This window comes from Streptomyces sp. NBC_00122, assembly GCF_045160845.1.
Lineage (GTDB): Bacteria > Actinomycetota > Actinomycetes > Streptomycetales > Streptomycetaceae > Streptomyces.
The window spans coordinates 6,374,310-6,429,575 of record NZ_CP108191.1; the positions used below are offsets into that span (position 1 = coordinate 6,374,310).

The 55,266-nt window shown below is 73.7% G+C and carries 57 protein-coding genes and 2 pseudogenes (2 of these 59 running past the window's edge); 41 read left to right on the top strand and 18 right to left on the bottom strand.

The genetic code is table 11. From position 1 onward, the window contains the following. From OG737_RS28955 to OG737_RS28965, 3 genes are all read left to right on the top strand, one after another. Positions 1 to 293 carry the 3' portion of a DUF6153 family protein gene (locus tag OG737_RS28955; RefSeq protein WP_328929155.1) on the top strand. Its footprint begins 121 nt before the window's first position, so only the last 293 of its 414 coding nucleotides appear in the window; the start codon falls outside the window, past its left edge; the stop codon is at positions 291 to 293. A 72-nt stretch (positions 294 to 365) separates the two neighbouring features. Continuing rightward, positions 366 to 1,010, top strand: coding sequence for a DUF305 domain-containing protein (locus tag OG737_RS28960; protein WP_328929156.1), 645 nt, complete (start codon positions 366 to 368; stop codon positions 1,008 to 1,010). Positions 1,011 to 1,200: 190 nt separating this feature from the next. Next, a complete protein-coding gene (locus tag OG737_RS28965; RefSeq protein ID WP_328929157.1) occupies positions 1,201 to 2,061 on the top strand; it encodes an MBL fold metallo-hydrolase in 861 nt (286 codons plus the stop codon). Between the two features lie 25 nt (positions 2,062 to 2,086). Here the strand turns inward: OG737_RS28965 and OG737_RS28970 are convergent, their stop codons facing one another. Next, the gene (locus tag OG737_RS28970; protein WP_328929158.1) at positions 2,087 to 3,712 is read right to left on the bottom strand and encodes an AMP-binding protein; all 1,626 of its coding nucleotides are present in this window, start codon (positions 3,710 to 3,712) and stop codon (positions 2,087 to 2,089) included. 118 nt (positions 3,713 to 3,830) lie between these two features. Further along, positions 3,831 to 5,060 carry a serine hydrolase domain-containing protein gene (locus OG737_RS28975; RefSeq protein ID WP_405922455.1) on the bottom strand — a complete coding sequence of 410 codons (1,230 nt, stop codon included), beginning with the start codon at positions 5,058 to 5,060 and terminating at the stop codon, positions 3,831 to 3,833. Between the two features lie 274 nt (positions 5,061 to 5,334). On the opposite strand from OG737_RS28975, the gene OG737_RS28980 reads away from it, so the two are divergent. Both OG737_RS28980 and OG737_RS28985 read left to right on the top strand, forming a co-directional pair. After that, on the top strand, positions 5,335 to 7,416 hold the full coding sequence (locus OG737_RS28980; protein WP_328929159.1) for a SpoIIE family protein phosphatase: 2,082 nt from the start codon (positions 5,335 to 5,337) through the stop codon (positions 7,414 to 7,416). Between the two features lie 128 nt (positions 7,417 to 7,544). Further along, complete coding sequence (locus OG737_RS28985; protein WP_405922164.1) at positions 7,545 to 8,195, top strand: hypothetical protein; 651 nt, start codon at positions 7,545 to 7,547, stop codon at positions 8,193 to 8,195. A gap of 61 nt (positions 8,196 to 8,256) precedes the next feature. Here the strand turns inward: OG737_RS28985 and OG737_RS28990 are convergent, their stop codons facing one another. Beyond that, a complete protein-coding gene (locus tag OG737_RS28990) occupies positions 8,257 to 9,738 on the bottom strand; it encodes a cellulose binding domain-containing protein (RefSeq protein ID WP_405922165.1) in 1,482 nt (493 codons plus the stop codon). Positions 9,739 to 9,907: 169 nt separating this feature from the next. On the opposite strand from OG737_RS28990, the gene OG737_RS28995 reads away from it, so the two are divergent. Then, positions 9,908 to 10,273: a hypothetical protein gene (locus OG737_RS28995; protein ID WP_328929162.1), complete on the top strand. Its 366-nt coding sequence runs from the start codon at positions 9,908 to 9,910 to the stop codon at positions 10,271 to 10,273. A gap of 19 nt (positions 10,274 to 10,292) precedes the next feature. On the opposite strand, the gene OG737_RS29000 is transcribed toward OG737_RS28995, so the two are convergent. The 3 genes from OG737_RS29000 to OG737_RS29010 form a co-directional block, all read right to left on the bottom strand. Further along, positions 10,293 to 10,664, bottom strand: coding sequence for a VOC family protein (locus OG737_RS29000; RefSeq protein ID WP_328929163.1), 372 nt, complete (start codon positions 10,662 to 10,664; stop codon positions 10,293 to 10,295). A gap of 23 nt (positions 10,665 to 10,687) precedes the next feature. Then, complete coding sequence (locus OG737_RS29005) at positions 10,688 to 11,785, bottom strand: PP2C family protein-serine/threonine phosphatase (protein ID WP_328929164.1); 1,098 nt, start codon at positions 11,783 to 11,785, stop codon at positions 10,688 to 10,690. Between the two features lie 121 nt (positions 11,786 to 11,906). Next, complete coding sequence (locus OG737_RS29010; RefSeq protein WP_405922166.1) at positions 11,907 to 12,707, bottom strand: LysR substrate-binding domain-containing protein; 801 nt, start codon at positions 12,705 to 12,707, stop codon at positions 11,907 to 11,909. 58 nt (positions 12,708 to 12,765) lie between these two features. Between OG737_RS29010 and OG737_RS29015 the strand changes: the two genes are divergently transcribed. Further along, positions 12,766 to 13,191, top strand: a complete 426-nt coding sequence (locus OG737_RS29015) for a DUF5997 family protein (protein WP_328929166.1) — start codon at positions 12,766 to 12,768, stop codon at positions 13,189 to 13,191. 59 nt (positions 13,192 to 13,250) lie between these two features. Here the strand turns inward: OG737_RS29015 and OG737_RS29020 are convergent, their stop codons facing one another. Together OG737_RS29020 and OG737_RS29025 are read right to left on the bottom strand one after the other, a co-directional pair. Further along, positions 13,251 to 13,829 (bottom strand): YdeI family protein, encoded by a 579-nt coding sequence (locus OG737_RS29020; RefSeq protein ID WP_405922167.1) that lies wholly within the window; start codon positions 13,827 to 13,829, stop codon positions 13,251 to 13,253. Positions 13,830 to 13,834: 5 nt separating this feature from the next. Next, positions 13,835 to 14,782 (bottom strand): ATP-binding cassette domain-containing protein, encoded by a 948-nt coding sequence (locus OG737_RS29025; RefSeq protein ID WP_328929168.1) that lies wholly within the window; start codon positions 14,780 to 14,782, stop codon positions 13,835 to 13,837. 131 nt (positions 14,783 to 14,913) lie between these two features. Between OG737_RS29025 and OG737_RS29030 the strand changes: the two genes are divergently transcribed. Both OG737_RS29030 and OG737_RS29035 read left to right on the top strand, forming a co-directional pair. Then, entirely contained in the window at positions 14,914 to 16,158 is a 1,245-nt protein-coding gene (locus OG737_RS29030; RefSeq protein WP_328929169.1) for a sensor histidine kinase, read from the top strand. Next, a complete protein-coding gene (locus tag OG737_RS29035; RefSeq protein WP_405922168.1) occupies positions 16,155 to 16,856 on the top strand; it encodes a response regulator in 702 nt (233 codons plus the stop codon). The genes OG737_RS29030 and OG737_RS29035 overlap by 4 nt, the downstream gene beginning before the upstream one ends. 29 nt (positions 16,857 to 16,885) lie before the next feature. On the opposite strand, the gene OG737_RS29040 is transcribed toward OG737_RS29035, so the two are convergent. After that, positions 16,886 to 17,338, bottom strand: coding sequence for a DoxX family protein (locus tag OG737_RS29040; RefSeq protein ID WP_328929171.1), 453 nt, complete (start codon positions 17,336 to 17,338; stop codon positions 16,886 to 16,888). 567 nt (positions 17,339 to 17,905) lie between these two features. On the opposite strand from OG737_RS29040, the gene OG737_RS29045 reads away from it, so the two are divergent. From OG737_RS29045 to OG737_RS29065, 5 genes are all read left to right on the top strand, one after another. After that, on the top strand, positions 17,906 to 18,820 hold the full coding sequence (locus OG737_RS29045; RefSeq protein ID WP_405922169.1) for a tellurite resistance/C4-dicarboxylate transporter family protein: 915 nt from the start codon (positions 17,906 to 17,908) through the stop codon (positions 18,818 to 18,820). A gap of 70 nt (positions 18,821 to 18,890) precedes the next feature. Beyond that, positions 18,891 to 19,340 carry a VOC family protein gene (locus tag OG737_RS29050; RefSeq protein WP_405677111.1) on the top strand — a complete coding sequence of 150 codons (450 nt, stop codon included), beginning with the start codon at positions 18,891 to 18,893 and terminating at the stop codon, positions 19,338 to 19,340. Then, entirely contained in the window at positions 19,337 to 20,020 is a 684-nt protein-coding gene (locus OG737_RS29055; protein ID WP_405922170.1) for an epimerase, read from the top strand. The genes OG737_RS29050 and OG737_RS29055 overlap by 4 nt, the downstream gene beginning before the upstream one ends. 61 nt (positions 20,021 to 20,081) lie before the next feature. Continuing rightward, positions 20,082 to 22,352, top strand: coding sequence for an AAA family ATPase (locus OG737_RS29060; RefSeq protein WP_405677107.1), 2,271 nt, complete (start codon positions 20,082 to 20,084; stop codon positions 22,350 to 22,352). Positions 22,353 to 22,364: 12 nt separating this feature from the next. Further along, positions 22,365 to 22,715 carry an NTP pyrophosphohydrolase gene (locus OG737_RS29065; RefSeq protein ID WP_405677105.1) on the top strand — a complete coding sequence of 117 codons (351 nt, stop codon included), beginning with the start codon at positions 22,365 to 22,367 and terminating at the stop codon, positions 22,713 to 22,715. A gap of 24 nt (positions 22,716 to 22,739) precedes the next feature. Here the strand turns inward: OG737_RS29065 and OG737_RS29070 are convergent, their stop codons facing one another. Together OG737_RS29070 and OG737_RS29075 are read right to left on the bottom strand one after the other, a co-directional pair. Further along, positions 22,740 to 23,180: a hypothetical protein gene (locus tag OG737_RS29070; protein WP_328929177.1), complete on the bottom strand. Its 441-nt coding sequence runs from the start codon at positions 23,178 to 23,180 to the stop codon at positions 22,740 to 22,742. 244 nt (positions 23,181 to 23,424) lie between these two features. Continuing rightward, the gene (locus OG737_RS29075; RefSeq protein WP_405677103.1) at positions 23,425 to 23,577 is read right to left on the bottom strand and encodes a hypothetical protein; all 153 of its coding nucleotides are present in this window, start codon (positions 23,575 to 23,577) and stop codon (positions 23,425 to 23,427) included. Positions 23,578 to 23,839: 262 nt separating this feature from the next. Between OG737_RS29075 and OG737_RS29080 the strand changes: the two genes are divergently transcribed. The 3 genes from OG737_RS29080 (at position 23,840) to OG737_RS29090 (ending at position 26,174) form a co-directional block, all read left to right on the top strand. Next, the gene (locus tag OG737_RS29080) at positions 23,840 to 24,901 is read left to right on the top strand and encodes a hypothetical protein (protein ID WP_405922171.1); all 1,062 of its coding nucleotides are present in this window, start codon (positions 23,840 to 23,842) and stop codon (positions 24,899 to 24,901) included. 155 nt (positions 24,902 to 25,056) lie between these two features. Continuing rightward, positions 25,057 to 25,431, top strand: a complete 375-nt coding sequence (locus tag OG737_RS29085) for a YbjQ family protein (RefSeq protein WP_328929179.1) — start codon at positions 25,057 to 25,059, stop codon at positions 25,429 to 25,431. A gap of 116 nt (positions 25,432 to 25,547) precedes the next feature. Further along, complete coding sequence (locus OG737_RS29090) at positions 25,548 to 26,174, top strand: class I SAM-dependent methyltransferase (RefSeq protein ID WP_405677101.1); 627 nt, start codon at positions 25,548 to 25,550, stop codon at positions 26,172 to 26,174. A 207-nt stretch (positions 26,175 to 26,381) separates the two neighbouring features. Here OG737_RS29090 and OG737_RS29095 read toward each other — a convergent pair whose 3' ends face one another. Then, positions 26,382 to 27,305, bottom strand: a complete 924-nt coding sequence (locus OG737_RS29095; protein WP_405922172.1) for a DMT family transporter — start codon at positions 27,303 to 27,305, stop codon at positions 26,382 to 26,384. A 28-nt stretch (positions 27,306 to 27,333) separates the two neighbouring features. Here OG737_RS29095 and OG737_RS29100 point away from each other — a divergent pair, with 28 nt between their 5' ends. The 3 genes from OG737_RS29100 to OG737_RS29110 all read left to right on the top strand — a co-directional run bounded on the left by OG737_RS29100 (position 27,334) and on the right by OG737_RS29110 (position 30,011). After that, positions 27,334 to 28,788 carry a PLP-dependent aminotransferase family protein gene (locus OG737_RS29100; RefSeq protein ID WP_328929182.1) on the top strand — a complete coding sequence of 485 codons (1,455 nt, stop codon included), beginning with the start codon at positions 27,334 to 27,336 and terminating at the stop codon, positions 28,786 to 28,788. Between the two features lie 126 nt (positions 28,789 to 28,914). Continuing rightward, positions 28,915 to 29,352, top strand: a complete 438-nt coding sequence (locus OG737_RS29105) for an LPXTG cell wall anchor domain-containing protein (protein WP_405677096.1) — start codon at positions 28,915 to 28,917, stop codon at positions 29,350 to 29,352. An 8-nt stretch (positions 29,353 to 29,360) separates the two neighbouring features. After that, positions 29,361 to 30,011 (top strand): SigE family RNA polymerase sigma factor, encoded by a 651-nt coding sequence (locus OG737_RS29110; RefSeq protein WP_328929184.1) that lies wholly within the window; start codon positions 29,361 to 29,363, stop codon positions 30,009 to 30,011. 199 nt (positions 30,012 to 30,210) lie between these two features. On the opposite strand, the gene OG737_RS29115 is transcribed toward OG737_RS29110, so the two are convergent. Both OG737_RS29115 and OG737_RS29120 read right to left on the bottom strand, forming a co-directional pair. Further along, on the bottom strand, positions 30,211 to 30,456 hold the full coding sequence (locus OG737_RS29115; RefSeq protein ID WP_328929185.1) for a hypothetical protein: 246 nt from the start codon (positions 30,454 to 30,456) through the stop codon (positions 30,211 to 30,213). Between the two features lie 443 nt (positions 30,457 to 30,899). After that, on the bottom strand, positions 30,900 to 31,355 hold the full coding sequence (locus OG737_RS29120; RefSeq protein WP_328929186.1) for a MarR family transcriptional regulator: 456 nt from the start codon (positions 31,353 to 31,355) through the stop codon (positions 30,900 to 30,902). Between the two features lie 193 nt (positions 31,356 to 31,548). Between OG737_RS29120 and OG737_RS29125 the strand changes: the two genes are divergently transcribed. The 4 genes and pseudogenes from OG737_RS29125 to OG737_RS29140 all read left to right on the top strand — a co-directional run. Then, entirely contained in the window at positions 31,549 to 32,775 is a 1,227-nt protein-coding gene (locus tag OG737_RS29125) for an MFS transporter (protein ID WP_405677093.1), read from the top strand. 45 nt (positions 32,776 to 32,820) lie between these two features. Next, positions 32,821 to 33,249, top strand: coding sequence for a heme-binding protein (locus OG737_RS29130; RefSeq protein ID WP_405677091.1), 429 nt, complete (start codon positions 32,821 to 32,823; stop codon positions 33,247 to 33,249). Between the two features lie 62 nt (positions 33,250 to 33,311). Next, positions 33,312 to 34,955 carry a family 20 glycosylhydrolase gene (locus tag OG737_RS29135; RefSeq protein ID WP_405677089.1) on the top strand — a complete coding sequence of 548 codons (1,644 nt, stop codon included), beginning with the start codon at positions 33,312 to 33,314 and terminating at the stop codon, positions 34,953 to 34,955. Positions 34,956 to 35,147: 192 nt separating this feature from the next. After that, positions 35,148 to 35,294: pseudogene (locus OG737_RS29140) on the top strand (alkene reductase); the annotation flags it as partial. 36 nt (positions 35,295 to 35,330) lie between these two features. On the opposite strand, the gene OG737_RS29145 reads toward OG737_RS29140, so the two are convergent. Continuing rightward, entirely contained in the window at positions 35,331 to 35,630 is a 300-nt protein-coding gene (locus OG737_RS29145; protein ID WP_405677087.1) for a DUF3040 domain-containing protein, read from the bottom strand. A gap of 112 nt (positions 35,631 to 35,742) precedes the next feature. Continuing rightward, complete coding sequence (locus OG737_RS29150) at positions 35,743 to 36,579, bottom strand: endonuclease I family protein (RefSeq protein ID WP_405677085.1); 837 nt, start codon at positions 36,577 to 36,579, stop codon at positions 35,743 to 35,745. Positions 36,580 to 36,794: 215 nt separating this feature from the next. On the opposite strand from OG737_RS29150, the gene OG737_RS29155 reads away from it, so the two are divergent. Both OG737_RS29155 and OG737_RS29160 read left to right on the top strand, forming a co-directional pair. Then, positions 36,795 to 37,361 carry a DJ-1/PfpI family protein gene (locus tag OG737_RS29155; protein WP_328929192.1) on the top strand — a complete coding sequence of 189 codons (567 nt, stop codon included), beginning with the start codon at positions 36,795 to 36,797 and terminating at the stop codon, positions 37,359 to 37,361. A 214-nt stretch (positions 37,362 to 37,575) separates the two neighbouring features. After that, on the top strand, positions 37,576 to 37,884 hold the full coding sequence (locus OG737_RS29160; protein WP_405677083.1) for a hypothetical protein: 309 nt from the start codon (positions 37,576 to 37,578) through the stop codon (positions 37,882 to 37,884). Here OG737_RS29160 and OG737_RS29165 read toward each other — a convergent pair. Beyond that, on the bottom strand, positions 37,868 to 38,680 hold the full coding sequence (locus tag OG737_RS29165; protein ID WP_405922173.1) for a glutamate ABC transporter substrate-binding protein: 813 nt from the start codon (positions 38,678 to 38,680) through the stop codon (positions 37,868 to 37,870). The genes OG737_RS29160 and OG737_RS29165 overlap by 17 nt on opposite strands. Positions 38,681 to 38,904: 224 nt before the next feature. On the opposite strand from OG737_RS29165, the gene OG737_RS29170 reads away from it, so the two are divergent. The 7 genes and pseudogenes from OG737_RS29170 to OG737_RS29200 all read left to right on the top strand — a co-directional run bounded on the left by OG737_RS29170 (position 38,905) and on the right by OG737_RS29200 (position 46,073). Beyond that, a complete protein-coding gene (locus tag OG737_RS29170; protein WP_405677079.1) occupies positions 38,905 to 40,032 on the top strand; it encodes a hypothetical protein in 1,128 nt (375 codons plus the stop codon). Between the two features lie 80 nt (positions 40,033 to 40,112). Next, positions 40,113 to 40,185 (top strand): annotated as a pseudogene (locus OG737_RS29175). A 65-nt stretch (positions 40,186 to 40,250) separates the two neighbouring features. After that, complete coding sequence (locus OG737_RS29180; RefSeq protein ID WP_405677076.1) at positions 40,251 to 41,399, top strand: gala protein; 1,149 nt, start codon at positions 40,251 to 40,253, stop codon at positions 41,397 to 41,399. After that, entirely contained in the window at positions 41,396 to 43,054 is a 1,659-nt protein-coding gene (locus OG737_RS29185; protein WP_405922174.1) for an ankyrin repeat domain-containing protein, read from the top strand. The genes OG737_RS29180 and OG737_RS29185 overlap by 4 nt, the downstream gene beginning before the upstream one ends. Beyond that, positions 43,051 to 44,247, top strand: a complete 1,197-nt coding sequence (locus OG737_RS29190; protein ID WP_328929198.1) for an AAA family ATPase — start codon at positions 43,051 to 43,053, stop codon at positions 44,245 to 44,247. The genes OG737_RS29185 and OG737_RS29190 overlap by 4 nt, the downstream gene beginning before the upstream one ends. Before the next feature lie 17 nt (positions 44,248 to 44,264). Continuing rightward, entirely contained in the window at positions 44,265 to 45,443 is a 1,179-nt protein-coding gene (locus OG737_RS29195; protein WP_328929199.1) for a DUF2201 family putative metallopeptidase, read from the top strand. A gap of 96 nt (positions 45,444 to 45,539) precedes the next feature. Further along, positions 45,540 to 46,073, top strand: a complete 534-nt coding sequence (locus OG737_RS29200; protein ID WP_405677069.1) for a TerD family protein — start codon at positions 45,540 to 45,542, stop codon at positions 46,071 to 46,073. Positions 46,074 to 46,240: 167 nt separating this feature from the next. Here OG737_RS29200 and OG737_RS29205 read toward each other — a convergent pair whose 3' ends face one another. Beyond that, positions 46,241 to 46,849 (bottom strand): TetR/AcrR family transcriptional regulator, encoded by a 609-nt coding sequence (locus OG737_RS29205; RefSeq protein ID WP_328929201.1) that lies wholly within the window; start codon positions 46,847 to 46,849, stop codon positions 46,241 to 46,243. Positions 46,850 to 47,018: 169 nt separating this feature from the next. Here OG737_RS29205 and OG737_RS29210 point away from each other — a divergent pair, with 169 nt between their 5' ends. The 8 genes from OG737_RS29210 to OG737_RS29245 form a co-directional block, all read left to right on the top strand. Beyond that, positions 47,019 to 47,894, top strand: coding sequence for a phosphatase PAP2 family protein (locus OG737_RS29210; protein ID WP_405922175.1), 876 nt, complete (start codon positions 47,019 to 47,021; stop codon positions 47,892 to 47,894). Continuing rightward, positions 47,891 to 48,796 (top strand): hypothetical protein, encoded by a 906-nt coding sequence (locus OG737_RS29215; protein ID WP_405922176.1) that lies wholly within the window; start codon positions 47,891 to 47,893, stop codon positions 48,794 to 48,796. The genes OG737_RS29210 and OG737_RS29215 overlap by 4 nt, the downstream gene beginning before the upstream one ends. Positions 48,797 to 48,876: 80 nt before the next feature. After that, positions 48,877 to 49,143 carry a GlsB/YeaQ/YmgE family stress response membrane protein gene (locus OG737_RS29220; protein ID WP_328930513.1) on the top strand — a complete coding sequence of 89 codons (267 nt, stop codon included), beginning with the start codon at positions 48,877 to 48,879 and terminating at the stop codon, positions 49,141 to 49,143. Between the two features lie 147 nt (positions 49,144 to 49,290). Then, positions 49,291 to 49,770 carry a ribonuclease E activity regulator RraA gene (gene rraA, locus OG737_RS29225; RefSeq protein WP_328929204.1) on the top strand — a complete coding sequence of 160 codons (480 nt, stop codon included), beginning with the start codon at positions 49,291 to 49,293 and terminating at the stop codon, positions 49,768 to 49,770. Positions 49,771 to 49,879: 109 nt separating this feature from the next. Beyond that, entirely contained in the window at positions 49,880 to 51,595 is a 1,716-nt protein-coding gene (locus OG737_RS29230) for a peptide-N4-asparagine amidase (RefSeq protein WP_405922456.1), read from the top strand. A 45-nt stretch (positions 51,596 to 51,640) separates the two neighbouring features. After that, the gene (locus OG737_RS29235) at positions 51,641 to 53,281 is read left to right on the top strand and encodes a serine/threonine-protein kinase (RefSeq protein WP_405677063.1); all 1,641 of its coding nucleotides are present in this window, start codon (positions 51,641 to 51,643) and stop codon (positions 53,279 to 53,281) included. Positions 53,282 to 53,353: 72 nt separating this feature from the next. Beyond that, positions 53,354 to 54,304, top strand: coding sequence for a squalene/phytoene synthase family protein (locus tag OG737_RS29240; RefSeq protein ID WP_405922177.1), 951 nt, complete (start codon positions 53,354 to 53,356; stop codon positions 54,302 to 54,304). Positions 54,305 to 54,455: 151 nt separating this feature from the next. After that, positions 54,456 to 55,266: the 5' portion of a sensor histidine kinase gene (locus OG737_RS29245; protein WP_405922178.1), read on the top strand. It continues 473 nt past the right edge of the window; 811 of the gene's 1,284 nt are visible here — the first part of the coding sequence; the start codon lies at positions 54,456 to 54,458; its stop codon lies beyond the right edge, outside the window.

Consider the following 55,266-nt stretch of genomic DNA (forward strand, 5'->3'; position numbering starts at 1 on the left):
CCCGGGCGCACACCACCGCGTCCGGTGCCCACGCCACGGCGGCGACCCACGAAGGGTCCGGACATCAGGCGGGCGCGGACTGCTCGCACACCGCCGGCGGACAGGGGTTCGTGCATCACGCCGACGCCACCTGCGCCGCCACCGGGATCGTCACGGCGTACGCGCCGCCCGCGCTCGTGGCCGCCCTCCAGGGCGCGTCCCCGGCCGGGGCACTCGCCACCCGCGCGCCGGATTCGGCCGAGAGCGGGCGCGCGCCGCCCGACCTGGCGGAACTGCAACTCCTGCGGATCTAGAGCGGTCCGCACGGCACCCCCACGGGCTGTCGTGCTCCGCCATGTCCTCACGCACCCAGGAGTCGCATCACCATGAGCAAGAACCGTTCCCCGTTCAGCCGTACCGCCTTCCGCCGCACCGCGGCGGTCGTGGCCGTCGGCGCCGCCTCGTTCGTCCTCGCCGCCTGCGGCGCGGGAGACGACGGCGCCGCCGCGCACCACGGTCAGGCCCCGAAGGCACCGTCGGCCTCCTCGTCCGCCGCACAGGGCGGACACAACGCCGCCGACGTCGCCTTCGCCAAGGGGATGATCCCCCACCACCGCCAGGCCGTGGAGATGGCGGACCTCGCCCCCTCCCGGGCCGAGTCGGCCGAGGTGAAGCAGCTCGCCGCGGAGATCAAGAAGGCCCAGGACCCGGAGATCAGGACCCTCTCCGGGTGGCTGGCCTCGTGGGGTGAGCAGGCCCCCGCCGAGGGCGCCATGGACCACTCCGCCCACGGCGCGGGCGGCGGGATGATGACCGCCGGGCAGCTGGCCGAGCTGGAGAAGTCCTCCGGGAAGGCGTTCGACACCGCCTTCATGGAACTCATGATCAAGCACCACGAGGGCGCGGTCGCGATGGCGAAGACGGAGCAGGGCCAGGGCACCTTCCCCGAGGCCAGGACGATGGCCGAGGCCATCATCACCTCGCAGACCGCCGAGATCGCCAGGATGAACGGCCTCCTCGGCAAGAACTGAGCCGGGACGCCCGACGCCGTTCAGCCGGGCGTCCGGGCCGTTCGCCGAGGCAGGTGAACGAGGCAGCGGAGCTGCTGTAGGTGAGGTCTGCCGCTCCAGGACATCCTCACCACAGCGGCTCCGCTGTGGGAACGAGCCGCCATGACGGGGACGGCCGCGCCAGGGCCCGCCGTGGCGATAGGTTGGACCCGTGATCGATTTCCTTGCTGACACCCCGGTCGCCGGCAGCCTGGACACCGTGTGGCACGCGGGCTGGCCGTCGCCCAAGCACGACCCCTTCCCCGAGATCCAGATCCACGCGTACACCGAGAACACGGTGATCCTGCGCCAGAACAAGTCCGTGCACTACGAGGCACCCTTCCTCTTCCTCCTCTTCGGGAACGAGAGCGCGCTGCTCATCGACACCGGCGCCACCTCCGACCCCGGCCACTTCCCGCTGCGCGCGACGGTCGACGCGCTGATCGAGGACTGGCTGGTGCGCAACCCCCGCGCGCAGTACGGGCTGACGGTCACCCACACCCACGGCCACGGCGACCACATCGCGGCCGACGGGCAGTTCACCGACAGGCCCGGCACCACGGTCGTCGGCCACGTCCTGGACGAGGTCACGGCCCACTTCGGGCTCGAAGGCTGGCCGCACGGTACGGCCGAACTGGACCTGGGCGGGCGGATCCTCGACCTCGTCCCCGGCCCCGGCCACCACTCCGCGGCCGTGGTGTTCTACGACCGGCACACCGGCCTCCTGCTGACCGGCGACTCCCTCTACCCCGGGCGGCTCTACGTGCAAGACCGGGCCGCGTATGCCGAGACCGTGGACCGGCTCCTGGACTTCTGCGCGACCAGGCCGGTCACCCACGTCCTCGGCTGCCACATCGAGATGACCACCACGGCGGACACCGACTATCCCCGCGGCACCACCTACCAGCCGGACGAGCCTCCGCTCCAGCTCACCGCGGCGCATCTGCGCACCCTGCGCCAGGCCCTCGCCGAGACCGCGGGACAGCCGGGCTCCCACCCGTGCGGCGATTTCATCGTGGTGTACACCTCCTGACCGACAGACAGGCCCTGGCCTCCTGTCACGGGCGGCCCAGCAGGCGGGCCGCCGTCTCGCGCATCTCGATCTTGCGGATCTTCCCGGTGACCGTCATCGGGAACTCGTCCACGACGTGGACGTAGCGCGGGATCTTGAAGTGGGCGAGCCGGCCGTCGCAGTACGCCCGTACCCCGGCGGCGGTCAGCGGCTCGGCGCCCTCGCGCATCCGGACCCAGGCCATCAGCTCCTCCCCGTACTTCGGGTCCGGTACGCCGATGACCTGGACGTCCAGGATGTCCGGGTGGGCGTGGAGGAACTCCTCGATCTCGCGCGGGTAGACGTTCTCCCCGCCGCGGATGACCATGTCCTTGATGCGGCCGGTGATGCTCAGGTAGCCGTCCTCGTCCATGACCGCCAGGTCGCCCGTGTGCATCCAGCGGGCCGCGTCGACGGCCTCGGCGGTGCGCTCCGGCTCGCCCCAGTAACCGAGCATCACCGAGTAGCCGCGGGTGCACAGCTCGCCCGGTTCCCCGCGCGGCACGGTCCGCCCGGACCCCGGATCGACGACCTTCACCTCCAGGTGCGGGCCGACCCGGCCCACGGTCGACACCCGGCGCTCGACGGAGTCGTCCGCGCGGGTCTGCGTCGACACGGGCGAGGTCTCCGTCATCCCGTAGCAGATGGACACCTCGGCCATGCCCATCCGGTCGATGACCTCCTTCATCACCTCGACCGGACAGGGCGAGCCCGCCATGATGCCCGTCCGCAGGCTGGACAGGTCGTACGAAGCGAAGCCCGGGTCCGCGAGCTCGGCGATGAACATGGTGGGGACCCCGTACAGCGAGGTGCACGACTCCGCCGCGACCGCGGCCAGGGTCGCCGCCGGATCGAACGACGGCGCCGGGATCACCATGGCCGCGCCGTGGCTGGTGCACGCGAGGTTGCCCATCACCATGCCGAAGCAGTGGTAGAAGGGCACCGGGATGCAGACCCGGTCCTGCTCGGTGTAGTGGCACAACTCGCCGACGAAGAAGCCGTTGTTGAGGATGTTGTGGTGTGAGAGGGTCGCGCCCTTGGGGAAGCCCGTGGTCCCCGAGGTGTATTGAATGTTGATCGGGTCGTCCGGGCTGAGCGAGGCCTGTGCCCGGGCGAGGTCGGCGGGGTCGCCCCGGCGGCCGCGCTCCAGCAGGGAGGTCCAGCCGGGCCCCTCCAACAGGACCGTGAACTCCAGTTCCGGGCAGCGCGGCCGTACCTCCTCGATCATGCCCGCGTAGTCGGAGGTCTTGAAGCGTTCCGCCGCGACCAGCAGCCGGATCCCGGACTGCCGCAGGACGTACTCCAGTTCGTGGGAGCGGTAGGCGGGGTTCACGGTGACGAGCACCGCCCCGATCCTGGCGGTGGCGTACTGGACGAGCGTCCACTCGGCGCGGTTCGGCGCCCAGATCCCGACCCGGTCCCCCTTGACGATCCCGAGGTCCAGCAGCCCGAGCGCGAGGGAGTCGACATCGGCGGCCAGCTCCGCGTACGTCCACCGGCGCCCGGCGGCCATGTCGATCAGGGCGTCGTGACCGGGGAACCGGCGGACGGTGCGGTCCAGGTTCTCGCCGATCGTGTCGCCCAGCAGCGGCACGTCACAGACACCGGACGCATAACTCGACGCGGAGGACACACGTATCTCCTGGGTTCGGTGGCGGGGCGCGGTTCCCGGCGGGTCGGCGTCCTCTCATGATCCCCGCCGCCCGGTCCGCGGGCTACCCCCCGGACCGGGCGGCGGTACTCGGGCACTCTCAGCGCGCGTTGTGCTCGGGCAGGTCTACCTCGGCGGGGGCGAGGACGAAGCCGCGCGTGCCGGCCGACGCGGGTCGCTTGCCGCAGAAGGCGGCTTCGAGCGTGCCGCCCAGAGCCGTGTTCGCCGCACCCCTGTTCGAGGTGTTCGCCATGGCGGCGAGGCTGCGGCGGCCGTCACGGGTGGCGAACGCGTAGGTGTAGTAACCCTGCACGGTACCCGTGTGGCCGTACACCGACGTGCCGCACGAGAGGTCGTAGCGGCGCAGCCCCAGCCCGTAGAAACGGGTCCGGGTCGCGTCGACCGGGGCCATGGCGAGCATGGCGTCCAGCATCGCGGCCGACAGGAGCCTGCCGCCGAGCAGCGTGGAGGTGAAGGTGTTCAGATCGGCCGGGTCGGAGATCATCGCCCCGGCGGACTGCGCCCAGGAAACGGTCTGCTCGGTGGAGTCGACCAGGGGCGCGCCCGCCTCGTCGGGGTGCAGGTAACCGCGCACGTGCGGTCCGTCGATCCGCGTGCCGGGGTGCACGTAGGAGGTGTTGCGCAGGCCCAGCGGCTTGATGATGCGGCGTTCGTACTCCGTGGCCAACGAGTGGCCGGTGGCCTTCTCGATGAGCATGCCGACGACGACGAAATTGGTGTTCGAATACGCGTACGCGGCGCCCGGAGCGGTCGTCCTCGGCTCCTTCAGCGCGAGGTCCACGAGCTCGCGGTAACCGAACACCTTCGTGCGTACGGCCTCGAATCCGGGAACGGTCCGCGCGAACATGGTGTCCGTGTAGTCGGCCAGCCCGCTGCGGTGGCTCAGCAGGTGGCGCACGGTGATCCGGTCGTCGGGCAGCAGACCGGGCAGATAGCGGTTGACGGGGGAGTCCAGCCGGACCTTCTGCTCGGACACGAGCTGCAGCAGCACCACGGCGGAGAACGTCTTCGTGACGCTGCCGATCCGGAAGCGGGACCCGGCGTTCATGGCCGCACCCGTGGCCCTGTCGCGTACGCCCACCGTCTCGCTCCGGACACCGTCGGGGCCGGTGAACCGGGCCACCGCCCCCGGCGCCCCGGCGGCGGTCGTGTTCCGCAGCGCCTGGACCAGGCCCTGGAGGTCGGGGGCGGGTGGGGCGGCTTGCGCTGCACGGGTCGCCCCGGCGGCGTGGGCGGCGCTCACCGGGGCTGCCCCGGCCACCACGGCCAGCAGGGCGGCACCAAGGGCCAGACGTCGGTTCAAGGGCAGGAGCACGTCGTTCCTCGACTCAGTCGGTACCGGGTGGGCGCCTCACGGCCGTCGGCCGCGCGCCGGGGCGCGCGGCCGACGGCCGTGAGGCGGTCCGACCTTATGGAAGATCGACAGCGGCATCCGCGACCGACGGCGTCGGCGAGGGGGCGGCACGGGCCGCCGGCGCCTGCGCCGCCGGGTCCGGCCGGGCGCCTCATCCCGACAGGAGGTCCGCCGGACGGGGAAGGGGCAGAATTGACGGGAAGCCGGGAAGCCCGAAAGGGGGCGTCTGGTGCCGACGGATCCGCCAGGGGGCGAGCGGTCTCCCGGCCTCCTGTGGTCGGAGCCGGGCACGCTGCTGGAGCACGTGGCCGTTGCGGTGTTCGGCCTCGACGACCAGGGCCGCGTCCGGTACTGGGGACCCGGCGCCGAAACCCTGTTCGGATACCCGCCGGAAGCCGTGCTGACCGCGTCGGCCGACGTCCTGTTCCCCGACCCGCCCGCGGGCCGTCCGGCCGCGGCCGCGCAGCTGGCGGAGCGCGCCCGGACCCTGGGTTACTGGCGGGTCCGCATGCCTGCCGCGCACCGTGACGGCACGGTCTTCGACTGCGGCTTCCGGGTCTTCCCCGTCACGGGCCCCGGCGGCGGTTCCGTGATCATGGGCCTGGCCAGCAAGGGCGCGGAACTCGACCGGGTGAAGACGAACCTGACCTTCCTCGACGCACTGTTCGAGACCTGCCCGATCGGCCTGGTCATGTTCGACGAACAGCTGCGGTACGTCCACCTCAATCAGGCGCTGGCCGACATGGACGGCATGCCCATCACGGAGCACCTCGGCCGGCGGATGACGGAGATCATGCTCACGTCCGACGAGGGCGAGTTCGAGCGCACGCTACGGACCGTCGCCGAGCAGGGCCGCCCCGTGGTCGGGGCCCTGGTGGGCCTGCGCACACCGGGCCGCCCCGACCGCGACCAGGTCCGGTCCGTGAGCCTCTTCGCGCTCAGCGGGGCCGGCGACACGCGCCCCGGCGTGGGCGGGCTGCTGGTCGACGTCACCGACCGGGAGCAGGCCATTCTGGAGGCCACGGCGGCCCGCCAACGGCTCGCCCTGCTGGACCGGGCCGCGGGCCGGATCGGCACCACCCTGGACCTGAACGTCACCGCACGGGAACTGGTCGAGACCGTCGTCCCGGAATTCTGTGACGGCTCCGTCGTGGAACTCGTGGAGTGGATGGACGAGGGGGAGGCCTTTGACCCGGAGCGGCCGCTGATCACCCGCCGCATCGGAGCAGGGACCAGCCTGCCCCCGCCCGCCGACGAACTCGTCGGCGGGCTGCAACGCGTCACCTACCCGCCGGGTTCCGCCATCCACGACATCCTGCTGACCGGACGCCCGCTCTCGGTCCCCGTCAACGAGGAGTTCGTGACCCGGACCGTCGCCCACCAGGACCGCGCCGAGCTGCTGCGGGGCAGCGGGCTGGCCTGCATCCTGATCGCCCCGCTCGTCGCCAGGGGAACGGTGCAGGGCGTCACCATGTTCGGCAGGTCCGGTGCCCGCCCCGCCTTCACGGAGGAAGACCTCGCCCTTGCCTCCGAGCTGGCCTCCCGCGCCGCGCTGTGCCTGGACAACGCACGCCTCTACGGCCGGGTCCAGGACATCGCGCTCACCCTTCAGCGGGCCCTGCTCCCCGGCGCCACGGGGGCCGGACCGTATGTGCGCGTGGCCCACCGGTACCTGCCGGCCGGCCATGCCACGGAGGTGGGCGGTGACTGGTACGACGTGATCAGCCTGCCCGGAGACCGGGTGGCCCTCGTCGTCGGCGACGTGATGGGCCACGGGGTGGAGGCGGCCGCGGCCATGGGCCGGCTGCGCATCACCGCCAAGGCGCTGGCCCGGCACCACACCGATCCCGGCGCGCTGCTCGCCGAACTCGACAACTGCGCGCACGAAGCCGGGATCGAGCTGGCCACCTGCCTCTACCTCCTCTACGACCCGGCGACCGGGCGTGCCCGCATGGCCAACGCGGGCCATCCGCCGCTTCTGGTCCGCCGCCCGGACGGCACGGTCGACACGGTGGCCGCCGCCGCGGCCGTGCCGCTGGGAGTGGGCGGGATCCCGTTCACGACGACGGAGCTGGACCTTCCGGAGGGGGCCACCCTCGCCCTGTACACCGACGGCCTCATCGAAGTCAGGGGCCGCGACATCGAAGCCGGCCTGGACGCCCTGCGCGACCAACTGCGCCGGGCCGAGGGCACGATGGAGGAGGCGGCCGACCGCATCCTCGCGAACCTGCTCCACGGCAGCCCCGTCGACGACACGGTCCTGGTCCTGGCCCAGGTCAGCCGTGCACCCGGCATGCCGCGAGGCGAGTGAGGCCGTCCCGGTGCCGGACGGCCCGTACGGACCTGCCGGCGGCGTGGGGAGGCTCCCTCGGGCCGTGCGAGGCTTGTCCCGGACACAGGACCGGCGCACAGCCGGGCATACCGGAGGGGACCCGCACCATGCACACGCCGAGCCGGCCGGAAGACCTCGAACCTCCGGAGCTGCTCTGGGCCAGGGCCGTGACCCTGGCCGTGATCGACACCGCCTGTTCCGACCGGTCCGAGTACGCCGTCGACGACGACGGCGTGTGGTGCCACTCCACCGGCGCGGGCGGCTGGTGGCGCCTGACCCTGCTCGACGGGGGCGCACGCGCGGTCTTCTGCGGCCAGGACCCGGACGGCAGCCACACCCATGTCGGCGGCGAGCAGATCGACTTCCTGGCGGGCGGCCCCGACTGGCTGCCGTGGGACCTGCTGCGCGACGACGCGGCCGGCAACCTCTTCGGCTTCGTCTACTGGTGGCAGGACGGCGCGTGGCACCGCATCCCCTACCCGGACGAGGTGCCGGAGGACGGGCTGGACGGCGCCGCGCCCTGGGCCGGCTCGCAGGAGGAGTTCCTCGGACTCGCCGTGGCCTCGTACGACGCCCCGTACGGGCGGGAGCGGATGCTGACCGAGGCCGCCCTGCGGTTCGCGGAGCGGGCGCGGGAGCGCAAGGCCGACGAGGCGGCCGTGGCGGCGCTGCTGGCGCCGGCCTTCGTCGAGGACCGTCCCGCGCCGCGCCTCGACGTGGCGCTCGCCCTCGCCGTGCGCGCGGGAGTCGTCGCGTAGCGGCCGTTCGCAACGGGACGGGCCCGCCGCACATGGTGTGCGACGGGCCCGTCCCCCGCGGCTACTTGAACGCCGCGAACGCCTTGGTGAAGGCCAGCGGCTCCTGGAGGACGGAACTGCACGTGGCGTCCGCGTGGTTGACGGCCCCGGCCGCGCACTGCCGGTCCCGGGCCGAGGACCACATCGCCAGCCGGCCGATCCCCTTGGCCGCCGCGAAGTCGACGAGCTGCGAGGCGTCGGAGACGGTGAAGATCTCGGTCGCCACGTCGTTGACGCCGATCATCGGCGTGACGGCGACCGCCTTCCAGGACGCCGCGTCGGAGAGCCCGAGCACACCCTTGATCTGGGCCTGGGTGGCAGTCGCGGCCTGGATCGCGTACTGCCCCATGTCCCCGCTGTACGCGGGCCCGTAGTCCATCGCCATGACGTTGACGGCGTCGACCCGCACGCCGTTCTTCCGGGCGTCGGCCAGCAGTGCCACCCCCGGCTGGGTCAGCCCCTCGGGCATCACGGGCAGGGTGAACGCCACGTCCAGGCCCGGGTGGGACTTCTGGAGCCGGGCGATGGCCTGGGCGCGGCGCGCGTTGGCCGCGGTGTCGGGCAGGGCGGCGCCCTCGATGTCGAAGTCGACCTTGGTGAGCCCGTACTGGTCGACGACCTTTCCGTAGGCGGCGGCCAGCTCGTCGACGGTGGCGCAGTTCAGCGCCAGTTCGTGCCCGGCGGCCCCGCCGAAGGACACGCGGACGTCGCCGCCCTTGGCCCGCAGCGCGCCGATCTGGCTCGCGACCTTGTCGCTCGCGAGGTCCGTGACACCGCCCCACAGGGGTGCGCAGCCGCCGCCGGAGGTGATGAACGCGAGGTGGAACTCCTTCACGCCGGTCCTGGTCGCGGTGTCGACCAGGTCGTACGCGGGGTACAGCGAGGTGTCCACGTACGGGGCGAAGCGCGCGCCGGGAGTGGCGGGGGAAGTCGCGGTGGGGGTGGGCGACGTCGTCCGGGTCGGCGTCGCGGTCGCGGTGGCCGTGGGCGCGGAGGTGGGTGCGGAGGTGGGTGCGGACGTGGGCCGGACGGTGGGCCGCCCGGTCGGACCGGCCGTCGCGCCCTGGTCCACCGAGCACTTCAGCCCGTTGATGCGGCAGCCGGTCGGGTCGCCCGGGGCGCCGGAGCCGCTGGTCACGAAGCCGACGGTGACGGAGGCTCCCGCCGCCAGCTGCCGGTTCCAGCTCGCGGGCTTCACGGTGACGTGCTGCCCGTCGACCGTGTGGACACCGTTCCACAGGGAGTCGACCTTCACCCCGGTCGGCAGGTCGAACTGGAGGGTCCAGTCCGACTGGGCCTGCCCGGTGTTGTTGGTGATGACGTACTGGCCGGTGTAACCGCCGCTCCAGGAGCTGGATTTCGTGTACACCGCTCCGACGGAACTCGCCTGTGCGGTACCGGTCAACGCGAAGGCCGCGCCGCCGATCACTGCCGCCGCCACGATCGCGCCCGTGACCTTCGCCGCCCGGCTCGTCGTACGCCGGTGCCCACTTGTCCTGCTCATCGCGTGCCTGCCTCTGTGTTACTGGGGAGTTGGGAGGACGAGTCAGCACGCTAGCCGCCCCGAAACGGACATCCGTTCGTTTCGGGGCGCCACCCGCGAAGCTTAGGTTCCAGTTAAGGCAGAGGAAAGAAGGGCCTCAGGAAGCGGGCCGCGGAGCTACGCTCCGGAGATGGAGCGTGCAGAGGTTCTCAAGCGAGTCATCGGGATTCTCACGGAAGCCCAGGAGATCCGTCGGGCGGCGGAGGCCGGTGAGGACGACGACATCCATGAACGCGATGCCGGGGTCGTCACCAAGCTGCTGAACGAGATGCTGCCGTCCATCAGCGTCCCGGCCGAATCCTCTCCCCAACAGGTGGCCCGACTGGTCGCGGAGGCGCTCGGTCCCGCACTGCAGACCATGGTGGCCGGCTTCAGCCTCGCCTTCACCAGCCTCGCGATGGCGCACGACGGCGGCCGGACGGACCTCTCCGCGATCGACGTCCTGCAGCAGCTCGCGCTCGAAGTGGAGGCAGGGGTCTACGACGAGGACGCCTGAGCCGCCGTCCGGCGAGGGTTCAGCCGTGGGTGGTGTCGATGACGCAGAAGCGGTTGCCCTCGGGGTCGGCCAGGACCACGAAGTCCGGGTCCTGCGGGTAGGAGTCCCAGTCGACGTGCCGGGCGCCCAGGGACACCAGGCGCGCGACCTCCGCCTCCTGCTCCGCCGCGTCCCCGGCGTACAGGTCGAGGTGGACGCGCGGATGGTCCTGTACGGGCGAGGTGCTGCGGCCGAGGGCCAGGCCGGGGCCCCGGCCGTCGGCGGGGACCAGGACGGTCCAGCCGGGGTCCACCTCGCCGCCCCGCGGGACGTAGCCGAGCGCCTGCGCCCAGAATGCCGCCGCCCGCCGGACGTCCGCGGCGCCCATGACGATCGTTCCGATGTTCAGCATGATCATATTGTGGGGTACCGGAACTAGGAGAGACGTTCGATCGCCACCATCGCCGCGTCGTCGCCGAGGGTGCTGCCGGCCGCGTGGGCGAGCAGGTCCTCGCACAGCCGGTCCAGGAGGGCACGGGGGTGCAGGCCGGACCAGGCGGCCGCGTGTTCCGTGAGGGGGTAGAACACGCCGGCCCGGTCGCGCGCCTCCAGGACCCCGTCCGTGTACAGGAGCAGGACGTCTCCCGCCACGAAGGCGAAGCTCTGCGCGGTGACCGAGGATTCCATCAGCCCGGCCAGGCCGAGCGGCGGAGCGGGCTGGGCCACGTCCAGCGGGACGGCCCGGCCGTCGCGCAGCAGCAGCGGCGGCGGATGGCCGCAGCTGACGAGGTGCAGCACGGGCTCCTCGTCGGGGATGTCCAGGACGGCCGCCGTGATGAAGCTTTCGCCCCGATCGCCGGAGTCGTCCAGGTCCGGGGAGACCGCCGCCTCCAGATAGGCCACCAGCCCCGGCAGACCGGCCTCCTGGTGGGCGGCCGCCCGGAAGGCGCCGAGGACGAGCGCGGCGTCCCCGACCGCACCCAGCCCCTTGCCCCGGACATCGCCGATGATCAGGCGCGTCCCGGAGGCCGTACGGGCGGCGGCGTACAGATCTCCGCCGATCTGGGCCTCGGCCGCCGCCGCCAGGTACACCGAGGCGACGCCCAGCGGGCCCATCCGATCGCGCAGCGGGCGCAGGACCACCTCCTGCGCGGTCTCGGCCACCGACCGCAGCTGGAGCAGTTCCTTCTCGTGCACCTCGCGCAGGTGGGCGAAGACCGTCACGAACACCGAGATCATGATCAGCGCGACGATCTGGAAGGTGTGGTTCAGATCGGTCAGGGTCGTGCGCGTCGCCGCCACCACCGTTTGGGCCAGTACGGCGACCAGCCCGACGAACCCCGTCATCCACGGCCCGGCGAACGAAGCGGTCACGGCCGGTGCGGCGACCAGGAAGGGACCGAGGTGGACATCGCGCGGAGCGAGGATGTCGACCACCGTGACCAGCGCGATCAACACGAACGGAACCGCCAGCTGCGCGTGGCGCACTGTCCGGGATCGCGGGTGGGGCACGTACGACAGCCGGAGATCCATCTCTCCTGCATACACCGCTGGGGGTTCCGTGTCTTCCAGCCCCGGCCGTCGCGGGCTTCCCTTCGCGACGCCGTCGCGCGGAACCGTCAGCCCGCGAACGCCCGTGGCCTGCCCGCCCCGGCTACGACCGGCGGCGGGGCTTGCCGCCCTTGCCGCCCTTGGGGCCGCCCGAACCGCCGCGGGCGCCCCTGCCGGCCGGCTTTCCGGATGCGGTCTTGCGCTGCGTGCCGCCGCTCCCGCCCGCGTCCGGACGCTTCGCCTTCGCCTTTGCCTTCGCCTTGGCCGTCGCCTTGGGCTGCTCCGCGGGCGCCTGGCGGCCCCGGGTGCTGTTGACGGTCCGCCCGCGGACGATCCCGATGAACTGCTCCACCAGATCCGTGGTCTCGTCCTGCGGCCACGACAGCGCGACGCGCGACTCGGGGGCGTCCGAGACCGGCCGGTACGTCAGGTCCTTGCGGTGGTGCAGGCGCGCGAGGGACTGCGGGACGACGAGCACGCCCACCCCCGCGGCCACCAGCTCGATGGCGTCCGCCGTCGTCGCGGGGCGCTCGATCGCGGGCCGTCCCGGCAGTCGCTCCCAGTCGAGGGTGTCGTCGAGCGGGTGCAGCACGATCTCCTCGGCCAGATCCGCCGTGGACACCTCTTCGGCCGACGCCACGAGGTGGTCCTTGGGGATCACGACCACGGTGGTCTCGGTGTACAGGGGGATCGCGCTGAGGTCCGTACGGTCCACCGGCAGCCGTACGAAGCCGGCGTCGGCGCCGCCGCCGCGCAGCACGCCGAACGCCTCGGTGGGGGACACCGCGACGAGAGTCAGCGGGACGTCGGGCAGTCGCTCATTCCAGATCCGGATCCACTTGGTGGGTGTCACCCCGGGGACATAAGCGAGCCGGAACGAATGGGGTACTTCCGAGCCTGTCACCCCGCCAGGTTACCGGTCGTGGTCGGAGGTAGCGCACACGATCGATACTCTTGACACCATGACGTCGCACCAGAGCACCCAGACTATGAAGCCCGCAACCGCGGCGAAGAAGCTGGGCGTGTACCTCGAGGCCACCCCCGCTGAGTTCCAGGAGGGTGTCGTCTCGCGCAATGAATTGAGTGCGCTGCAGGCCGACCCGCCCGAGTGGCTTCAGGAACTGCGGCGCAACGGCCCGCACCCCCGTCCCGTGGTCGCGGCGAAGCTGGGCGTGTCCATCGCCGGCCTTGCCCGCGGCGGAGTCACGGAGCCGCTCACCACCGAGCAGATCGAAGCACTGAAGCAGGAAGCCCCCGAGTGGCTGCAGCGGGAGCGCGCCACTCAGGCCGAGGTCCGCAAGGAAGCGGTGCGGATCAAGGAGAAGAACGCGGAGAAGGCCGCGAAGGACGCGGAGCGTGCCGAGCAGGACCGCGACTCGCGTTCCTGAAGGTCCGCCCGGTTTCGATGATCAGGCCCGGCTCCCCCTCGGGGAGCCGGGCCTGATCGTCACCCCGGCCGTTCGCCGGTCGCCAGCATCTGCACGGCCTTCTCCAGCTTGGCCTGCCGGGTCTTCGGGGTCGGCGCCTGGAGCAGCGGCAGGACCAGCAGGTAGCGCCCGGTTCTGTCGAGGGCCTCGAACGCCTTCCTGGCCGCGGGGCTCGCGTCGAGCGCCGCCGCGAGGTCGGGCGGGACCGTCGCCGTCCTCTGCGACTCGTACGCCCGCGCCCACCGGCCGTCCTCCTGCGCCCTGCGCACCTCGGCCAGTCCCGGTTCGCGCATCCGTCCGGCGGCCGTCAGCATCGCGACCTTCTCCACGTTCACCCGCGACCACATGCTCCTGGGCCGGCGCGGCACGTACTTCTGCAGGTAGTGGGTCCCGTCGAGGGAGCGCCGCTGCCCGGAGATCCAGCCGTAGCAGAGACCGATGTCGACGACCTCGTCATCGCCGACGGACGGGATGCCGGACTTCTTCTTGGCCATCTTGATCCACACGCCTTCGTGGCGCGTGTGGTGCTCGGCCAGCCAGTTCTCGAACGCCTCGCCGTCCGCGAAGGCGACGATCTCCACTCCGTCGAGCTCATCCATGCCATTCAGGCTATCGGCTGCCCTTCGGCGCCGGGGAAGCCGCGGAAGCCGGGGAAGTCGGGGACGGGCGCGGTGAGTTCGCGCAGGGCCTCCTCCGGTGAGGGGGTACGGGTGTCGAGTTCGAGGATCACGATCCGGTGCTCGGTGGCGAGCGCGCCGACGCGTTCCGCCGTCATCCCGGTCACCGCGAGCCGCTCGCGTCCCGCCGCACCGGTCCGTACGACCGTCGCGCCCCCGCCCCTCAGCACGGCGGCCAGATCGGCGCCGCGCGGCGTGCCCACCACGACCCGGGCCGCGGCGCGCCGGGCGGCGAACTCGTCCGCGGACAAGGCGGCGACCAGCCGCCCCCGTCCGAGGACGACCAGCCGGTCGGCGGTCCCGGCGACCTCCCCCGCGCGCTCCCCGGTGACCACGACCGTGCGGCCCTCGGCGGCCAGCGCCCGCAGCAGCCGGCGCGCCCACCGCACACCCTCGGGGTCCAGCCCGCGGAGGGGTTCGTCGAAGAGCAGCACCGGGGGATCCCCGAGCAGCGCGGCCGCGATGCGCAGCCGCTGCAGCATCGCCGGGGAGTACGTCCGTACGCGCCGCCGCGGCTCCCGCGCCAGGCCCGTCTGCGCCAGCACCTCGGCCACCCGCCCCGGCCCGGCGCCCTGGTCGCGGGCCAGCGCCGACAGCAGCGCGCCCGCCGTGCGGCGGCCGCGCAGGGCGGTCGGCGCCGGCAGGGAGCCGACCTGGTGCGGGCTGCGCGGCCGGCCGCGCAGCGGGACGCCGCCCACCGCGGCCGTCCCCGCCGTGGGGGACTCCAGGCCCAGGATCAGCCGGAGAGCGCTGGTCTTGCCCGCCCCGGCGGGGCCGAGGAGCGCGGTGACCGTGCCGGGTCCGGCCGTGAAGGACAGCCGGTCGACGGCGGCCCCGGCGCCGTAACGCTTGGTGAGTTCCTTGACTTCGATCACGCGTCCAGCCTGCCGGGGCGGACCGTCGGCGCACATCGGACGGCCGGTGGCAAAGCCGTGGGCGCACCGGCCCGTGGGTGTACATCCGGGGGCCGATGCCCGGGCCCGGGCCGGCTGGCTACGGTCACGGCATGGACGATTCGGCAATTACGAACAACAGCAAGGCCGGTGCGAGCGGTCGGCCCGGCGAGAACGGAGCGGGCACCTTGATGCCCGAACCCGGGACGGCCCTGCGGGCATGGGGCGGAGCCGGGCTCTACTCCCTCGTCGTGGGTCTGCTCATCGGCGGGGTCCCGTACGCCTCCGGCCCGCTCATGGCGGCAGTGCTGCTGCTCGCCCTGACCCCGCTCACCGCCCTGCTGCGGCGCGAGCCCCTCGCGGCGCTGGGACTGACCCTCTTCGCCGGCATGCTCGTCGCGGGGGCGGCCAGGGACCACAGTCCCGGGCGGTTCCTCGTCTTCCTGGCGTCGGACCTCGTCCTCGGTGTCATCGTCGCCACCCGCCCGCGCCGTACCGCGGTCATCGCCGTCAGCATGGTGCTGGTCGTGGAGACCCCGGCGGTCGGGCTGCTGACCTCCGGGCCCTACGACATGATGAGCACGAGCCTGATCGCCCTCCTGTCGCTGGGCGCCGTCTACATGACCGGAGTCGTCTTCCGCGAACGCCGGGAGCACACGGTCGAACTGCGCTCCAAAGAGGTGTCCGAGGCGGTGACCGCCGAACGGCTGCGCATCGCCCGCGAGTTGCACGACATGGTCGCCCACAGCATCGGCGTGATAGCCATCCAGGCCGGAGTCGGCAGCCGGGTCATCGAGACCCAGCCGGCCGAGGCGAGCGCGGCACTGCGGGCCATCGAGGCCACCAGCCGCGAGACCCTGGCGGGCCTGCGCCGTACGCTGGTCGCCCTGCGCCAGGCCCAGCCCGACGGGGCCGGCGGGGCGGACGGGCAGCCCCCGCTCGGACCCGCTCCCGGACTCGGCGACCTCGACGCGCTGGTGGCCACGACCGCCGACGCCGGAGTCCGGGTCGAGGTCCGGCGTGAGGGGGCGGATCGCCAACTGCCGCCGGAGATAGACCTGTCGGCGTACCGCATCGTGCAGGAGGCGCTGACCAACGTGGTCCGCCACGCGGACACCGGGCAGTGCCGGGTGACCATCGGCTACGGGGCCGAGGAGCTGACGCTGGAGATCGTCGACGAGGGGCGCGGCGCGCCCGGCGGCCCCCGGGGCACGGGATTCGGCATCACGGGGATGCGCGAACGGGTCGGCCTGCTGCACGGCCGGTTCAGCGCCGGTGCGAGGGCGGGCGGCGGCTTCCGGGTCGAGGCGGTCCTCCCGCTGCCCGTCGACGCGGGCGCCGTGGAGGAGGCCCGATGACCGGCGCACCCGAGGCGCGGGCGATCCGCGTCCTGCTCGTGGACGACCAGCCGCTGGTCCGGTCGGGCCTGCGCGTCCTCATCGCCGACACCACCGACCTGGAGGTCGTCGGCGAGGCCGGCACGGGCGCCGAGGCGGTCCGCCGAGCCGCTGAACTGCGCCCGGACGTCGTGGTGATGGACATCCGGATGCCCGGCATGGACGGGATCGAGGCGACCCGGCTGATCACCGGGGAGACGGGGGCGGTCCGCGTCCTGGTGCTGACCACCTTCGACGAGGACGAGCAAGTCTACGGGGCGCTGCGCGCCGGTGCGAGCGGATTCGCCGTCAAGGACATGGCCCTGGAGGACATCCTCGCGGCGATCCGGGTGGTCGCCGCGGGAGACGCCCTCATCGCACCGGGGGTGACGCGCCGCCTGATCGCGGACATCGTCCGGGGGCCCGGCCCCGGCGCGGGGCCCGCGGCGGGGGAAGGCGGGTTCCGGGCGGTCGCGGGGATCACCGAGCGGGAGCGGGAGGTCCTCACCCTGGTGGGGCGGGGCCGGTCGAACGCGGAGATTGCCGAGGAACTGTTCATCTCGGCGGCCACGGCCAAGTCGCATGTGGCGCGCCTGTTCAGCAAGCTCGGCGCGCGGGACCGGGTCCATCTCGTGATCACCGCCTACGAGATGGGCCTGGTCGCGCCGCCGTCGCGCTAGGTCGTGCCGTCAGCCGTGTCCGCAGGCGTTCACGCGGCCACGGCCTCCTGGCTGCGTTCGTCGTCGGACCGGCGGTCGGAGGCGCGGGAGGTGAACAGGCTGTCCACGGCGAACGCGCCCGGGCCGGTGAACACCAGCAGGAGGAAGGCCCAGCAGAACATCGCTGACGACTCGCCGCCGTTCTGCAACGGCCAGAGAGCGCCCGGCTGGTGGACGGTGAAGTACGCGTACGCCATCGAGCCGGAGGCGACGAAGGCGGCGGCCCTGGTGCCGAGGCCCAGCAGGACCAGGGCGCCGGCCACCAGCTGGATGGCGGCGGCGTACCAGCCGGGCCAGCTTCCGACGGGGACCGTGCCGCCGCCGTGCGCGCCGCCGAGGACGCCGAAGAGCGAGGCGGCGCCGTGCGAGGCGAACAGCAGTCCCGTGACGATACGGAACAGGGCGACGGCGTACGGCTGGTTTCTTTCGAGATGTGCGGTCATGGGGGGCTCCTTCGGTCGGGGACGGGTCCCGAAGTCGTGCCGGGGTGCAAGGCGTGAGGTACGGGCAGGGACGTGCGGGATGGGTGTGCCCACACGGGCGAGCCAAAGGTAGGTAGACCTAACCGCTATCGCAAGATCGAGTTCCGGCCACCGGCCGAGCGGTGGCGACGCCACCCCGGCGCCGGAACGCGGCGCCGACGGCGCGCGGAGAAAGCCTGCCGGTCCGTTCCCCTGTGACGGACCGGCAGGCCCCCGTCTCACCCCGAGCCTAGGACCGCGCTGCGGTCGCGCCTGTGCATCGCGCGCAGAGTTCGTTGATCTTGCGCGCAGATGGTTTGGGCGACCCTGTGGCCGTCCGGCCCGGGATCCTGCCGGCAGGGAACGAGACGGCGGAGCGGGAGACGCGTACGCCACCTGGACGGTTCCCGTTCCCGTTCCCCTTCCGGGACGCGGCCTCAGGCGTGTCGGCTGGCGGGGCGCGGACCGGTGGGGTCCGCTGGGGCGGTGAGCGCTCTTCCTGGTCGCGGCCGGTGTGCCGGACTCCCGCCGGCGGCGGGAGCCGCCGTCATGGCCGCCGGCATCCTCTCCGTCGGCCTGCACCTGACCGGGCACGAGGTGGTCTCGCTGGTCGCGCTGGCCATCGCCGCGGCGCTGTGGCTGGTACTCGCCGTCGACTTCGCGTCCCGGCTGCTGGCGGACCGCGGGCGGTTCCGGGCCGACGCCGATACCCCGGGCGCGCTGACCGCCGTCGCCGCCACCACCGTGCTCGGAACCCGGATCTCGCTGCTCGGCTGGCAGACCGCGGCCGCCGCGCTGCTGGCGCTGGCCGCCGTGATCTGGCCGGAGCTCCTGCTGCACGTCGTACGGCACTGGCGGCGGCGCATGCCGGGGGCGGTGTTCCTCGGCTGCGTCGCCACCCAGGGGCTCGCCGTACTCGCCGCCACCCTCGCCGCCGCCGGCCGCCACGACTGGCTGGCCTGGGCGGCGCTGGCCGCCTTCTGCCTCGGCCTGCTGCTCTACGTGGCGGCCCTGGCCCTCTTCGACCTCCGCGAGGTCGTGGGCGGCGCGGGCGACCACTGGGTGGCGGGCGGCGCGCTCGCCATCTCCGCCCTGGCCGGCTCCAAGCTCACGGCGTCACCCGTATGGACCGCGGGAGCGCACACGGCCCTGCGGATCGTCACGCTGGTGACGCTCGGCCTCTCCCTCGTCTGGTACGCCGTCCTCCTCGGCGCCGAACTGCGCCATCCCCGGACGCACTACGACATCCGGCGCTGGGCCACCGTCTTCCCGCTCGGCATGACGGCGACCGCCTGCCTCTCCGCGGCGGAGCCGGCCGACGTGCCCTGGCTGCGCCCGCTCGGCGAGGTCCTCCTCTGGATCGCCGTCGGAGCCTGGCTGCTGACCTTCGTGTCGTTCCTCGCCTCCCACCGGGCCGAGCGCGCCGCGCGACGGGGCGGCCCACCGGGGACGACGACCGGATGACCCGGCCCCGCCCAGGGCCTGCGCGCCCGCTCCTGTGGCGGCGGCCGGGGCCGCTCAGTAGGGTCCCGCCATGGCATACACGTTCCAGGTGACCATCGACTGCGCCGACCCCCACCCCCTCGCCGACTGGTGGGCCGACGCCCTCGGCTGGGAGGTGGAGCCGAGCGACGAGGGCTTCATCCGCGGCCTGATCGCCGCGGGCCACGCGAGCGAGGCCGACACCACCACCCACAACGGCACCCTCGTGTGGAAGATCGGCGCCGCCATCCGCCACCCGGAAGGCCTGGAACGCGCCCCGCGGATCCTGTTCCAGCTCGTCCCCGAGCCCAAGACGGTCAAGAACCGCGTCCACCTCGACGTCCGCATCGGCTCCGACGACCCCAAGACCGTCGTCGACCGGCTGCTCGCCAAGGGCGCGACCTTCCTCCACGACGGCCGGGTGGGCCCCTCGGCGTGGACCACCCTCGCCGACCCGCAGGGCAACGAGCTGTGCATCACCCACCAAGCGGACTTCATGTGAACGTCATCCTCTTCGGCGCCACCGGAATGATCGGCCGGGGCGTGCTCCGCGAATGCCTGCGCGACGACTCCGTCACCGGCGTCCTCGCCGTCGGCCGCAGCCCGCTCGGCGTCACCCACCCCAAACTGCGCGAGCGCGTCCGAAGCGACCCGTCCGAACTCTCGGCCCCGGACCTCGACCTGGCCGCGTACGACGCCTGCTTCTTCTGCCTCGGCGTCTCCTCCGTCGGCATGAAGGAGGAGGAGTACCGGCGCGTCACCTACGACCTGACGCTCGCGGTGGCCCGGCCCCTCGCCGCCGCCAACCCCCGCCTGACCTTCGTCTACGTGTCCGGCGAGGGCACGGACAGCACCGAGCGGGGCCGATCCATGTGGGCCAGGGTGAAGGGCAGGACCGAGAACGCCCTGCTCGAACTGCCCTTCCAGGCCTACATGTTCCGCCCCGGAATCGTCCAGCCGGTGCGCGGGGTGCCTTCCAAGACCCGGCTCTACCGGACCCTGTACGCCGTCACCGCGCCGCTGATTCCGCTGCTGCGCCGGATCGCGCCGGACCTCGTCATCACCACCGAGACACTGGGCCGCGCCATGATCGCCGTCGCCACACCGGGCACCGAGGTCCCCGGCCGCATCCTGCGCCCGAGGGACATCAACCTCCTGGGCGCGGGGCGCGACCAGGCGTAATCGAGTACCGGACAGCCCCTTCCGCAGGCGAGAATGCAGCATCTCGAACTGGGAGGAACCCATGAGCCAGGACCACCTGACTCTGCATGACCTGCTGCCCGCTCAGGCGCTGGCGGACGCGATCGACGCCGGGTACGTGACCCGCAAGTCGCACCCCGAACTGCCGCTGTCCATCTACACGTACTCGAGGACGGCCCAGTACGAGCGCGTCTGGAACCAGGTCACCACGCGCTGCCGCGGACTCGTCGCCGACGACACCACCGGCGCGATCGTCGCCCTGCCGCTGCCGAAGTTCTTCAACGTCGGCGAGCACGAGTCGGGTCAGCCGTACGCCCCCGCCCTCCCGGACGAGCCGTTCGAGGTGTACGACAAGGTCGACGGCAGCCTCGCCGTCGTCTTCCACTACGCGGACCGCTGGCGGGTCGCCTCCAAGGGCTCCTTCATCAGCGCCCAGGCCACCTGGGCCCAGCGCCTCCTCGACACCAAGGACACCGCGGCCCTGCGCCCGGGCACCACGTACCTCGCCGAGATCCTTTACCCGCAGAACCGGATCGTCGTCGACTACGGCGACCGCCGGGACCTCGTCCTGCTCGCCGCGTTCGGGGCGGACGGCACCGAGGTCCCGCTCGCCGAGGCCGCGCCCCACTGGGAGGGCATCGGCTCCGTCGTGACCGTCTGGCCCGCCATGCCGCTCGACGAGCTGATCGCGCTGACCGAGTCCAACACCCTGCCCGGCGGCGCCACGGCCACCGGCATCGACGCGGAGGGCTTCGTGCTGCGCTTCGCCTCGGGCGTGCGCGCCAAGGCGAAGTTGTCCGAGTACGTACGCCTGCACAAGGTGCTCACCGGCGTCACCGAGCGGGACATCTGGCGCGGACACGGCATCCAGCGGTTCGCCGGCCTGCCCGCCAAGCAGCTCGCCCAGGGCCTGAACTGCACGGTCGCCGACATCGAGGCCTCGGGCGGCAAGCCGCTGGACGCGCTCCTGGAGCAGGTGCCCGACGAGTTCGACACCTGGGTGCGCGAGGTGATCGCCCGCCTGGAGGACGCGACGGCCCGCCACGAGCGTGCCGTCGACGAGGCCTACGCGGGCCTCGCGCACCTGGCCGCCGACCGCGGCGCCTTCGCGCGCGCGGTCCAGCAACTGGGCGACCGGAGCATCCGCGCCGCTATGTTCATGCGGCTCGACGGCCGGCCGACCGAGCTCACCTCCTGGCGGCAGGTGCGGCCGGAGACGGGCGACGCGTACGTCACCGACGAGGAGAACACGGCCGTGTCCGAAGCAGTGCCCGGCAGCACGCCCGCCGAGGTGCGCCCGGCACCCGCGCGCCAGGCCGCCCCGCGCGTGCCCGCACCGGCCGCGGACCGGCTCGTGGAAAGCGACCGGCCGGAGGCCCCGCTGCCGGTCGTGCACGTCATGACGGGTCTGCCGGCCTCCGGCAAGACGACCGCGGCGCGCGCCCTCCAGGCGCAGTCCGGCGGCCGGATGCGCCGGGTCAACCTGGACGACCTGCGGAGCATGCTCGACCTGCCGGACCCCGAGCGGGGCCGCTCCTGGGCACACGAGCAGACCGCACTGGCCGTGCAGGACGCGGCGGTCCGCGCGGCCGTCGACGGTGGTTTCGACGTCGTCGTCGACAACACCCACCTGACCAAGCACATTCCGAAGCGCCTCAAGGCGGCGGTCGGCGGACTCGCCACGTTCGTCGTGCACGACTTCACCGACGTCCCGCTGGAGGAGTGCCTGCGCCGGGACGCCGCCCGGGAGAACCAGGTCGGCGAGGAGATCATCCGCGTCCTGGCCGACAAGCACCAGAAGGCCCGCAAGGGCGGCTGGCGGCTGACGGCCGAGTGGCTCAACGGCACGTCCGGCGGGACGGCCGTGCCGCCGGTGCGGGAGTACGTCGCCGACCCGGCGCTGCCCGCCGCGGTCCTGTGCGACATCGACGGCACGCTCGCCCTGACCGGCGACCGCGGGCCGTACGACTTCTCGCGCTGCGAGTTCGACCTGCTCAACGAGCCGGTCCGGCACGCGCTGGACGCCTTCCGGAGGGCCGACGGCGACGTGATCGTGCTGCTGTCGGGTCGGAGCGAGGAGTTCCGCACGCAGACGGAGTCCTGGCTGAGGCGTCACCAGGTCCCGTACGACGAGCTGTGGATGCGCGCGGCGGGCGACACCCGCCGCGACGACCTGGTGAAGGCGGAACTCTTCGACGCGCACGTGCGTCACCGGTACGCGGTACGGGTGTCGCTCGACGACCGGGACCGGGTGGTCGCGGTCTGGCGCCGGATGGGCCTGCCCACCTGGCAGGTCAACTACGGCGACTTCTAGGGCGCGGCCGTCGTGACGGGCGTGCTGATCGTCGATGCCGCGAACGTCGTCGGCTCGGTACCGGACGGCTGGTGGCGGGACCGGCGGGGCGCGGCCGAGCGGCTGCGCGACCGGCTGGCGGCGCGGGGCGGCGACGAGGAGATCATCCTCGTCGTCGAGGGCGCCGCCCGGGGCGTCGAGTCCGTGCCCGGCGTGCGGGTGGACCCGGCGCCCGGGAGCGGTGACGACCGGATCGTCGAGCTGGCCGCGGCCCACGCGGGGCGCGACTGCGTCGTGGTCACGGCCGACCGCGAACTGCGCGAACGGGTCCGGGCGTACGGTGTGCGGTGCGTGGGGCCGCGCGCCGTACGCCCGGACCGCTGACCTGGCCCTGATGTGGGTCGCGGGTCAGCGGCAGTAGTGCACCGTGCTGAGGTTCTTGACGTAACGGGCCGCGACCCAGTGCTCCTGGCCGTAGGCCTTGTCGCCCTCCCCGCGGCCGCCCGTGTCGGCGTTCTGGTTGCCGCCGTTCTGCCAGCTGTCCTTCTCGCCCTTGTCGTGCTCGTCCTTGCCGTTCTCCTTGTGCAGGCGGTACCAGATGCGGTTGCCGTCGACCGACTGCCCGTACTTCTTGCACTCGATCTCGACCTTGTGGTGCGGCTGCAGATGCCCGACGGCCTGGGAGTGGGTGGTCGGCTTGCTGCGGACCTTCAGCGGGCCCTTCGAGACGACCTTGCCGATGGCGTGCCGACCGTAGGCCCCGTCGGCGAGCGCGGTCCCGGCTCCGACCAGGCCGAGCACCAGGCTTCCGGCGGCGAGGGCGAGGATGGTCCTGGTGGGCTTCAGCATGAGCCGGCTCCTCTACGAAGACATCCGCCCGGCGGCTGCGCGCGGCGCGGGGCGGCAACCAGGCGGCTGCCACCGACGACTATGGCGAGGGCGGGCGGGTACGGGCCGTCGGCGCACCGCCGTATAGCCCGATATGCCCAATCCGTACGCCGCTGTTCATGCCCGGGCCGCCGGGTTCCCGTACTCATGGCCTCCGGGCCCGGCGGCGGTTACCGTGAGGGTCACACGGGGGTTCGACGAAGTCTCAGGGGGCGTGCATGCGGCGTGGGTTGACGATGGCGTAGGCGTGGGGCGGGGCACTGGCCGCGATGCTGACCCTGGGCGGATGCAGGTCGGGCGGGGACACCGGGGCGAGCCCGAAGCCCGCACCGTCGGCGTCGGCGTCGGTTACGGACACGGCCCCCTCACCCTCCGCCTCCACCGCCCCCGGCACACTGCCGACGGCGTACACCTTCACCCCCGACCCGGCCCGCGTCCCGCACACCCCCGACCAGGCACAGCGCCTGACCCGGGCCGCCGCCCCTCCGTCAAGGGCGCCGATGGGTACGAGACCAGGGACCTGCTGAAGGTGGCCGCCGAGGGCGCGGCCAAGGCGCTGTACCGCGTCCGGGCGGCGCCCGTTCGGCGCCGGCCCGGCCGAGGCCATGCTGTTCCGCACCGTGCACGACACCGCCGACACGGCCGGAATCCCGGAAGGGCTGCTGCCCCCGATCGCGGCGTGCCTGGCCAAGGCGCCGGGGGACCGCCCCACAGCCGCGGAGCTGCGCGACGTCCTCGCCGAGGACACCCCCGGCCCCTGGCTGCCCGGCGGACTGCTCCAGCTGATCGCCGAACGCTCCGCGCAGATGCTCCAGTTGCCCGACATCGAGCCGACCCGGACGACGGTGCCGTCGGCGCCGACCGGGCCTGAAGCGACCGCGGACGCCCCTCAGGCCCCGGCAGTCGTACCCGTATCCCTGCCCGCACGGCCGCGCCGGCGGAGCCTGCTCGCGGCGGGCGGCGCCCTCGCCCTCCTCGCGGGCGGCGGAGGCACGGCCGCCTGGCTGCTGCGGGACAAGGAGAAGGAGTCCACACCGGACAAGAAGGGTCCCGGCCCCGTCCGCCCGATCCTGGCCATCGGCCTCCAGGCCGACCTGAGCGGCCCCGGCCAGGCCGTGGGCAAGGCCCAGCGCGACGGCGCCCTGCTGGCCGTGGAGGAACTCACGTCCCGCGACGACCTGCCCTTCGCCTTCCGGCTCGCCGAGTCCGACGACCGGGGAGCGGCCCCTCCGGCGCGGCCCGCCTCGCCGTTGCCCTGGCCGGCTACCGGGGCCGGACCATCGCCACCCAGGCCGTCCACGACCTCCGCTTCCTCCAGGAAGCGGGCGCGGGCGCCGAGGGCTGGCTGCTGGTCTCCACCGCGGTCGACCCGGCCGCGGCCCCCGCGGCCCGCGCCTTCGACACGGCCTTCCGCGCCCGTTATCGGGCCCCCGCCCTACGCGGCCGAGGCCTACGACGCCGTCCACCTCCTGGCCCGGTGCGCGCAGGGCCTGGGCCGCGCCCAGGTCGGCCGCGGCGACCTCGTCCCCACCCTGCGGGGGACCAGGTACGAGGGCGTCTCCAAGGCCTACGCCTTCGAGCAGGCCAACGGCACCTACACGGGCGACGGCCTCTTCTTCTACGAGGTCGCCTCGGGCCGCTTCCGTTTCCTCGGCAACCGCTCCACCGCGTGGCCGGTCTGATCCCGGCCGGTGAACCGGCGAAGCCGAGCAAGCCGGGACCGTCCAGCCGCGCCCAGGCCGTGGTCGTGGCCCACGAGTTCGGCCCGGCCGCCCGAATGCCCTGATACCGCCCGCTCCGGATGCGGGCGGCGGCGGCCCGGGCGAGAGTGGGGGCCATGGGTATCGAAGACTACGGCGGCGGACCCGGCGCGCAGCAGACCGGCGTCCTCGTCGTGACGACCAACGACGTCCCCGGCTTCCGGGTGGAGCAGGTGATCGGCGAGGTGTTCGGCCTCACCGTGCGCTCCCGCCACCTGGGCAGCCAGATCGGCGCGGGCCTGAAGTCGATGATCGGCGGAGAGCTCAAGGGCCTCACCAAGACCCTGGTGGAGACCCGCAACCAGGCCATGGACCGTCTCATCGAACAGGCGAAGTCGCGGGGCGCGAACGCCGTCCTGATGATGCGCTTCGACGTGACCGACGCCGCCGACGTCGGTACCGAGGTGTGCGCGTACGGGACCGCGGTCGTCCTCGTGCCCGCCTCCACCTGATCTCCCCCTCTGGCCGGCCGCAGCCGTGCGGTCGCGGAACTGAACATCGGCTACCGCCCCTTGGGCCCCGTCCCTCCCTTGTACGGTGGTCCCCTCGGAGACGAAGGAGCGGTCCGATGGGTCAACGCAAGTCGGCGGCAGAGGTGTTCGACGAGCTGGGGGAGCGCTACGAGGAGGCGTTCGGGCTGCTGCCCGGCCAGCTCGACGCCCTCGACTGGCTCATCGAACGGCTGCCCGGTGGAGCCCGCGTGCTGGACGTGGGCAGCGGCACCGGCCGGCCCACCGCCGCGGCACTGATCCGGGCCGGCTGCGCCGTGACCGGCATCGACGTCTCGGCGGCCATGGTCGAACTGGCCCGCGCGAGGGTCCCGCAGGCACGCTTCGAACAGGCCGACGTGCGCACCTACACGCCCCCGCCGGGCGGGTTCGACGCGGTGTGCTCCTTCTTCCCGCTGCTCGTGATGGACCAGCCGGAGGTCGCGGCGGCGCTGGACCGGATGGCGTCCTGGGTCGCGCCGGGCGGGTACTTCGTGATGGCGACGGTCCCCGGCGACATCCGCGGCCTCGACATCGAGTGGATGGGCCACGAGGTCACCGTCAGCAGCCTCTCGACGGAGGACCATCTGGCCAGGCTGACGGAGAGCGGTCTGGAGGTGCTGCACCACCACATCGCCCCCTTCCTCCCCGCCGACGCAGTCGCCGGCCCCGAGGAACACCTCTTCTGCTACGCCCGGCGGCCGTGACCGGGCCCAGCGGACCGGACCGCGCACCGACCGCTGGGCCCGGAACCGTACGGGAGCCATCCCCACCCGGCGCCTGAACAGCCGGCTGAAGCAGGCCGGATCCGCGTAACCAACCCGCGGGGCGATCCCGGCGGGTCGGCGGGTCGGCAGGTCGGTGCGGGCCGGCAGCTCACGCCGCCACACTGCGGGGGAGAAGGACCGGCGTGCTCAAGGGGACGCGGGCTCGCGGAGCGCGAGCGGCACGGGCGCGGGGCGGGGCCGGCTCCTCAGGCCCGCCGTGAGGCCGGCGACGACCACGGCCAGGCCCAGCCACACCGCCGGACCCGGGACACCGCCGCCCGTGAGGACCCCGGCGCCCGCCGCGGCGAGCGGCGCGACCCCCGTCAGCAGCCCGGCCCGGCCGGCGCCCACGGCGGCCACCGTGCGGTACCAGAGCAGGAACGCCATCGCCGTCACCATGACGGCGAGGTATCCGGCGGCCGCCCACTGGGCCGCGCCGAGTTCCAGCAGCTCCGAGGGCCGCTCCGTACACACCGTGAGCCCCGCCAGCATCACCGCCCCCATCCACACCGCGTGTACGGACACGCCCCACGCGCCGTGCCGGCGCAGCACCGGTACGGCGAGCAGGGTGAACCCGGCCTCGCAGCCCAGCGCGAGCGCGGCCCAGGCCACCCCGGCGGCGTCGGTCCGGCCCGTCCCCTCGACCAGTACGGCCCCGGCCACGACCACGGGAGCCGCCAGCAGCACCTGACGGCTGGGCCGCCGCCCCTCCAGGAAGGGACCGATCAGCCCGAGCAGGATCGGCACGGAAGCCACCGCGACGGCGATGACGGCCGGTTCGGCATGCGCGACCCCGCGTACGACGGCCACGTTGAACAGCACCAGTCCCGTCGCCGCGATCCCGGCCAGCCACAGCCACTCCCGGCCGCGCGGCCGCAGCACCGGCACCCGGGCGGCCCGGGCCAGGGCGAGCAGGAGCAGAGCGGCGGCCGTGTACCGGACGGCCTGGACGGCGAACAGCGGGGCGTCGACGAGGGAGCGGGAGACGGTGACGCTGCTGCCGACCAGCGCCATCCCGGTGATACCGGGCGCCAGGTCCCGGAAGGCGGTGGAAGGTGTCTTCGTCTTCATGCGCCCAGCCTCGCGGCACAATGGTCCCATGAGCAGGTCCAATGAAGGCCGGGACGAGGGGTCCAAAAGCGGATCGGACTTCCTCCAGCTCGACATCGGCCAGGCCCCTCCCGGAGGCCGCACCGACTGGCTGGCGGGCCGGCTCCGCGCCGCCATCGCCGACGGTACCCTGCCGGTCGGCAGTCGGCTCCCGGCCAGCCGTGTGCTCGCCGCGGAACTGCGCGTCTCCCGGGGGCTGGTCACCGAGGCGTACCAGCGCCTCGCCGAGACCGGTCAGGTGTCCGGCCGGGGCCGGGGCGGCACGGTCGTCGTCGCCGCCCCGCCCCCGGCGGCCGGGCCCACCGCCACCGCCCCCACGCGCGGAGGGCTGGTGGACGCCCTGCGGGCCGTGCCCTGCCGGATCGACCTCTCGCCCGGAGTACCCGACCTGACCGCCTTTCCCCGTACCGCCTGGCTCCAGGCCGAGCGGCGGGTGCTCGCCGGGCTCACCCCCGCCGACTTCGGCTACGGGAACCCGCAGGGCGCGCCCGCGCTGCGCGAGGCCGTCGTCGGCTGGCTGGCCCGCAACCGGGGGATCCGCGCCGACCCCGACGACGTGGTGGTCGTCGCGGGGGTAGCCCAGGCCCTGGGGCTGCTGGCGCAGGTCCTGCGGGAGGACGGGGTGGTCCGGATCGCGGTCGAGGACCCCGGCTCGCTCGGGGCACGGCAGCAACTGGAGTACGGGCGGCTGGAGACGGTGCCCGTACGGGTGGACGAGGCCGGGCTGGACGTGGCCGCGCTCCGGGCGAGCGGGGCGGGCGCCGTCCTGCTCACCCCGGCGCACCAGTTCCCGACCGGGGTCGTGCTCGACGGTGAGCGCCGCCGCGACCTGCTCGGCTGGGCGGCCGCCGGGGGACTGGTCATCGAGGACGACTACGACGCGGAGCACCGCTACGACCGGGCTCCCGTCCCCGCGCTGCGCGCCCTGCTGCCCGAGGCCGTCTGCTACGCCGGGAGCGTGTCCAAACTCCTCGCCCCCGCCCTGCGCCTCGGCTGGCTGCTGGTCCCGCCGCGCCTGCGCGAGTCCGTGAACGAGGCCAAGCGCTACGCCGACCTCGGCAACCCGGTCCTCGCCCAGCTGGTGCTCGCCCGGCTGATGGACTCCGGCGAACTGGAGCGCCACCTGCGCTTCGTCCGGCGCCGCCACCGCCGCCGCAGGGACGCCATGCTCCGCGCCGTCGCGGACCGGCTGCCGGGGGCCCGGGTGCACGGCGCGGCCGCCGGACTGCACCTGATGGTCACCTTCGACCGCGCCCGCTTCGCGGACACGGCCCTGGCCTCGGCGGCCCTGGCCCTCGGAGTCAAGACCCACCCGCTCTCCTGGCACCGCCTCACCCCGGGCCCGCCCGGCCTGATCCTCGGCTACGCGGCGGGCTCGACGGGCGAGATCGAGGAGGGCATCGCCACGCTGGGCACGGCCCTGGCAGGCCTCCCGCCCGGCTGACTCCTCCCCGGGCACGGTCGAAAAAAATATCTGCGCGACGGCGGCAACCTCGGCGGGGTTCGCGCGTCGTGCGGGGGTGAAGGGTGCGATCCGGCTCCCTCGACCCGACCGTGGAGAACCACCGTGATGAACCTGAAGCGCGTCCCCCGCACCGTCCGCCGGGCCGCCCTCGGCGCTGCCGCCGCCGGGGCGGTCGTCGCTCTCGCCGGACCGGCCTTCGCCGTGGGGGGCTCCGCCTCGCCGGTGCCGGCGCCCGCGTCCAGCGCCTCGCCGAGCGCCGCGCCGAAGACGGCCTCCACCGACGCGACGCCGAGCCCGTCCGTCAGCGTGCCGGGCAGTGCCGCGCCGAGCCCGTCCGTCAGCGTGCCCGGCGGTGCGGCACCGAGCGCCGCCCCCAGCGCGGCTCCCGGCGGCGCCCCCCAGCCCTCGGCTTCGCCCGCCGGGTCCGAGCTCGCGCATACTGGCTCCTCCGCGACCAACACCGCACTGGGAGCCGGGGCCGCCGTGCTCATCGCCGCCGGCGCCGGGACCCTGTACGCCGTGCGGCGCCGCGCCAACGGCTGAGGAACACCGTGCTCCACCTCGCACCATCCGTCGGCCCCCTCACGCCCGGCTTCGGCCGGGCGTGGCGGGGCCTGTGGTCGTTGCTGCGCCGCGACAGCTCCGCCCCGGCCGCCGTGCCCCGGCCGTACGGGTACCCGTACCTCCACGACACGACCGGAAGCCCGGGCGATCCGCCGCCCACCGTGACCGCGCTCTACCACGCGCACCGGTTGCGCATGGTCCGCCTCGCGGTGCTCCTCGTCGACGACCCGGCCACCGCCGAGGACGTGGTCCAGGACGCCTTCACCGCCCTGTACCGCCGCCACGGGGAGCACATCACCGAGGTGGACAACGCCCTCGGCTACCTGCGCACCGCCGTCGTCAACACCTCGCGCTCGGTCCTGCGCCGCAGGCGGACCGCTCGGGCCTGGACGCCGCCCGCGGCGGCAGACGTACCGTCGGCGGAGGCGTACGTGGTCCTCGACGAGGCGCACCGCGAAGTGCTCGCCGCGCTGGGCCGGTTGAGCCCGCGCCGACGCCAGGTCCTGGTGCTCCGGTACTGGGCCGAGCTCAGCGAGGCGGAGATCGCCACCACCCTCGGGATCAGCCGGGGAGCGGTGAAGTCGAACGCGAGCCGGGCGCTGGACGCGCTGGAACGGATTCTGGAGGGACGGGTATGACGTACGGCGAACGCCCCGTCGAGCGCAGGCTGCGGGAGGCCCTGGACGCGCGCGCGGCCGGTGTGACGGTCCGCGAGCTGCGCCCGGCCGATCCGCCGGGGCCGCACGTACGGCGGTTCCCCGGGTTCCCCGTGGCGCGGCTGCGGAGCCTCGGGCTGCCCCTGGCCGGGCTGGCCGCGGCGGCGGCCGCCATGGTGGGCTACCTCGTGCTCGCCCCCGAGCCGCCTCCCGTCCGCCCGGCGCCGCCCGCGGCGCCGCCCGAGATCGGGTCCCCTACGCCGACTCCCCGGCCGTCGCCGTCCGTCATGCCGGACCCGAGCTCCGCGCCGACGCCGGGCCCGAGCACCACGCCGTCCGCGACGCGGACTCCCACGGGGGCCTCGGTCTCACCGTCGAAGTCCGTGCCCTCGTCGGCGTCCCCGCCACCCACGAGCTCCCGCTCCACACCTCCTTCGGCGTCCCCGAGCCCTTTCAAGCCTTAGAGGTCCTCACCAAGGCGCGTTGAACGTGCCGGTGTGTGATGAGGCATGTGTGGCAAGGCCGGGGAAGGCTTCGTGGATGTCGTCGCGTCGTTCCCACCGGATGCCGGTATGCGGCACGAACAGAATCCCGCACACTGCCATCCGGTCGCACCCGAGGTCGGCCCGCCTCCGGGGACGTGGCCGAGCCCGCACTCTCATACCTCCGCGACCCGGCGCTCAGCGACAACAGCCCGCTGACCAACCCCGTTTCGGAGTGCCTTGCGCGCCGGAGAGCTCTGGCGCACCGAAGCCCGACCGAGCCGACTCAGCCGTTCCGGCGATCCGCTGGAAGGTGCCGGCAGGTCACCTCACTTGGCGACTCCATTGCCATGGACGAGTGCGAGGAATGCGCCTTGCCCCGCAGCCCTCAGCCGGCCCGGGTGTTCTCCACCACCGCGACCAGCGGGGCCAGTTCGGGGTTCCGCGCGGCCTCGTCCAGCGCCTCGCGCAGGGCGGTGTCGTTCGTCGGCCGGGCCGCGGCCAGCAGGGACAGGCCCGCCTCGCTCACGTCGGTGTAGATGCCCCGCCGGTCGGTGTCGCAGATGTAGCGGTTCAGCAGGCCGCGGTCCTCCAGCCGGCTGACCAGCCGGGTCGTCGCGCTCTGGCTGAGCACCACCGAGTCGGCGACCTGGTGCATCCGCAGGTGTCCGCCCGGTCCGCCGTGCTGGCGGCTCAGGACGTCGAGCAGCGAGTACTCGCGCACGCTCAGGCCGTGTCCCGCCTGGAGCTCCCGCTCGATGTGCGCCTCGATCCGCCCGTGCAGGAGGGAGAGGGCGCACCAGCCCTGGGAGAGGGCGGTGAGCGCGCTGTCCGTGGCCGTCATGGGCTCCTCCTCCGAAGCGGGTACCGCGTACGCCACCAGGATAGGCCACCTGCGCAATAGCCCGCGCTTGCAAATATCCCGCGTGTGCAATTAATGTGGACGCACGTAAACAGCGGCGGCAACATACGCCGCGCGCCGGCGGCCGTGGCACCGCGAACCGCTCCACCCCCTCCCCTGAAGGGCTCCTCCCCTCATGCCTCTCGCACTGCTCGCCCTCGCCATCGGGGCTTTCGGGATCGGCACCACCGAGTTCGTGATCATGGGCCTGCTCCCCGAGGTCGCCGGCGAGTACGGCGTCTCCATCCCCACCGCGGGCTTCCTGGTCACCGGCTACGCCCTCGGCGTGGTCCTCGGCGCGCCGCTGATGACCGTCCTCGGCACCCGCATCCCCCGCAAGCGGATGCTGATGCTCCTCATGGGCCTGTTCATCGCGGGCAACGTGCTCTCCGCGCTCGCCCCCGCCTTCGAGGTCATGCTGGCCGGCCGCGTCGTTGCCTCCCTCGCCCACGGCGCCTTCTTCGGCATCGGCGCCGTCGTCGCCGCCGGGCTCGTCGCCCCCGAGAAGAAGGCCGGAGCCATCGCCATGATGTTCACCGGCCTGACCGTGGCGAACGTGGTCGGCGTCCCGCTCGGCACCCTCGTCGGGCAGACCCTCGGCTGGCGCGTCACCTTCCTGATCGTCGCCGGGCTGGGCGTCCTCGGCCTGCTCGGCATCGCCCGGCTGGTACCCGAACTGCCCCGGCCCGAAGGCGGCGTACGGATCCGATGCGAGCTGGCCGCCTTCCGCAACGTCCAGGTGCTCCTCGCGATGGCGATGACCGTGCTCGGCTTCGGCGGCGTCTTCGCCGCGATCACCTATATCACCCCGATGATGACCCACGTCGCCGGCTTCGCCGACTCGTCCGTCACCTGGCTCCTCGTCCTCTTCGGGCTCGGCATGGTCGCCGGAAACCTCATCGGCGGCCGGTACGCCGACCGCGCGCTGATGCCGATGCTGTACGTGTCCCTCGGCGCGCTCGCCGTCACGCTGGCCGTCTTCACGCTCACCGCTCACACCAAGGCAGGCGCCGCCGTCACCATCGTGCTCATCGGCGCCCTCGGCTTCGCGACCGTGCCCCCGCTCCAGAAGCGGGTGCTCGACCAGGCGGCGGGCGCGCCGACCCTGGTCTCCGCGGTCAACATCGGCGCCTTCAACCTGGGCAACGCCCTCGCCGCCTGGCTCGGCGGCCTGGTGATCGCCGCGGGCCTCGGCTGGACCGCCCCGAACTGGGTCGGCGCGGCGCTCGCGGCCTCCGCCCTGGTGCTCGCCCTGATATCCGGCGCGCTGGAGCGCCGTACCGCCGGGCTCGCGCACCGCCCCGGCCGCGTGGCCGCGACCGGGACCCACGAGACGCCCGCCGCCGTCCCGGCTCACCTCTGACCCGCCACCTGCCCGTCGTACACCCCCCTGCAAGGAGAAACCCGCATGTCCAGCCTCCTCCGTACCGCCGTCGCCCCCCTGACCAGCGAGGACGCCGACCTGCTCGTCGCCGCCGCCCGGACCGCCGCGGAAGCGGCCGGGGCCACGGTCAGCGTCACCGTCCTCGACGCCGGCGGTCACCTGCTCGCCTTCCGCCGCGACGACCGCGCCGTGCTGATCTCCGGTGAGACCAGCACCCGCAAGGCCTACACGGCCCTGCAGCTGAACGCGCCCACCGCCGACCTCGTCGACGCCGTGCGGCCCGGCGGGCTGTTCCACACGCTGCCCACCGCCCTCGACCGGCCGCTGCTGTTCATCGCCGGCGGGCTGCCCGTCCACCGCGACGGCCGCCTGATCGGCGCGATCGGCGTCGGCGGCGGGGCCCCGGACCAGGACCACGGGTTCGCCGCCGCCGCGCTCGACGCCCTGGCCTGAGGCCTCCGGGTCGCGCGCCCGTGTCCCTCGTGCCAGGTTGGTACGGGGGACACGGGCGCACGATGCGAAATCCGAGGTTTCACGTGAGAGGCCACGTCATAGCGACGGCCACGGTCGCCGCACTGGTCACCTTCGCCGTCCCGGGCTGCACGGCCGCCTCCGACGAGGCCCGCGCCCCTGCCGCCCCGACACCCGGTGCCAGTGCCGGCTCGCCGGCCCCGTCCGCGGCGCCCACCGAACCCGCCCCGTCCCCGACGCCCTCCTACGCCCTGTCCACCGCCCCGCGCACCATCCCCGCCGTACGGGAACACATACCCGCCCGGGGCCCCGGCTGGAAGCCCGCCCCGCAGGCCCGCGTGGTGGTCGCGCCGTCCGACAAGGCGGCCCTGTCGGACGAGGGCAAACTGCTCGCCGGTGAACTGCGCATGGGATACGCCGAGTCGGGGGAGCCGCGCACCGGAGACGTCGAACTCTCCCTGGGCGCCAAGGGATCCGGCCCGCCCGAGTCGTACACCCTCGCCGTCAAGGACGGCCGGGTGCGGATCACCGGACCCGACGAGGCCGGGGTCTTCTACGGCACCCGCACCCTCAAACAGGCGGTGAAGAGCGCCGGTTCGGCTCCCGAGGGCACCGTGCGCGACGGCCCGGCCAAGCCGCAGCGCGGGCTCAACCTCGACATCGCGCGCAAGCACTTCACCCCCGACTGGATCGAGGACCGGCTGCGCGAGATGGCGGACCTGAAGCTCAACCAGCTCGGCCTGCACTTCTCCGACGACCAGGCCTTCCGGATCGAGTCCGACAGCCATCCCGAGATCGTCTCCACCCCGCACCTCACCAAGGCACAGGTGCGCGCCATCACCGCACTCGCCTCCCGCCTGCACATCACCGTCGTCCCCGAGATCGACTCGCCCGGACACCTGGGCGCGGTGCTGCGCGCCCACCCCGGCCTGCAGCTGCGCGACGCACAGGGCCGGGCGGTGAAGGGGGCGGTGGACATATCGAACCCCGCCTCCGCGAAGCTCGTCGACGAGCTGCTGCGCGAGTACCGGCCGCTGTTCCCCGGCGGGGCCTGGCACCTGGGCGCCGACGAGTACCAGGCGCTGGTGGTCCGCGACCCCGAGGCCTCCTTCCCGCAGCTCGCGAGCGCGGCCCGGCAGCGGTACGGGCCCACGGCGCGCGTGCAGGACCTGGCCACGGGCTGGCTCAACGACCGCGCGAACACGGTGCGGCCCTCGGGCAAGGCGCTGAAGGCCTGGAACGACGGCTTCTTCCGCGGCGGGGTCACGAGCGCGGCCAAGGACATCCAGGTCGAGTACTGGACGGGCAAGGAGATCGGCGCCCGTCCGCCGCTGGAGTACCTGCGCGAGGGCCGCAAGGTCGTGAACCTCAACGACGAGTACCTGTACTACGTGCTGGGCGAGCCGAACCAGTTCACGTACCCCACGGGCAAGCGCATCTATGAGCAGTGGACCCCGCTGGTCCTGCGCGGTACCACCCCCGTCCCGGCGCAGTACGCGGACCAGATCCTGGGCGGGCGCCTCGCCGTCTGGAGCGACCTGTCCGGAGCGCAGACCCAGAACCAGGTGGCGGCGGGCATCCGGGTGCCGCTGGCCGCGCTGTCGCAGAAGGTCTGGGACGCCCGCACCCCGGCCCTGCCGTGGACCGGCTTCAGCGCTCTCGCCGACCGCCTGGACCCGCCGGGGTGATCTCGCGGGGTCAGGCCGCCGCGGCCGCCACCCCGGGCGACAGGGTGGCCCCGCACCCGAAGTGCGCCCCAGGGCCCGTCCGCGGGGACGGGTCATCCATGGTCGGCGACCATGTCACCGCAGAGGGAGCCCTCCACCTTGCCCGACCAGGGAGGCGCGCCGGTCGGACGGGTCGGGGCGGCGCCGTACGTGTCCGACCTGCTGGCCTTCGGGGCGCTCTTCCTGGCCAACCCCGACCTGCCGGAGCGGCTGCGCACGCAGGGCCCGTACAACACCCCGGACCGCTCCACCTTCTTGGGAGGCGACGCCCGCGGCTACACGCACTATCCGGTCCGTTAGTCGCCGGATACGCCGGGTGACGGTACGCCGCTCCGCTCAGCCCCGCCGGTCCCGGAGCTGCCAGCGCCGGGAGGCCCACCGGCCGATCAGCGGCAGGGCCGTGACCGCCGTCAGGGTCCAGGCGGCGGCGAAGGTCCAGATCAGCGGCTGGGACACGGTGACCGAGGCCGCCACGAACAGGGCCACGGTCACCGCGCCGAGCAGACAGGCCGCCAGGGTGCGGCGGCGCGGATGGCCGGACCGCAGGAGCCGGTCGAGGGACCGGTCGCCCTTCAGGTCGGCTTCGATCGCCGAGAGGGCGCGCTGCTCGTGATCGGAAAGTCCGGCTCCGTCCATGACGACGTACCTCCGTGTGCTGTCCCGCCGGGCGCGGACCGCAGCCTCTGGCCTGCGAATACCCGGCCAAGGCGCGGCCCAACCCCGGAGGACGTCACGGCTGCCCCTCCGGTTACCAGATGGAGTTGACCCACTCCGGGTGGTCGATGAACGGGTTCCGGTTGTGCTGGTAGCTGTCGAATATGACCTGGTTGCGGCGCTGCTCGAAGGCGTCCGGCGGGTCCATCTGGTTCCACTGCTTCAGCAGGCTGATCCGGCCGAAGAGGGGGGCGGTGCCGTTGTTGACCTTGTCGTTCATCTCCAGGTCCGCGAAACCGTCGCCGCCGTCGTAGCGCACGGCCATGTAGAGCAGCATCCGCGCCACGTCGCCCTTGACCGCGTCCCGCGGCTCGAAGGAGTCGGCGTCGGTGTAGCTGCCCGGGGCCTCGGAGACCGGGCTGCCGCCCATGTCGAAGTCCTTGTTGCCGCGGGTGCTGTTGACCGTGACGTCCTCGGGGCGCAGGTGGTGCAGGTCGGTGCCCGGGCCGGTCGCCGTGCCGAAATCGCCGTGGCTCTTGGCCCAGACGTGCTCGCGGTTCCAGTCGTTGGAGCCGCCTCCGTTGGTGGACTTGGACTGGGAGCGGCCGGAGTAGACCAGGATGACGTTGTTCGGGTTCGCCGGGTCCTGGTCGGTCACCTTGAGCGCGTTCCACACGCCGTCGTAGGTCACCTTGGACTGGGTCTTGATGATGTCGTGCAGTGCGGTCTTCAGCGCGGCGCCGGTCTTGCCCGCGGCGGGTGCGTAGTAATCGTCCACCGTGGTCGCGGTCGCGGCCGTGGCCGCGCCCGTGGCCGTGGCGGACCGGGCGTCCGCCGTCCGCTGCTGGCCCGCCGAGGCGGCGGCTGGGACGGCGAACAGGGCGGCGGCCGCGAGGCCGGCAGCCCAGGGAGTCAGGCGGGAGATTCTCATCACGTGGGGGTACCTCTCCATACGCACCGTCCCCGCCCGGGGAATTGGCGGGGTGTCAGGTGGCAGAGCGAGGCTCACATTGTCATGTGCCCAACAGGTAAAATCCATGTGTCCGGCATGCTCACCCCGGTGTGTGCCGGGCGTGCGGCGCGGGCAGGGTAGCGGTGGCCCCGCGGGGCCGGTCCGCCCCTGTACAGCCCTCCCTGGAGCAGCCCATGGCAGTGAAGATCCTCATCGTGACCGGCGACGCGGCCGAGTCGCTGGAGGTCCTGTATCCGTACCAGCGCCTGCGCGAGGAGGGATACGAGGTCCACATCGCCGCTCCGTCGGTGAAGAAGCTGCGGTTCGTGGTCCACGACTTCGAGGACGGCTTCGACACCTACACCGAGAAGCCCGGCTACACCTGGCCGGCGGACCTGGCCTTCACCGACGTGGCCACCGAGGACTACGCGGCCCTGGTCGTCCCGGGCGGCCGGGCGCCGGAGTACCTGCGCAACGATCCCGAGGTGCGGCGGATCCTGGCCGCCTTCGCCGACGCGGACAAGCCGATCGCCCAGATCTGCCACGGCCCCCTGATCACCGCCGCGGCCGGGGGCCTGACCGGCCGCCGGGTGACCGCGTATCCGGCGCTGGAGCTGGACATGAAGGCGGCCGGGGCCGCGTTCGAGGACTCCGAGACCGTGGTCGACGGCACGCTGGTGTCGGCGAGGGCCTGGCCCGACCACTCCCGCTGGATGCGGGAGTTCCTGACGGTGCTGCGCAGCAAGGCCCCGGTGCTCTGACCGGCCGCGGGCTCCCACTGGGCCGGCGCAGGTTCATCGGCGCGGCCGCCGCCCTCGGCGGCGCCGCGCGGGTCTGCTCGCCCCGCTCGCCCAGGCCCGGCCGGCCGGGCCCCGCCGGCCGAGAGAGCCCGTCGTCTGCCGCCCGGCGGCCCGACACCGTCGTGACCCGGCCCGGCTTCCAGCCCGAGGGCACAGCCGTATCCGTCCGCGGGCGGTGTGCATCGGCTCGCTGATCGACGGCTCGGTCTACCGGGCCGACCTCACCACCGGGATCGGCCGGTTCGTCACCCGGGGCCAGGGGCCGCAGCAGGTCGGCCTCAAGCTCGGCGCGTACGGCAGGCTGCTCCTCGCAGGCGGCGAACGGACCCGGTCCCGCCCGGCGGCGAGTGCCGGGGCGCCAGCGGCATCGAGCGGGCGCCCGACGGCGGGGTACGGGGACCGGCTCTACGTCGTCAGCGCCCGCTTCGGCGCCGACTGGTCGGAGCCGGCCACCGCCTCGACGAGCGTCAGCTGCCCGTGGTGATCGCCGGCGCCGGCTCGTACTTGTAGTCGGCGCCGAAGTTCTTCTTCACGGCCGCTTCCCAGGCCCCGTCCGCGACCATCTTCTTCAGCGCGGCGTTGATCTTGGTCTGGAGTTCCTTGTTGCCCTTCTTGACACCGATGCCGTAGTTCTCGGTGCTCAGGCTCTGGCCCGTCAGCTTGAACTTGCCCTCGTTGCCCTTGTGGGCGGCGTACCCGGCCAGGATGGAATTGTCCGTGGTCATGGCGTCGACCAGGTTGTCCTCAAGGGCGACGAGGCACTCCGAGTAACCGGGGAGCTCCAGCACGCTCGCCTTGGGGGCGAGGCCCTTCCTGATGTTCTCCGCCGAGGTGGAGCCGGTGACGGAGCAGAGCCGCTTGCTGTTGAGGTCCTCGGCCTTGGAGATCGTGTTGTCGCTGGCGCGGACCAGCAGGTCCTGGTGGGCCACGAAGTACGGGCCCGCGAAGTCGACCTTCTCCTTGCGCTTCTCGTTGATCGAGTAGCTCGCGGCGACGAACTGCACCTCGTTGTACTGGAGCAGCAGCTCGCGGTCGTTGCTGTAGACCTGCTTGAACTCGATCTGGTCCGGCTTGTAGCCGAGCTCCTTGCCCACGTAGGTGGCGACGTCCACGTCGAAACCGGAGAAGACGCCACCGGTCTCGCGAAGCCCGATGCCGGGCTGGTCGAACTTGATGCCGATGGAGAGGGTCCCCTTGGCCTGGTCGTCACCGCCGCACCCGGACGTGGTCAGGGCGAGGGCGATCACTACGGCGACCGCACCGGCCTGGGGAACCTTCATTGCTGCACTCTTTCCTCGGTGACGCGGGACGCGCCCCGGGATCGCCGGGGCGCGTGGAACCGCGAATGCGTGGGGGACGTCACGACACGTGTACGAGGAAGCTAGGAAGCTGGCGGCCGCAGCGTCACTAGATCTGAGCAAAACTTGAGGATAACGATCCGGACCGGCCGCAGATTCTGCGGCGGAACCGGACCGGAGCCGCAGAACGCGGGAGAGGGGCGGGCATGGGGACAGGTTCGGTACGGATCGACGGGAATGCGCTGCTACTGGGAGAAGGGGTGCAGATCCGCTTCATCCGGACCCTTCGGCTTCCCGAATCGGGCACGCACGCGCTGCCGCCGGGGCTGGGGGAGTTCCCGCTCCGGAGGGTGGAGGACTACCCGGACACGGTGCCGCCGGAGTGGCTCGCGAAGGGCGGCGTGATGCTGCCCGTGTACCTGCGCGAGGCGATGTGGCTGAGTTTCGCCGGTACCCGTGAGCCCGCCGCGCTCCAGGTCGGGGTCGGCAAGGTGTGCGCGGTGTCGGGCGAGCGCTGGACGGGCCGGCTCGCCCGCGGTCCGCAGAACTATGTGGTGCTGCCGCGCCAGCCGTGGCTGGACGGGATCAACTCGGGCGACGGGACGGTGCGCCAGTTCGTCGCCGTACCCCTGGGGCTCGGCGCCACCGTCGAGGGGCAGGTCACCGGCGAGGAGACCACCGGCGGAGTGCAGCTCCAGGCGTTCCCGCTCACGCCGGCGGTGCTGGAGGAGTGGCGGCGCGCCCATCCGGCGCCCACCCGGTCCCCCGGCTCGCCGTACGGGGCCCCGCTGCCCCCGACCCCGCCGCCCGGCGCGGTCGGCGGCTTCGCCGGCTTCGCAGGCCCGGTGCCCATGCCGATGGCGGCGGCTCCGGGCGGGATCCCGGCTCCGGGCGCGGCCCCGGCGGCCCCCGGGGCGGCCCCGGCGCGGGGCGCGCGGCCCGCGGCTCCCGCGATGGGGCTCGGCGTCGGCGGTTCCATGCGCCAGGAGGTCTACCAGGACGACCGGCCGCTCTCCGCCTGGGCGCAGGAAGCGGCCGCGCGGGTCTTCGTCCACCTGGTGACGCCGCCCGAGTGGCGTCGCATCACCGGGGAGGACGCGCCGCCCTCGCCGGTGGACCGGGCCGCCTACACCCAGGCCGGGCTGCCCTGGTTCGACTACTACGACGAGTCCGCCGCCGACGTCGCGCCCTCCGCGACGCTGGCCGGGGTCAAGCCGGTGGGGGAGTGGATCGGCGACGACCACACCCCGTGGGTGGAACCGGACCCCGCCCAGGTCAAGCCGCTCGGTAATGCCCCGAGGCCGGGCAAACCGGTACAGGACGGTAACTGGTAGATAAATCCCAGCAGTCGAGGATCGATGGCCCAAACTGGTGATCGATTTTCGGCCGCCGGGACGGTATGATCGTCCGCAGCAAGGCCGTAGCGCAGAGGTCGTCGCGCCCACGCATCGAGCTGGAGGACGTCGGTTCGAATCCGACCGGTCTTGCGTCTACTTGCTGTCTCAAGTCGTGATGGACGCCGGGCACCGGCGAAGGAACCGGTGGAGTGGTGATGACACAGCCGACACCCGTACGGTGCCCCGCGATCGAGCACCCGGACATGCCGCCGGCCGACCCCGCGGGCCTCGGCCCACTCCTCGCCCGGCTCGCGGCGGACCACCCGGTCGAGGCCGACGAGGCCTTCCCGCTCGGCACGCTGCGCACCGACGGCCGCGTCGACCTCTGCAAGCAGGGGCTCGGCCCGGGCGGCTCGGCCCGGCTGCTGCCCGCGGCGGCCGCCTCCGCACACGCCACCCACCTGCTCCTCGGGACCAACGCCATCGGTGACGAGGGCGCCCGCACCCTGGCGGAGAGCCTGGCGGCCGGAGCCGACGGCCACGGGCTGCGCACCCTCTACCTCGGCTGCAACCGGATCGGCCCCGACGGGGTGGAGGCCCTCGCCGGAGCCCTCGCCGACGACACCACCGTCCGCGCCCTCTGGCTCAAGCGGAACCCGCTCTTCGAGGACGGCGCCCGCATCCTCGCCGCCCTGCTGCGCCGCAACACCGCCCTGCGCACCCTCGACCTGGTCAACACCGGGATCGGCGCGGACGGCGTACGCCTCCTGCTCGACGCCCTGCTCGAGCGCGAGCAGCCCCTGGAACGCCTCTTCCTCGGCGGCAACGGTCTCGGCGCCGACGCCGCGCCGCTGCTCGCCGCACTGATCCGGCAGGCCGGGGTGCGCGAGCTGTACGTACCGGCCAACCACCTCGGCGACGACGGCGCCGCCGTCCTGGCCGCCGCGGCCTCCGACTCCTCCTCCGGCCCGGTCCGCCTCGGTCTCGGCGGCAACGGCATCGGCGCCGCCGGAGCGCGCGCCCTGGCCGGCGCCCTCGGCTCCGTCGAGGCCCTGGACCTCGGCCGGACGATGTCCGAGCGGAGCCTCGGATCCAGCGGCAACGACCCCGGCGACGAAGGGGCGTACGCCCTGGCCGCCGCACTCCCCGGCAGCCCCCTGCGCCGGCTGGAGCTGCGCCACACCGGCCTCACCGGGCGCGGGGCGAAGAGCCTGCTCGCGGCGGTGCCCGCCGACAGCCCCCTGGAGTACGTCGGCCTGGGCCCCGGCCTGCCCCGACGGGTCAAGCGCTCCTTCGCCGAACGGCTCCGCCCGGCCCGGGCGGCCCATCCGGACCTGCGCGCCATCGGCAGCGTGTACCGGTGAGCCCGTACATGCCCGGCGGCTTCCGGCCCGCGGACGGCCCGGCCTGGCAGCGGATCCGCCGGTACGCCGTACCCGGCTGGATGATCGAACAGGCCACCGCGCACCGCCTGGCCGGGGACTGGCGGGCGGCCTGCGCCGCCGCCGGCGTGGACATCGGCTTCGACCTGCCCGAGGTCGCGGCCCGCTACGGCGCCTCCGTCGCCGAGGCCGTGGAGGACGACCTCCGCCACCTCGCCCCCGACCTGCTGCGCTGGCACCTGCCCCGGGTCCTGGGCGGCCGCACCACCATCGGCATCGACCTGCGGATCCTGCTCGCCTCGTACGGCGGCGCCGACGGCCCGACCCTGTCGGTCACCACGCCCCTGATGACCGAGGGATCGCAGCGGCTGCGCCTGCACTGCGCGCCGGTCGTCCCGGTGAAGTGGAAGCGCTACACGGGACGCGGCTTCGTGCCCGAGGACTGGACCGCGGTCCGGCCGTTCTGGGACGCCCGGTGCGCGTCCGAGCTGGGCGCGCGCTTCGGCGACCCGGAGGGCCGCGCCGAGCGGATCGACCTGCTGCGCACGCAGGGGGACACCGCCGCGGCGTACGAGGCCGCGGGCATCGCATGCGACCTGACCGTGCCCACCCCGCAGCCGTACCAGCGTCCGGTGGACCCCGAGGCCCTCTTCGGGCAGATCCCGGTCGACCTCACCCGGCTCGCGGCGGAGGTGGGTCGGCTCGTGGCGGCCGGCGCGGGTGAGCGGTACCGGATCGCGGCCGACTGGCGCACCTACCTCCTGCTGGAACCCGACGGCCCCGACCGGCTCCGGGCCCGGTTCGTCGAGCGGGAAGAGGCACTCACCGTGCCACAGCTGCCGCGGTACGCCTGGCAGCGGCTGCCCGACCTCGAACTGGTGCGCACCGGCCGGATCACCCCGCGCGAGCTGCACCCGCTGGTCGCCGCCTCCCTGTTCCCCGGTGCCGGACCGGCCGTGGGTCCGCCCGGCCCCGCCGAGGCGGGGCCCGTCCGGGTGCGCTGCCACGGTGAATGGCACGAGGTGCGCTCGCGGGGCGGCGCCCTCGACGTGCCGCACACCCCCGAAGAGCAGCAACGGGAGCGCGCCATGCGGGCGTTCGGCGGCGCGGTCTCCGGCTGCTTCGCCGTACAGCAGACCTGGACCACGGGCGAGGGCCGGCTCCCGCGCGCCCTGCGCGACCAGCAGCGGGAGCTGTTCCTGCGTGCCCAGCACGGGGACACCCCGGGCGTGGTGGCGCTGCTGGACGCGGGCGTGGACCCCCGGATCCGGGAGGCCCGCAGCCGCGGCCTGCTGCACGAACTCCACCTGCTCGACCACGAAGCGCTGCTGCCCCGGCTGCTCGCGGCCGGCCTCGACCTGGAGGCGCGGGACAAGCACGAGCGCACTCCGCTGCTGTCGGCGGTGCACTGGGGCGGCTCGCCGGACCTGGTCAGGGCCCTGATGGCGGCCGGTGCCAGGATCGACGTCATCGACGAGATGGAAATGTCGCTGTCCCAGGAGATCCGCCGCTACAAGCGCACCGACCTCACCTTCCTGCGGGAACGCGTCGACGAGGAGTTCCCCGGCATCGGAGCCGACTGGTTCGACGAGCACATGGAATACCGCGAGGAAGAAGACGAGGACGACGACGCATGAGTGCCCAGCCGCAGCCCTCCCGGGCCCTGGCCGCCGCCGACGCCCTGGGCGAGCGGCTGAGCGCCACCCGCAGCGAACCCGCCACCGACCCCCAACTGGAGGCGCTGGCCCTGGCGGTGACGGCCAATCAGCCGGTGCTCCTGTGGGGTGAGCCCGGCATCGGCAAGTCCGCCGGCATGCGGCAGCTCGCCACCGCGCTCGGGGTGGAGCTGGAGACCGTCATCGCCAGCGTCCACGAGCCCTCCGACTTCTCCGGGCTGCCCATCGTCGGCGACGACCCCGCCACCACCGGCGTCCCGATGGCCCCGCCGGACTGGGCGGTGCGCCTCGCCCGCACCGGCCACGGACTGCTGTTCTTCGACGAGTTGTCCTCCGCCCCGCCCGCGGTGCAGGCGGCCCTGCTGCGCGTGGTCCTGGAACGCCGGGTCGGCAGCCTCGAACTCCCCCCGGCGGTACGGATCGTCGCCGCGGCCAATCCGCCCGCCAGCGCGGCCGACGGCTGGCACCTCAGCCCCCCGCTGGCCAACCGCTTCGTCCACCTCGACTGGACGCACAATCCGCGCACCGTGGCCCGCGGCATGGCCGGCACCTGGCCCGAGGTGGCGATCCCGGCCGTCGACCCCGCCAAGGCCTCCGGCTCGGCCGCCCGCGCACGCGGTGCGGTCTCCGGCTTCCTCACCGCCCGGCCGGGCCTGGTCCACCACATGCCCGCCGAGGCCGCTTCCCGCGGCCGCGGCTGGCCCTCTCCGCGCACCTGGGAGATGGCCCTGCGGCTGCTGGCCACCGGGTACGCGGCCTCGACGGGCCGGGAGGCACTGGCCGCCGCGCTGACCGGAGCCGTCGGCGAAGCCGCCGGGATCGAACTGCTCTCGTACCTCGAACACCTCGACCTGCCCGACCCGGACCGGGTGCTCGCCGACCCGGACGCCTTCGCCCTGCCCGAGCGCGGCGACCGGCAGCTGGCCTTCCTCATCGCCGTGGTCGCGGCCGTGCAGAGCGAGCTCACCCGCCCCCGCTGGGAGGCGGGCTGGGCGGTGCTGGCCAAGGCCGTGGACGCCGGCGTGCCCGACGTCGCCGCCCGCGCCGCCGCCGACCTGGCCGCGATGCGCGACCTCGACTGGCCGGTGCCCGCCGGCATCGACGCCTTCGTGGAACTGCTCCAGCTGTCCGGCTCCCTGCCGGGCGGCCGCTGAGCCCGGCGGGCCCGGCCGTGCGCCTGGACCGCGCGAAGCTCCTGGCGGCCCGCTACAAGGCCGCCGAGGGCCGCCCGTACCTCGCCTCCGCCCTGTACGCCCTGACGGTCGTCCCCTCGGACGGCGTCCGCACCATGGGCGTCGACCGGCACTGGCGCTGCTACGTCTCACCCGCCTTCGTCGAGGCGACCCCGGTCGACGAACTGGCCGGAGTGTGGATCCACGAGGTGGCGCACCTGCTGCGCGACCACCACGGCCGGGCCGAGCGCCTGCCCGCCGCCGACCAGCGCGATCCGGTCCGGGTCAACATCGCCCAGGACTGCGAGATCAACGACGACCTGCTCGCGGACGGGCTCCTGCTGCCCGAGGGCCGGATGGAGCCCAGGCTCTTCGGCCTGGCCACGGGCGGGCTCTTCGAGGCCTACCTGCCGGCGATCCCCGCCACGCCGCACGGGGTGGACTGCGGATCCGGCGCGCACGGCACCCCCATGCCCTGGGAGCTGGGTGAGGACGGCGGCCCCGCCCGGGTCGGCCCGGTGGAGGCGGAGGCGCTGCGCCGCCAGACCGCCCAGGCCGTACGGGCCCACCAGCGCACCCGGGGCCGGATCCCCGAGGGCTGGGCCCGGTGGGCCGAGGAACTGCTGGAGCCCTCCGTCGACTGGCGCCAGGCCCTGTCCGGAGCGGTCCGGGAAGCCGCCGCCTGGGCGGCCGGCGCCGTGGACTACACCTACCGCCGCCCCTCGCGCCGCACCCCCGCCCTCGGCGGCCGGGTCGTGCTGCCCAGCCTGCGCCGACCGCTGCCGCGGGTCGCGATCGTCATCGACACCTCGGGGTCGATGGGCCCGGACGACCTGGCCGCCGCACTCGCCGAAGTCACCGGCGTGCTGCGGGAGGTCGGGGTCGGCGGCAACCGGGTCGCCGTCCTCGCCTGCGACGCCGACGTGCACGCCGTGACCCGGGTGACCAGCGCCGACCAGGTGGCCCTGACCGGCGGCGGAGGCACGGACATGCGCGTCGGCATCGACGCCGCGCTGGCTCTGCCCGACCGGCCGAACATCGTGGTCGTGCTGACCGACGGGTACACGCCGTGGCCGGACGAGACCCCGTCCTGCCGGCTGATCGCGGCGCTGGTCGGGGAGAACGCTCCCGCGCCGCCGGGATGGGTGGAGACGGTACGGGTGGACCTCGGATCCTGAGCGGAACTGGCCGGGAACGTACGGTCGTTCGGACTCCGGCGGGGGACACGTGGGACCATGGGCGGGCAATACCCGTGAGTGCGGAGGGGGAGTTCGGTGACTGGTGTTCGCAAGGGCCTGGCCAAGGTGGAGATCGCGCTGCGATGGGACCCCAGCCCCGCCGGCACATCCCCGCACGACCTCGACATAGTGGCCGCGGTCTACGGAGCCGCAGACCTGCACGGGGTGCCCGTCCAGCTGGTCCACTTCGGCAGCCGTTCGCCCGATGGCACCATCTCCCTGAACCGGGACAGCAAAACGGGCCAGGGCTTCGGCTACGACGAGGTGATGACCCTCGAACTCGACCGGATGGCAACGGAGTTGCGCCGGGTGGTGGTCGGTGTCCTGATCCAGGACACCGGTGCGGACCGCCCCACGACGTTCGGGGACATCGCGGGGACCGGTGTCCGGATCCGCGAGGGCCACATCGATCTCGCCCAGGGCGACTTCGCGGCCGTCCCGTCCGCCACCGCGGCCACGGTCGCCGAGTTCACCCGGGACGACTCGGGTGCCTGGTCGCTCGACGCGCGGCTGCACGGCTTCGACACCGACCCGGAGGAGTTCACGCGGACCATGGGCGGAGTGCGCTGACGGCCGCCGCCGTCCGCCTCGAAGAGTGGTCCCGGGCCGCACAGATCGGGCGGCGGTCACTCCTCGCGTGAGTGACCGCCGCCCGGTCCGGGTGGCGCGCTGCCGCCGTCCCCACGAGGCAGCGCGGGCAGGTCGCCGTCCGGTCATCGGGACGGCGACCTGCCGGTTCAGGGGCCCTGGGGTGGCGTCAGACCCAGGGAGGGAAGCATGACCGCGTCGACGAACCGGACCAGGTAGTCGGCGTCGGCGTACCGGCCTTCGAGCACCGGCCGGATGCGGAGCACACCCATCAGCTGCGCCGGCAGGAACTCCACGGCGGGGTGTTTCGCGGCGATCTCGCCGCGCGCCACCGCCCGCGCCACCATCGCGTCGAAGGCGGCCAGCTCCGGCTCGACCAGTGCCTCGCGCAGGGCGGCCTGCAGTTCCTCGTCGCTGAGCACGGCGAGTCCGAGGGCCTGCGTCAGCCGGGTGTCGCGGCCCGAGGTGCCGGCCGCGATCCGGGCCGCCTCGCGCAGGTCGCCCGCGAGGGACCCGGTGTCCACGGCGACGAGGGTGCCCTGCCGATTCGCCCGCAGGGCCGCGGCGACGAGCTGGGGCTTGGTCTTCCACTGCCGGTAGAGCGTGGACTTGCCGCAGCTCGCCCGGGCGGCGATGCCCTCCATGGTCAGGGCCTCGTAGCCGTGCTCGCGCAGCTGCTCCAGGACGGCCTCGTAGAACTCCTGCTCCCGCTCCGGGGTGATCTTGGAGCGGCGCGCGGTGGTCGGCGTCGACGTCATGGGGGTGCGGCTCTCCTCGGGGGCGTCTCGACGGCATGTTCCGGTACGAGCAGTGTACCGGAACGCAAGCGTATCGGTACACCTGCGTATCGATACGCGAATGTATCGATACACTGGCGTGTCGATCTGTGCGAGCAGGAAGAGAGACCGGGGGATGACCAACCGGGGGATGACCTCCCAGACCACACCCGGCGGGGTGGCGGACGGGCGGCGAGCCGCGCGCCGCCGCCTCATACGCGAGCTGCTGCTCGTCGCGGGACTGTTCACCGTCTACAAGGCGGGCCGGACGCTCTCGACCGGACGCACCGAAGAGGCCTTCCGCAACGCCGAGCGGATCTGGGACGCCGAGCGCGCGCTGCACCTGCCCGGCGAGGGCGCGGTGCAGCGGCTGCTGCTGCACGGGGACGCCCTCGTGCACACCGCCAACACGTACTACGCGGCCGTGCACTTCCCGGCGACCGCGCTCTTCCTGGTCTGGCTCTACCTGCGCCGCCCCGCCCACTACCTGTGGGCCCGCCGCGTGCTCACCGTGCTCACCGCGGCCGCTCTCGCCCTGCACCTCGGCTTCCCGCTCGCGCCCCCGCGGATGCTGGGCGCCGCGGACCTCATCGACACCGGACAGGTCTACGGCCCCACCGTCTACGGGGCCGCGCCGGCCACCGACACCATGGCCAACCAGTTCGCGGCGATGCCCTCCCTGCACTTCGGGTGGGCGCTGATGCTCGCGCTCGGCATGATCGCCGCGACCCGCCCGACCAGGTGGCGCGCACTGTGGCTGCTGCACCCGCTGCTGACCCTGGTCGTGGTCGTCGGCACGGCCAACCACTACTGGCTCGACGCGATCGTCGCGACCCTCCTGCTCGGGGCCGCACTGCTGTTCATCCCGCGGCCGGATGCCGCCGGTGCCGGTGCCGGTGCCGGTGACGGTGCGGGAGCCGGTGACGGTGCGGGCGGGGATTCGGCCGCGGGCGCCGTGCGCGGGCTGCCCGGTCCCCGGACCGCCGCCGATCCGGCCGCCCCCGCCTCCGTAGGAGCCGAGCGGTGAACGCCACCGCTCTCGCCGTCGTCCTCTGCCTCGCCTCGGCCGTGACCTACGCGGCCGCCGCCGTCGCCCAGGAGCGGCTCGCCCGCGCCGCCGTCGCGCGCAGCGCCAGGGCCCTGCTCGGCTCCGGCGCCTGGTGGTGGTCGGCCGGGCTGAACGCCGCTGCCGCGCTCCTGCACGCGGCGGCCCTGCGGTACGGACCCCTCACGCTGGTGCAGCCGCTCGGCGCACTCACCCTCGTGGCCGCCGTCCCGCTGGGGGCGCGCGGAGCCGGCCGCCGGGTGGCGGCCAGCGAGTGGCGGGGCACCCTGGCCACCGTCGTGGGGCTGGGCCTGCTGCTGCTCCCGGCATCCGGGCCGGCCCCCGACGACACGCTCAGCCTGGCCGAGGCGCTCGCCGTCTCCGGCGCAACGGCCGCCGTGATCCTGTTGCTGACCGCCGTCAAGGACCCGCGCTCGGGGCTGCGCCACGCCACGGCGTCCGGACTGGCGTCCGCAGCCGCCTCCGCCCTGACCCAGACCGTGGCCGTGGCGGGCGGACGAGGCGGATCCCTGCTCAGCGTCCGGGTCGTGGCCGTGGCCCTGCTCGTCGTGGTGTTCGCGGTCGGCGGGATGCTCCTGTCGCAGCGGGCCTACCGGGGCGGGCTCGGTGCCCCGCTGGCCGTGGTGAACCTGGCCAACCCGCTGGCCGCCGCGGCGATCGGCATGGTCCTGCTGGGCGAACGCCTCCAGGGCGGCGCCCTGGGGGTGCTGCTCGCGGTGGCGGGAGCCTTCGCCGCGGCGCGCGGCGTGCTCCTGCTGACCCGTACACCCTCGGCGCCCGCCGCCCGGACCGCGGCCGCCGACCCCGACCTGCCCGCCGCGCCGACCACGCCGACCACGCCGGTCAGCCGCGTGGCGGCGTGAGCAGGCAGCCGGAGAACCGTTTCGGCTCCGGCCGCGTCCTCCCCGGTGAACAGCGGAAGACTGAAACGGAGTGGATGGACATGGGGATCATCGGCTGGATCATCCTGGGACTGCTGGCCGGAGGCATCGCCAAGGTCCTGCTGCCCGGCCGGGACCCCGGCGGCCTGATCGGCACCACCCTCATCGGCGTCGCCGGCGCCTTCACCGGCGGCTGGCTCTCGGCGAAGTTCCTGGACCGGCCGATCCAGACCCAGTTCTTCGACCTGGCCACCTGGGGCTCCGCCATCGCCGGCTCGCTGGTCCTGCTGATCGGCTACCGCCTCCTCTTCGGCAATTCGCGCGACTGAGCCGTTCGACGTTCCGTCCCGACGGCCCCCTCGCCCAGCTGAACGGCGACGCGGATCCCGAGAAGATCACCGCACTGCTCAAGCGGTACCGTGCCCTGAAACGACAGGCAGGGCGCACCGTACCGAGCAGCGAGGAAGTCCAGCGACATGAGTGTCACCCCCGTTCCCACGGCGGACATGTACGACGAGCACGGCGATGACCTCGGCATCTGCGCCACGCAGTTCCGCCTGCTGGGCGGCCGCCGGCTGTTCGCCGGCCCGGTGCGGACCCTCGCCTGCCACGAGGACAACGCGCTGCTGCGCGAGCTCGTGAACGCCCCCGGCGACGGCGCGGTCCTCGTCGTGGACGGCGGCGGCTCGCTGCGCACCGCCCTCGTCGGCGACCTCATCGCGGGCGCCGCCGAGCGCAACGGCTGGGCCGGCCTGATCATCAACGGCGCGGTCCGCGACAGCGTGGCCCTCGGCGGACTCGACCTCGGGGTCCTGGCGCTGGGCACCGTGCCCCGTAAGAGCGGCAAGACCGGCGCGGGCACGGTGGACGAGCCCGTCACCATCGGCGGGACCACCTTCCGCCCGGGGGACACGGTCCACGCGGACGCCGACGGCGTCGTCGTCCTTCCGGCCTGACCGGCGATTTCACGCCAGGGGCGGCGCACCGGCCCTGGCGCCGTCCGGGCGGGCCGGGTTTCACTGCGGGCCCATGAGACGACACAGGATCACGGGCGTGCTCGGGGCGATGGCGCTGGCCGCGGCCACCCTCGCCACCGCGGGACCCGCGCACGGCGCGACCGCGGCGGCCACGGCCGCCACCGCAGAGGCGGCCACGCCGGCACCCGCGACCGGAGGCGAGACGCCGCCCGCCGAGTTCGGCACCGACTGGCACGACCCCCTCACCCCCGTCCCGCCCGTCGCCCGGCCGGGGACCCGCTCCTGCGAGGTGACCCTCGCCGAGGCGCAGTTCCGCGACTTCACCCCGTACCGGGGCAGCTACACCCCGCCCCGGGGCTGCGGCTCCGACCACTGGGCCAAGGTGGTCCTGCGCCTCGACGGCAAGGTCAAGGGCCGCCAGTACGACCGCCTCGGCCACCTCTCCCTCGGCGGCGTCGAGATCCTGCGCACCTCCACGCCCCAGCCCTCGCCCGACGGCATCACCTGGTCCGTCGAGAAGGACGTCACCCGCTACCGCGACACCCTCGTCCGCCCGCAGCCCGTCGAGATGCTCATCGGCAACGTCGTCAACGACACCTACACCGGCGTCATCGACGTGAAGGTCACCCTCACGTTCTACGCCGCCGAAGGCCGCCCCGGCTCCGCCAGTTCCACGGATTCCACGGATTCCACGGATTCCGCCGATCCCGCCGATTCCGGCGGCTCCGGCGGCCCCGCCCAGACCCCCGACCGCGTGCTGCCCCTCACCACCCCGGAGATCACCACCCCGCGGAACACGGAGCGCCTCCTCGCCGAGGTGTACGCCACCGGCTCGGGCGGAGGCTGCGAGGAGTACTGGTACATGACCGTCCCGGACGCGGCCCCGTACTCCTGCAAGGCGGCCGACGGCCCCTACCGCGAGGTCCGCGTCTCCGTGGACGGGCAGCTCGCCGGCATCGCCGCGCCCTTCCCCACCGTCTGGACCGGCGGCTGGTCCAACCCCTTCCTCTGGTACGTCACCCCCGGCCCCCGCGCCTTCGACGTCCAGCCGGTCGTATACGACCTGACCCCCTTCGCCGCGCTCCTCAACGACGGCCGCCCGCACCGGACCGAGGTGTCCGTGGCCGGGGTGCCGGCCGGACAGAGCGGGTGGAGCACCCCGACCAACCTGCTGCTGTGGCAGGACGAGGCCCGCGAGGTCGTCACCGGCGCCCTGACCCGGCACGAGCAGAGCGATCCGGCCAACTCCTCCCGCTGGACACCCGCCGCTCCCACACCCGGCGCCGAGCACCGCCTCGACACCGAGGGCGGCCACCGGCTCACCGTCGCCGGGCACCTGGACACCTCCCACGGGAGGGTCACCACCACCGTCACCCGCGCCGTGGGCAACACGTCCGTCCACCGCTGGACCGACGGCGAGAACCGCGACGCCCTCACCGCCACCTGGACCGACGAGGAGACCGTGACCCGAGGAGCCACCACCACCCGCACCGCGCGCACGTACACGATGGACGGCGAGACCACCCTCGGCGCCGGCGACCGGCTGCGCACCGTCCTCTCGCTCGGCGACCGCGCCGACACCGTCACCCTGCGCGGCGGGCGGAAGGCCGACGCCTCCCGGACCGACAACCAGTACACGGGCGACGCCACTTACACCGCGAACGTCCCGCGCGACCAGCGGCACGCCGTCGCCACCACCACCGCCCGCTACCGGCTCCACGGCTCCCCGGCGTCCGGCGGCTGCTACGACCGTACGGTGGCCACCGCGCAAGGCACGGTCACCGCGGACCGCCGGCGCTGCTGACGCCGCCGACAGCGCTGTCGCACGGGGCGCCTACGATGACGGCTCATGGACACGAGTGAGGCCGGCAGACAACTGATCGACGGCCGTTTTGAGCTGGTCGCGCCCCTGGGCAGCGGCGGCATGGGTACCGTCTGGCGCGCCCGCGACATCGCCCTGCACCGCGAGGTCGCACTCAAGGAGGTGCGGCCGCCGGACCCGGCGACCGCCGCCGCCCAGCCCGGTCTCGCCGATCAGCTGCGCGAACGGGCCGTCCGCGAGGCCCGGGCCCTGGCCCGGCTCGCCCACCCCCATGTGGTGACGATCCACCACATCGTGGAGCCCGCGGACGGCTCGGACGGGCACCCGTGGATCGTGATGGAGCTGGTCCGGGGCGGCTCGCTGCACGACCGGCTGGCCGACGGTCCGCTGCCGCAGACCGAGGTGGTCCGGCTCGGACTCGACGTCCTGTCCGCGCTGCGCGCCGCTCACGCCGAGGGCGTCCTGCACCGTGATGTGAAACCCGCCAACGTGCTGCTGCGCGCCGACGGGTCGGCGGTGCTCACCGACTTCGGCATCGCGGCCCTGCACGGGTCCACCGCGCTCACCTCGACCGGCGTGCTGATCGGCTCGCCGGAGTACATCGCGCCCGAGCGCGTCCGCGGCGAGGAGGGACTGGCCGCCTCCGACCTGTGGTCGCTGGGCATGCTGCTGTACGTGGCAGTGGAAGGCGTGCATCCGCTGCGCCGCGCCACCAGCCTGGCCACGGTGGTCGCCGTGCTCGACGAGCCGATCCCGGCGCCCGTACGCTCCGGCCCGCTGGCGCCCGTACTGGAGCGGCTCCTCGTACGCGACCCGGCCGCGCGGCCCGACGCGGCGCAGCTGGAACAGCTGCTCCGGGACGCGAGCACCGCTCTCGTCGGCGCCGGGGGCGGCGCGGTCCTGGGACAGTACGGGCCGCCCACCCCGCCGCCGTTCGGCCCGGTCCCCACCCCGTACGCGGCCACCACGCCGCTGCCCGCGGCGTCCGCACCACGGCGCCGCCCCGTCCTGCTCGCCGCCGCCCTCGCGGCGGTACTGGCGGCCGGAGCCGTCGGGGTCGTCAAGTGGCTGCCCGACCACACCCGGACCGGCCCGGACGCGAAGGGCCGCCCGGCCGCCTCGGGCCCGGCGGTCTCGGCCCCCGCCTCGGCGACCCCGGCCTCCGTGACCCCCGCCGCCGCGACTCCGGGACCGAAGGCGAGCACGCTCAAGGCGACGGCGCCGCAGGGCAGCCTGCTCACCCCCGACAACATCCGGACCGCCCTGGCGGCCCTGAAGCAGCAGACGGGCACCACCACCTTCGTGGACCTGCGGATCTACGACGAGTACGTCCTCGCCTCCGTCCCCACGGCCCCCGGAGCCAGGACCGTCGACTCCTGGCAGTACCGCGACGGCGGGGCCACCCGAACCGGTCCGGCCGGCACCGTCAAGGACCGCGCCCCGCTCATCGACATGGCCAAGGTCGAATGGGACACCCTGCCCGCCCTCCTGGAACAGGCCAAGCAGGACCTGGGCGTGGCGAACCCGAGCTCCCGCTACGTGATCGTCGATCCCTGGATGATGGACCAGAGCCCGTCCATACGGACCTACCTCAGCGACGAGTACGGCCAGGGCGGCTACGTCCTGGCCGGCACCGACGGCAAGGTCAGGAAGGTGTACCGCTCGTAGGCCGTGGCGGCGGGCCTGCGATCCTGATCTCCGTACACGTGCGGAGAAACGCTTCGAGGAGGCAGGACCACCATGCCGAGCTGGCGCACCACACTCACGGCCGCCGGGATATCCGGCACCCGGCTGCGGGAGGACTACACCCACGCCGCCCGCCGGGTGCTCCGCCGCGAGCCCGCCCCGTACCTCGTGCTGCGCCTGCTCGCCGCGCCGCCCCTGGTGCCCTGGCTCGCCGCCGGCCTCGCCTTCATGAACATGGTCGACGACGTGGCCGAGACCGGCACCCCGTCGCAACGGGCCGCCAACCTGGCCGCGTTGACCGGGCGGGTCGAGGCGGCCCTCACCTCCGGGGACAGCCCCGACCCGCTGCTGCGCGCCTACGCCCACGCCGTGGACGCGCGAGCCCTGCCCGCGCACTGGGTCTCCCGGTTCCTCGAAGGCGCCGCCACCGCCGAAGCGGGCTTCGACGGCTTCGCCGCCGAGGAGGACTTCCAGGCCTACCTCGACGCCTACGCATGGCCGGGGGTACTGGTCTTCACCGGCCTCCAGTACCAGGGCGGACCCGACCCCGAACAGGCCGCGGGCTGGCGGCGGTTCGTCGACGCCGCCCAGCGGGTCGACTTCCTCGCGGACCTCGCCGGGGACCTCGCGGACGGCCGCCTGTGCATCCCGCGCGCCCGCCTCGACGAGCACTCCGTGACCCGCGCCGACCTCGAACAGGCCCGCGACACTCCCGCCGTACGCGCGCTCCTCGCCGCCGAGACCCTGCGCGCCCGGGCCGCCCTCGACGCCACCGACGGCATCCTCGAACTCGCCGAACCCGGGCTGCGACCCGTGACCGCGACGATGACGGAGCTGATGGCGCACCAGCTCACGGCCGTGGAGCGGGCGGGTGTCGAGGCCCTGCGCCGGGACATCGGCTACGGCGTGGCGGCCCCCCTGCGCACCCTCGCCCGAGCCCGGCGCGCGGCCCGCGGCCGATCCCGCGCCGGCGGCCAGACGCCGGCCGGTTCGCGCCGACAGTGACACGCGGCAGGGACATTTGTACTGGCGGGCCGCGTACATGCGGATCTGCCGGTGGCACGCGCCCCTTCGTAGCGTGGTGGGCATGACGCAGAACCCGCATTCACCGCCCCCTGTCCGGCGCACCTTCAAGTCCTTCGGAGGAGGAGTGCGCATGCGAGGCGACTGGAGCGGCTACCGGGCGTGGAAGGCCGCATGGCCGGCCCGGGTGGAGCAGTGGCGCGAGCGCGAGGCCGCTCGCGGTGGTCATGGCGGCCGCGGTCCGCTGGGCCCGCCCAATGGATTCACCCTGCTGCCCTGGCTGCTGATGGGCATGGGCGCCATCTCGAACCTCATCCAGGGGGACACCCCCAACCCGCTGGTCGGCGGGCTCGGCCTGCTGCTCTTCAACTCCCTCTACATCAGCGTGGTGTTCCGCGCGTTCGATCCGCGCAAGCGCGAGGCCCTGAGCACCCGTTGGAGCCTGGCCGCGATGGGCGCGGTCACCAGCGCCCTCGCCATTGCCTACGGAGGCAGCTGGCTGCTGTTCTTCCCCCTGCTCGGCCTCGCCACCGGAACCGTGGTCCGGGGCCGCCGGCTCGGCCCGGTGATGTTCGGGCTCAGTGCCCTCGCCGGTGCGATCGCCGTGTACCGGGACGGGTGGGGCGCGCTGGGGATCTTCTACGGGACCTTCCTGTCCGGCATGGTCACCGCTGCCATCCTGGCCCTGTCCGAGACGGTGGGGGAGCTGCGCGAGACCCGGCAGGAGCTGGCGCGGGCGGCCGTGGAGCAGGAGCGGCTGCGCTTCTCCCGCGATCTGCACGACCTGCTCGGCCACACCCTCTCGGTGATCGTCGTGAAGTCGGAGGCAGCCCGCCGCATAGCGCCCCGGGACATGGACGCGGCCCTCGCCCAGGTCGCGGACATCGAGTCGGTCGGCCGCCAGGCGCTCACCGAGATCCGCGAGGCCGTCACCGGCTACCGGG

Excerpts from the sequence above, each read along its gene's own strand:
- OG737_RS29235 (WP_405677063.1), top strand. The coding sequence starts at position 51,641 with ATGGACACGAGTGAGGCCGGCAGACAACTGATCGACGGCCGTTTTGAG.
- OG737_RS29135 (WP_405677089.1), top strand. The coding sequence starts at position 33,312 with ATGCGAAATCCGAGGTTTCACGTGAGAGGCCACGTCATAGCGACGGCC.
- OG737_RS29085 (WP_328929179.1), top strand. The coding sequence starts at position 25,057 with ATGGGTATCGAAGACTACGGCGGCGGACCCGGCGCGCAGCAGACCGGC.
- OG737_RS29070 (WP_328929177.1), bottom strand. The coding sequence starts at position 23,180 with ATGCTGAAGCCCACCAGGACCATCCTCGCCCTCGCCGCCGGAAGCCTG.
- OG737_RS28960 (WP_328929156.1), top strand. The coding sequence starts at position 366 with ATGAGCAAGAACCGTTCCCCGTTCAGCCGTACCGCCTTCCGCCGCACC.
- OG737_RS29220 (WP_328930513.1), top strand. The coding sequence starts at position 48,877 with ATGGGGATCATCGGCTGGATCATCCTGGGACTGCTGGCCGGAGGCATC.
- OG737_RS29130 (WP_405677091.1), top strand. The coding sequence starts at position 32,821 with ATGTCCAGCCTCCTCCGTACCGCCGTCGCCCCCCTGACCAGCGAGGAC.
- OG737_RS29005 (WP_328929164.1), bottom strand. The coding sequence starts at position 11,785 with ATGGATCTCCGGCTGTCGTACGTGCCCCACCCGCGATCCCGGACAGTG.
- OG737_RS28990 (WP_405922165.1), bottom strand. The coding sequence starts at position 9,738 with ATGAGCAGGACAAGTGGGCACCGGCGTACGACGAGCCGGGCGGCGAAG.
- OG737_RS29230 (WP_405922456.1), top strand. The coding sequence starts at position 49,880 with ATGGCGCTGGCCGCGGCCACCCTCGCCACCGCGGGACCCGCGCACGGC.
- OG737_RS29125 (WP_405677093.1), top strand. The coding sequence starts at position 31,549 with ATGCCTCTCGCACTGCTCGCCCTCGCCATCGGGGCTTTCGGGATCGGC.
- OG737_RS28995 (WP_328929162.1), top strand. The coding sequence starts at position 9,908 with ATGGAGCGTGCAGAGGTTCTCAAGCGAGTCATCGGGATTCTCACGGAA.
- OG737_RS29145 (WP_405677087.1), bottom strand. The coding sequence starts at position 35,630 with ATGGACGGAGCCGGACTTTCCGATCACGAGCAGCGCGCCCTCTCGGCG.
- OG737_RS29170 (WP_405677079.1), top strand. The coding sequence starts at position 38,905 with ATGGGGACAGGTTCGGTACGGATCGACGGGAATGCGCTGCTACTGGGA.
- OG737_RS29150 (WP_405677085.1), bottom strand. The coding sequence starts at position 36,579 with ATGAGAATCTCCCGCCTGACTCCCTGGGCTGCCGGCCTCGCGGCCGCC.
- OG737_RS29165 (WP_405922173.1), bottom strand. The coding sequence starts at position 38,680 with ATGAAGGTTCCCCAGGCCGGTGCGGTCGCCGTAGTGATCGCCCTCGCC.
- rraA (WP_328929204.1), top strand. The coding sequence starts at position 49,291 with ATGAGTGTCACCCCCGTTCCCACGGCGGACATGTACGACGAGCACGGC.
- OG737_RS29060 (WP_405677107.1), top strand. The coding sequence starts at position 20,082 with ATGAGCCAGGACCACCTGACTCTGCATGACCTGCTGCCCGCTCAGGCG.
- OG737_RS29210 (WP_405922175.1), top strand. The coding sequence starts at position 47,019 with ATGACCTCCCAGACCACACCCGGCGGGGTGGCGGACGGGCGGCGAGCC.
- OG737_RS29205 (WP_328929201.1), bottom strand. The coding sequence starts at position 46,849 with ATGACGTCGACGCCGACCACCGCGCGCCGCTCCAAGATCACCCCGGAG.
- OG737_RS29095 (WP_405922172.1), bottom strand. The coding sequence starts at position 27,305 with ATGAAGACGAAGACACCTTCCACCGCCTTCCGGGACCTGGCGCCCGGT.
- OG737_RS29240 (WP_405922177.1), top strand. The coding sequence starts at position 53,354 with ATGCCGAGCTGGCGCACCACACTCACGGCCGCCGGGATATCCGGCACC.
- OG737_RS28985 (WP_405922164.1), top strand. The coding sequence starts at position 7,545 with ATGCACACGCCGAGCCGGCCGGAAGACCTCGAACCTCCGGAGCTGCTC.
- OG737_RS29190 (WP_328929198.1), top strand. The coding sequence starts at position 43,051 with ATGAGTGCCCAGCCGCAGCCCTCCCGGGCCCTGGCCGCCGCCGACGCC.
- OG737_RS29040 (WP_328929171.1), bottom strand. The coding sequence starts at position 17,338 with ATGACCGCACATCTCGAAAGAAACCAGCCGTACGCCGTCGCCCTGTTC.
- OG737_RS29000 (WP_328929163.1), bottom strand. The coding sequence starts at position 10,664 with ATGCTGAACATCGGAACGATCGTCATGGGCGCCGCGGACGTCCGGCGG.
- OG737_RS29045 (WP_405922169.1), top strand. The coding sequence starts at position 17,906 with ATGGCCGCCGGCATCCTCTCCGTCGGCCTGCACCTGACCGGGCACGAG.
- OG737_RS29105 (WP_405677096.1), top strand. The coding sequence starts at position 28,915 with ATGAACCTGAAGCGCGTCCCCCGCACCGTCCGCCGGGCCGCCCTCGGC.
- OG737_RS29015 (WP_328929166.1), top strand. The coding sequence starts at position 12,766 with ATGACGTCGCACCAGAGCACCCAGACTATGAAGCCCGCAACCGCGGCG.
- OG737_RS29120 (WP_328929186.1), bottom strand. The coding sequence starts at position 31,355 with ATGACGGCCACGGACAGCGCGCTCACCGCCCTCTCCCAGGGCTGGTGC.
- OG737_RS29035 (WP_405922168.1), top strand. The coding sequence starts at position 16,155 with ATGACCGGCGCACCCGAGGCGCGGGCGATCCGCGTCCTGCTCGTGGAC.
- OG737_RS29090 (WP_405677101.1), top strand. The coding sequence starts at position 25,548 with ATGGGTCAACGCAAGTCGGCGGCAGAGGTGTTCGACGAGCTGGGGGAG.
- OG737_RS29020 (WP_405922167.1), bottom strand. The coding sequence starts at position 13,829 with ATGGATGAGCTCGACGGAGTGGAGATCGTCGCCTTCGCGGACGGCGAG.
- OG737_RS29100 (WP_328929182.1), top strand. The coding sequence starts at position 27,334 with ATGAGCAGGTCCAATGAAGGCCGGGACGAGGGGTCCAAAAGCGGATCG.
- OG737_RS29180 (WP_405677076.1), top strand. The coding sequence starts at position 40,251 with ATGACACAGCCGACACCCGTACGGTGCCCCGCGATCGAGCACCCGGAC.
- OG737_RS29050 (WP_405677111.1), top strand. The coding sequence starts at position 18,891 with ATGGCATACACGTTCCAGGTGACCATCGACTGCGCCGACCCCCACCCC.
- OG737_RS29155 (WP_328929192.1), top strand. The coding sequence starts at position 36,795 with ATGGCAGTGAAGATCCTCATCGTGACCGGCGACGCGGCCGAGTCGCTG.
- OG737_RS29030 (WP_328929169.1), top strand. The coding sequence starts at position 14,914 with ATGGACGATTCGGCAATTACGAACAACAGCAAGGCCGGTGCGAGCGGT.